Origin of the sequence: Micromonospora sp. NPDC049175 (assembly GCF_043197345.1) — a bacterium.
Classification (GTDB): domain Bacteria; phylum Actinomycetota; class Actinomycetes; order Mycobacteriales; family Micromonosporaceae; genus Micromonospora.
On the sequence record NZ_JBICSY010000002.1, the window covers coordinates 694065 to 749813 of the forward strand.

Below are 55749 nucleotides of genomic sequence, written 5' to 3' on the forward strand. Positions count from 1 at the left end.
GCGGCCGGCAGCAGGGCTGGGACCCGATGGGCGAGTTGCAGTCGCTGCGCGCCGAGCTGAGCCGACTCGTCGGTGGCCGGGCCAACGCGTCCGACGTCGAGCTGACCGAGACCGCCGACGGCTGGGAGGTCGTCGTCCGGCTGCCCGGGGTGGCGCCGGAGGAGGTGGCGGTCGAGCTGGACGACCTCGAGTTGTGTGTACGGGCCCGCTCCGAGGCGGAGGTCAACGCCGACCAGGGCATCTCGGGCGGCTTCGAGACCCGCGGCTTCGAATACCGCATCAACCTGCCGTCGCGCGCCGACCCGGACGCCATCGACGCGGTCATGGACCACGGCCTGCTCCGGGTCCGCCTGCCCCGGGCGACCCGACCCGCGCCGCGCACCATCACCGTCGGCCGCACCGGGCCGCGCTCCGGCGACCTGTCCACGGGTACGCCGATGCCGGCCGACCCCGCCGCGGACCGGGAGCTGCACCGCCCGGACACCGCCGGCGAGGTCGACCGGACGTAGCGGGCTGCGTGGTCACTCCGTCCCTGCTCGGCCCGACGGCCGGGCGCGTCGACGACGTGCGGCGCATCGCGGTGCTGCGCGCCAACGCCCTTGGCGACTTCATCTTCGCCCTGCCGGCGTTGGACGCGTTGCGTGCCGCGTACCCCGCGGCGGAGATCGTGCTGCTCGGAGCGCCGTGGCACGCGAAGCTCTGGCGCGACCGGCCCGGCCCGGTGGATCGGGTGCTCGTGGTGCCGCCCGCGCCCGGCATCCGTGCTCCCGAGCCGGGCGAGCCGGAGTCGTCGATCGACGACTTCCTGGCCGCCGCGACCGGGTGCGACCTGGCCGTGCAGATCCACGGCGGCGGCGCCAACTCCAACCCGCTGATCAGTCGCCTCGGCGCCCGGGTGACCGTCGGCCTGCGCGCCGACGACGCGCCGCCGCTGGACCGGTGGCTCCGCTACGTCTACTACCAGCACGAGGTCATCCGCTACCTGGAGGTGGTGGGGCTGGTGGGAGCGCCGGCGACCACCATCACGCCGACGCTCGCGGTGACCGACGCCGATCGGGCCGAGGCCGCCCAGGTGCTCGGCCCGGCGGACCGGCCCCGGGTGGCGCTGCACCCGGGCGCCACCGACAACCGCCGTCGCTGGCCCGCCGCGCACTTCGCCGAGGTGGCGCGTGCGCTGCACGAGGACGGCTACGAGGTGCTGGTCACCGGCACGCCCGCGGAGCGGGAGGTGGTGGACCGGGTCGTCGCCGCGGCTCAGGTGCCGGTGCGCCCACAGGTGGGCACGCTCAGCCTGGGTGGGCTGGTCGGCTGCTACGCCGACTGCGCGTTGGTGGTCTCCAACGACACCGGCCCGTTGCACGTGGCCGCCGCGGTGGGCGCGCCCACGGTGGGCATCTTCTGGGTCGGCAACCTGATCAACGGGGCCAGCCCGCTGCGCGGCCGGCACCGGCCGATCAGCTCGTGGACTGTGCACTGCCCGGTCTGCGGGGTGGACTGCACACCGGGCATCTACCCGCACCGGCCCGGCGACGGTGAGTGCCCGCACCGGGATTCCTTCGTCGCCGACGTTCCGGTGATCGAGGTGCTGGAAGCGGCCCGGGAGCTGCTCACTCCGTAGTCTCAGGCCGGCTGCGGGGTGTCCTCGTCGGCGAGGACGACCTCCCACGCCTCCACGTCCCGGTCGGTGACCGTGGTCGGGGACTCCAGGTGGTACGCGCCGCTGGGCAGGACGCCCGCACCGCCGTCGCGGGCCAGCACCGCGAGCTGCGCGGCCACGTCCTCACCCTGGTGCTTCTCCTGCACCCGACGCCAGAAGTCGAAGCCGCCGGCGTCGACGAGCTTGGCCCGGTCGTAGAGCACGCACCCGCCGATCCAGGACACCTTGTACGCCCGCCACGCACCCGGCGGCAACGCCAACTGCTCGGTGATGTGCAGCAGGTTGGCCGCCGAGTGGATGCGGGCGCGGTTCCACTCCGGGGTGTCGGGTCGGATCCGCTCCGGCGTCGGCGGTCCGGCCCACTCCTCGTAGTGCCCGTGCGAGTCCGGACGCCTGTCGTCGGCGTACGACAGCCCGTGCACACCGTTGCCGACGAAGCCGCAGCCCAGCTCGCCGATCGCCGTCACCAGCCGGTGCAGGGCCCCCGGTTCCAGCCAGACATCGTCGTCGAGGTTGAGGACGTACCGGGCGGTCGAGGCGGCGAGCAGGTACGCCCGGTGTTCGGCCAACCCCCGGCGGGGCAACCGGCGGGTCAGCAGCACCGGGTGACCCCGCTGGCGCAGCGCCCGGACCATTGTGGCCGCGGCGGGATGCGCGTACGCCGGATCCCCGTCGGACTGGTCGCTGACCACCACCCCGAAGCCGGGCACATCGTCCTGGGCGGCGAGACCGGCCAGGGTGACAGCCAGCTCGGCGGGCCGGTTCCGGGTCGGGATCAGCACGTCGACAAGCCGGTCGGTGCGGAACTCCGCCGGGGTGCCGAGGTCCAGGGGGCGGTTCACGACGCCTGGGTACGGGAGCTGAGCGACGGGTCGGGTTCCCGCTCTCCCGTGGTCGGCGACGGGTCGGGTTTCCGCTCACCCGTGGTCGGCGACGGGTCCTGGCTGTGTGACCGGATCCGCTCGATGATCGCCGAGGTGGACCGGTCCGGCACGTACCCCAGGGTGTGCACCTGGCCACCCAGCCGGCGCACCAGCGGCGCCTCCGGGACCAGCTCCGGCGGGTAGTCCCCGCCCTTGACGTAGATGTCCGGCCGGACCGCCTCGATCAGCGCGGCGGGTGAGTCCTCCTCGAACACCACCACATGATCCACACAGGCGAGCGCGGCGAGCAGGGCGCCCCGGTCCTCGACCGGGTTGACCGGCCGGTCCGGGCCCTTCAGCCGGCGTACGCTGCCGTCCGAATTGACCGCCACGATCAGCAGGTCACCCAACGCACGGGCCTGTTCCAGGTAGCGCACGTGCCCCCGGTGCAGCACGTCGAAGCAGCCGTTGGTGAAGACCACCGACCGTCCCGCCTCGCGGTACTCGGCGACGATCGCGTCCAACTCGTCGCTGCCGACGAGGGCGGGATGGTTCCTGGTCTCGATCGGCTGGCCGAGCGCGGTGAGCAGGTCCTCCCGCCGGCACACGCAGGTGCCGGTGTCGGAGACGGTGATGGTGGCCGCCAACTGGGCGAGCTGGGCGGCGGTGGGCAGCGGCGCGTCGGCGGCCAGGGCCAACGTCATCGCCGCCAGGTACGCGTCGCCGGCGCCCACGGCGTGGCTCGCCGGGACCGGTGTGCTGTGACTGCGCCGCGGCTCCCCGTCGGCGCCACCCACCACCGCCCCCTCGGTGTCCAGGGTCACCGCGACCACGTCCGCGCCCGTGTGCGCGCGCAGCTCCGCCAGGCGTGACTCCGCCAGGACGGCCCGGTCCACGCCCTCCCCGGCCCGCGTGTTCACGGTGACGCCGGTGCCGGTGACGCTGAGCCCGTCGCCGGTGAGGGCCACCCGGTCCTCACCCGGGGTGGGCTCACCGACAGGTCCCGGGCGGCCGGTGGTGCTCTCGGTGCCGTTGTCGGCGCCTACCCCGCCGGGGGCCGCGCCCACGGTCAGCTCGGACGGGCCGTCGGCCGGGTCACCGTGCGGGTGCTCCAGGTGCAGTTCGGTGCCGGCGGTCGGTCGGGTCGCGCCGGCGGCGCGGGCGAGCAGCCGGGTCGCCTCGGCGAAGCTGGGCGTGACCACTGTCGGCGCGAGGCCCCGCCAGTCGGCCAGGTCGTGGGCGTCCAAGGCGACAGTGGCGTACCGCTCGCGTTGCTCGACGAGCCACGCGCGGACCGGCGCGGGCAGCGCCCCCAGGCCGTAGTCGCAGACCACCAGGGTCGGCGCCTCCCCACCGGCGGCGGCGCGCAACTCCTCGGTGGCGCAGCTCAGCGCGGTGAGCAGCCGGGTCACGCCCTCCGGGTCGAGCGCGTCGTCCGGGTCGCCGGAATCCTCGCGGAGCAGGATCTGGTTGCCGGCCAGCATCCGCCGCTTCACCGGCGTGGGCCGTCCGGGCTGGTTGACAGTGCGGTCCCAGACGCCCGCGCGGTCCAGGCAGTCGTGCAACTCGTCGCCGGCCACGTCGGCGCCGACAGGTGCCACGAGCACCGCCCGACCGCCGAGGGCGGCGACGTTTACCGCGGTGTTCGCGGCCCCACCGGCGGCGGAGATCCGTCGGCGCAGGGTGAGGACCGGTGCGGGCGCCTCTCGACAGAGGCGGTCGGAGTCGGCGAACCGCCACTCGTCCAACATGGCGTCACCGACGATCAGGACCGGGCGTTCGAGCCAGCTCTCCACGACGGTGGCGAGCCGGCGCTGTTCCGCTGCTGCTCCTGCCATGCCTCCCCGGGTCCCCAGCGCCCTCCGGGACAAACCTGGCCGGCACCTGACCTGCGGCTACGTCCCCGCCGTGCCCTTAGCGCCCGGCTGGGCCGTTTCGGGCGTCCGGAGGCGGGAAGGGAATTGAGGTAACCCCGGAAAGGAGAGGTACCGAGATGGCAGCGCAACTACAGGGCAAGCGGATCGCCTTCCTGGCCGCCGACGGCGTCGAGGAGGTCGAGTACGTCCAGCCGCGCGAGGCGGTCGAGAACGCCGGCGCGACCGTCGAGCTGGTCTCGCTCAAGCCCGGGACCATCCAGTCCTTCAACCACCTCGACCAGTCGAAGACGTACGACGTGGATGTGACGGCCGACAAGGCGGACGCCGACGGCTACGACGCGCTCGTGCTCCCCGGAGGTGTCGCGAACCCGGACTTCCTGCGGAGCGACCCGGACGCGGTGCGGTTCGTGAAGGCGTTCTTCGACGCGGGCAAGCCGGTCGGGGTGATCTGTCACGGTCCGTGGACGCTGATCGAGGCGGACGTCGTGCGCGGCCGACGGATCACGTCGTGGCCCAGCCTGCGTACCGACCTGACGAACGCCGGCGCCACCTGGGTCGACGAGGAGTGCGTAACCGACGGCAACCTGACCAGCAGCCGCAAACCAGACGACCTCCCCGCCTTCTGCGCAGAAATCACCAAAACCTTCGCCCCCTAACCCCCGCCCCCACCCCCGCCCCCGCCCCCACCCCCGCCCCCTGCCCCCGCCCCCCTGCCCCCGTCCCCCACCCCGGAGACCCCCGTTGATCATGAGGTTATAGCCCTCCAGCTCGGCGTGTCGTGGCGATAACCTCATGATCAACGCCCACGGTCGGGCGGTGGGGGCGGGGGTGGGGTGGGGTTGGGCAGGGGGTTTTTTGGGGGTTGGGCGCATGTTCTTCGGTGTGCGGGATAGAAGGCCACATGACCACCGAAGCCTCCGCCGCGCCGGTGCTGAATCGTCAGCAGATCCGGCTGCTCATGTTCGGCCTGATGACCGGCATGCTGTTGGCCGCACTCGACCAGACGATCGTCGGTACGGCTCTGCCGACGATCGTCGGGGAGCTGGGCGGGATCAACCACTACTCGTGGGTGGTCACCGCGTACCTGCTCGCCTCGACGGCGTCGACGCCGCTGTACGGCAAGATGGCCGACCTGTACGGGCGCCGCCCGGTCTTCCTCTTCTCGATCGGCACGTTCCTGGTCGGGTCGCTGCTGGCCGGGCTGTCGCAGAACATGACCCAGTTGATCATCACCCGGGGCATCCAGGGTCTCGGCGCCGGTGGTCTGCTGACGCTCGCGTTCACCATCATCTCGGACGTGGTGTCGCCCCGGGAGCGCGGGCGTTACCAGGGCCTGTTCGGCGCGGTCTTCGGCATCTCGTCGGTGGCCGGACCGCTTGTCGGTGGTTACTTCGCGGAGACCGACTGGCGGTGGATCTTCTACATCAACGTGCCGCTGGCGATCCTGGCCATCGTGGTCTGCTACCACGTGATGCGGTTGATCCCGTTCGAACGCCGGGACCACTCGATCGACTGGCTCGGGGCCGGCCTGCTGGTCGCCGGGGTGAGTTCGCTGCTGCTCGCGCTGAGCTGGGGCGGCAACGAGTACGCCTGGGGATCGGGTGTGATCATCACGCTCTTCGTCGTCGGTGCGGTGCTGGGGGTGCTCTTCGTCCTCCAGGAGGCCCGGGTGGCCGAGCCGATCCTGCCGCTGCGGCTGTTCCGCAGCGCCACCTTCGCCCTGGCCAACTCGGCACTTCTCGTCATCGGTCTGGTGATGTTCGGTTCGATCATCTTCATCCCGCTGTACCTGCAGATCGTCAAGGGCGCCTCGCCGACCCGCAGCGGTCTGCTGATGCTGCCGATGATGGCCGGCATCATCATCACTTCGATCCTGACCGGTCGCGCGATGACCCGGATCGGCCGGTACAAGTGGTTCCCGGTGGCCGGCTCGGTGACCCTGCTGGTCGGCATGTTCCTGTTCACCCGGCTGGAGGTGAGCACCTCCCTGTGGGTGGCGTTCGGTTTCATGGTGGTGATCGGCATCGGTCTGGGTCTGTGCATGCAGTCGCTGATCCTGGCGGTGCAGAACGCGGTCTCCGTCCGCGACCTGGGCGCCGGCACGTCCTCGGCGACCTTCTTCCGGTCACTCGGTGGTTCGTTCGGGGTGGCGATCCTCGGCACGGTGCTCTCGTCCCGGCTGGCCAGCGGGCTCGGCGACCGGCTGCCCGGCGCGATCGCACAACTTCCGCCGCAGGAGCAGGCCGCGGTGGCGGCGAGTGGCGGCACCAACATCTCGATCAACGACCCGGCCACCATCCTGGCCCTGCCGGGGCCGGTCCGCGCGGCCATCCAGGGCGCCTTCGTCGACGCGTTGGACATGGTCTTCCTGACCGCCGGCCTGATCGCGATCGTGGCGGTGGTGGTCACCCTGACGCTGCCCAACACGCAGCTACGGGGTGCCGGCCCGCAGGGTGCCACCGGCGGCGCCGACCCGCTCGGCGGTGAGGCCCCGGCCCCGGGCGGCAAGCCGCTGACCCGCGAGTCCAAGGAGGAGGCCGCCGCCGACATGGAGGCCAAGTCCCAGACGATGATCTGAGCGTCTCGACACCGACCGCCCCGGACTGCTCCGGGGCGGTCGGCGTCAGCTGGCCACGAGGCGGAGCGGCTGCGGGTGTTGACTGTTGAGGCGATCGAGCGCGTCGGAGGTCGCCGCATCGGCGGGCAGGTACACGATCAGACGCTGGTCGTCGTCCGCCGGGAGATCGAGGGTCTCGTACGTGAGCCGGAGCAGACCCGCCTCAGGATGGGCCAGCCGGAAGATGCCGCTGGCCTTCGGCAGGCTGGGCACGGTGTCGACGCGCCGGGTGAAGGCGTCACCCGCCGTGATGGTCAGTTCGTCGGCCAGGGCGGCCATCGGCGGGTAGGCCCGGAACGGGCCTTGTTTGAGGGCGGCGACCTGCTCGTCGGCCAGGTGGTCCCAGTCGGGGTACGCGCGGCGAGCCCGGGCGTCGCCGAGGATGAACCGGGCGAGGTTGGCCGGCGTCGCGTCCAGCAGACCGATCGGACCGACCAGCCGCACGTACCCGGCGGTGTGGGCGAGGACGTCGCTGAGCTGGTTGAGCAGCACCGCCGGTGCGGGTTCGAGACGGTCGACCAGCGCCCGCACGGTCGGACGTACCTCGCCTCTCGGGGTGCTGCGGCCCCGGCAGTTGTAACTGGGATCGGCCGCCTTGGTGAGGTGGTGCAGGTGGGCGCGTTCGTGCCCGTTCATCCGGAGTGCGTTCGCGAGCGCGGCGAGCACCTGCGGGGACGGTCGACGGTCGCGGCCCTGTTCGAGTCTCGTGACGTACTCGACGCTCACGTCGGCGAGGGCCGCCACCTCGGATCGGCGTAGCCCCGGTGCGCGACGGCGCGGCCCAGCGGGAAGCCCCACCTCGGCCGGTTTCACCGCTTCCCGGTGGAGGCGCAGGAACAACCCAAGCTCGTTGTTGCTCACCATCCGAAGGTAACAATGCCGGCTGATCGGATGGTGTCCCTGCCACTACCAGCCTCGGTCCGGTCTCCCTGGGCTCCGGCCAACTGACGACCGTGAAGGGAGGCGCTCGACAGCTGTCGAGCGGGAGTTCCGGTCGGTTGGAGTTGGGTCATGAGTCGTACGGTTGCGGTAGTCGGCGGCGGGTACGGGGGTACGGCGGTCGCCAAGGCGCTGGAGTCGGTTGCCGATGTCGTCCTCATCGATCCTCGGGACGCGTTCGTCAACGTCGCCGGGGCGCTGCGGGCGCTGGTCCGGCCCGAGTGGGCAGGCAACATCTTCTTTCCCTTCGACACGGTGCTCACGCGGGGCACGGTGCTCCGGGATCGAGTGGTCTCGGTGGATTCCGGTGGTGTCACGCTGGCCTCGGGTCAGCGTGTCGCGGCGGATTATCTGGTGCTGGCCACCGGTTCCAGTTACGCCTACCCGGCCAGGCTCAACGCCGACTCCGTCGACGCGGCGCTCGACGACCTGCGTCAGACCCACAAGGAGTTGGCCAGCGCCGAACGGGTCCTGATCCTCGGCGCCGGGCCGGTCGGACTGGAACTGGCCGGTGAGATCAAGGACGTCTGGCCGGACAAACACGTCACCCTCGTCGATCCCGCCGAGCAACTGCTGCCCGGCTTCGAGCCTGAGCTGCGCGACGACCTGCACCGGCAGCTCGACGAGCTGGGCATCCAGGTGCGGCTGGGCACCAGCCTGGCCGCACCGTTGACGACCGACGCCAGTCGGGCCGCGACCGTCACGGCCACCACCACCGACGGCGACGAGATCACCGCCGACATCTGGTTCCGTGCCTTCGGTCTGCGGACCAACAGTGACTACCTCGGTGACGGGCGACTGACGACGCTCACCCCGCAGGGGCAGGTGGCTGTCACGGAAACCCTCAACGTGCGCGGGCCCGACGGCATCCTCGAACACGTCTACGCGATCGGCGACCTCACCGATGTCGCAGAGGACAAGATGGCCGCGTACGCGTTGCGGCACGCCGAGGTCGTGGCGCGGAACATCACCGCGCAGCTGAGTGGCGGGCAGCAGACGGCCACCTACCAACCGATGCCCCATCCCATGATCCTGATCCCGCTCGGGTCGCGACACGGTGTCGGCCAGATGCCCACGCCCGACGGCCCGGCCGTCGTCCCCGCCGCGACGGTCGCCGAGTACAAGGGCGTGGACCTGTTCACCGGGCGCTTCACCGAACAGTTCGGCCCCACCGCGGCCTGAAGTCATCGGCTGGTAGGAATGATCGACTCGGGGTCGGTGAAGTCGGGGTGTCCGCGCGCCGGGATGCCCCGACTCCCGGAGTGGATCAGGTCGATCCGGAGGGGCGAGAGGGTCAGGCGGGGCGGCGGTAGACGCCGTACCACCAGGTCGCGGCCAACTCCCGGGCGGCCGCCGCGTCGGTCTGGGGGTCGGCCGAGGTCGTGCTGACATGGTCGGCCAGGAAGCGGTCGCCGCCGACCACGATCAGCCGGCTGGCCGTCGTCACGTCCAGGTCGGCGGGGGTACGCCCGGCCTGCTGCTCGATCCGGAGCACGTCGACGGTGCGGGTGACGAACTGCTCCAGCCCCGCCGCCCAGTACTCCCGGACCGCCTCGTCGTACGCCGCGACCTCACTGATCGCCGCCAACACCGGGGCGTATGTCCGGTATATCCGGATCACGTCGGCGAAGATCTCGGTCAGCAGCGCGAGCGGATCTCCCGGTCCGCCGGGGTTCCACTCGCCGGTGCGGCCGAAGGAACTCTCCCGCATGGTGCCGGCGAGGCGCATGAGCAACTCGCTCTTGTCCCGGAAGTGGGTGTAGAAGGTCGACCTCGCCACCCCGGCCTCGGCGGCGATCCGCTGGACGCCGAGGTCGGTGAAGCGAACCCCCTGCTGGAGCAGCCGCTCGGTGGCCGTCAGCACCCGCGCCTCGACGGCGGCTCGTCCGTCGGGGTTGCTCGGGCGGCGGCGGGTGATCGAGGGCATAGCCGGATCCTAAGGCCTGGTTCATGACCGCCCTCATGAACCGGACCTTGGGTGGCCGGGGGCGGAGCGGCGACGTACGCTCGTTGCCGGACACACTGTCCGACACTATGACCAGGGAGTGCCCGACCTCGGCCTCCGAACCCCTCATCACGAGGAGCGACACGTGAAGTACCGACTGCTGGGCACCACCGGGGTGTACGTCTCGGAGATCTCGCTCGGCGCGATGACCTTCGGCGGCAGCGGGCACCCCCTCTGGGGCACCCTCGGTGGGCTGGCGCTGCCCGACGTGCAGCGGTTGGTGGACACCGCGCTGGACGCCGGGGTCAACTTCGTCGACACCGCCGACGGCTACAGCGACGGCGAGAGCGAGGAACTGCTCGGCAGGGCGCTCGGCAAGCGCCGTCGGGACGTGGTGCTGGCCACAAAGGTGCACTCTCGTACCGGCCCCGGGCCGAACGACGTCGGCACCTCCCGGCTGCACATCATGCAGAACCTGGAGGACAGCCTGCGCCGGCTCGGCACCGATCACATCGACCTGTACCAGATCCACAACTTCGACCAGGTCACGCCGATGGAGGAGATGCTGCGGGCGCTCGACGACGCGGTCCGGCAGGGCAAGGTCCGCTACATCGGCGCCGCCAACTTCGCCGCCTGGCAACTGTCCAAGGCGCTTGGCATCTCCGCCCGCGAGAAGCTGGCCGGCTTCGTCTCGGTGCAGGAGTACTACTCGCTGCTGGGTCGCGACGTCGAGCGCGACGTGGTGCCGATGGCGCTCGACGCGGGCATCGGGCTGACCGTGTGGAGCCCGCTCGCCGGTGGTTTCCTCTCCGGCAAGGTCGGCCGGGACGGCGCCGTCGCCGACAGTGGCGCCCGCAGCGCCCAGCCCGGCTACGCCAGCTTCACGCCGTTCGACCCCGACCTCGCCTTCGGCGTGGTCGACGTGCTCAAGGGCGTCGCCGCGCGGCACGAGGTCAGCCCGGCCCGGGTGGCGGTCGCCTGGCTGCTGTCCCGGCCGGCCGTGACGAGCGTGATCGTCGGGGCCCGCAAGCACGAGCAACTGGTGGACAACATCGCCGCCTCGGATCTCACGCTCACCGAGCAGGACCTCGCCGAACTGGACGAGGTCACGAAGCTTCCGGTCGCGTACCCGAACTGGATCCAGGAGGGTTTCTTCGCCGGACTTCGCCACCCGCAGTGAGGCAGGGCCCCCTGGGTCGGCCTACTTGAGGATGAGCCGGTTCGTCTGCTCGAAGACGTCCAGGTCGGCAAGGGTCTCGGTGACCGAGGTGGAGAGCGGGGCGGGGAACCGGTCGCGGGGGAAGAAGCCCGCGTCGGTGGTCTCGTCGGTGACCCGGGCGAGCTGCCCGTCCCACTCCTCCACCCGGAACGCCGTGGTGAAGACCTGGTACGTGTGCCCGTACATGTTCGTGCTCGTGCGGTCCGGGCCGGTGTAGAGGGCGAACGCGCAGACCCGCAGCGCCCGCAACCCGGTCTCCTCGCGGACCTCGCGGACCGCGCAGTCGGCGATCGACTCGCCCAACTCCATCGCCCCGGCCGGCATGGCCCACTGGCCGTTGTCCGAGCGTTGGATCAGCAGGATGCGTCCGGCGTTGTCGCTGACCACGGCGCGGGCGCCGACGAACATCAGCGTCCGATCCCCGGCGAGCGCGCGCAACTGCCCCACGTACGAGTCGGCCCAGGAAATGCTCACCTGCGACAACTTACGGGGGTTCCCAACGTGTGACCGCCGACACTAGCTTGTTACCCATGCGTAGCACGATGATGGACGCCCCTCTGCAGGTCTCCCGGATCCTCGATCACGGCGCAGGAGTCCACGGCTCTGCCGAGGTGGTCACCTGGACGGGCGCCGAGCCCCGCCGGATGACGTACGCCGAGGTGGGCCGCACCGCCGCCCGGCTGGCGCACGCGCTGCGCGACGAGTGCGGGGTGACCGGTGACGAGCGGGTCGCCACCTTCATGTGGAACAACAACGAGCACCTGGTCGCCTACTTCGCGGTGCCGAGCATGGGCGCGGTGCTGCACACCCTCAACATCCGGCTCTTTCCCGACCAGGTCACCTACATCGCCAACCACGCGCAGGACCGGGTGGTGCTCGTCGACAGCACGCTCATCCCGCTGCTGGCCCGGGTGATCGGTGAGCTGACCACGGTGCGGCACGTGGTGGTGGTCGGCGGCGGTGACCCGGCGCCGCTGGTGGCGGCGGCCGGCGACCGGATCACCGTGCACCACTGGGACGCGCTGCTCGCCGACCGGCCCGAGGTGTACGACTGGCCCGAGGTGGACGAGCGTGACGCCGCGGCGCTCTGCTACACCTCCGGCACCACCGGCAACCCGAAGGGCGTGGCCTACTCGCACCGGTCGATCTACCTGCACTCGTTGCAGGTCTGCATGCCGGAGGGCTTCGGTCTCGCGCCGACCGACCGGGAGCTGGCCATCGTGCCGATGTTCCACGCCATGTCGTGGGGTCTGCCGTACGCGGCCTTCCTCTCCGGCGCGTCGCTGATCATGCCGGACCGGTTCCTCCAGGCCGCGCCGATCGCCGAGATGGTCGCCGCCGAGCGGCCCACCCTGGCCGGCGCGGTCCCGACCATCTGGACGGATCTGCTGGCCTACCTGGACACCCACGACGTGGACACGTCCTCGCTCACCGAGGTGATCGTCGGCGGCTCGGCCTGCCCGCCGGCGCTGATGCACGCGTTCGACGAGCGGCACGGGATCGACGTCATCCACGCCTGGGGGATGACCGAGATGTCCCCGCTGGGGTCGGTCTCGCGTCCGCCCGCCGGCGCTACGGGCGAGCAGGCGTGGCGATACCGCTACACGCAGGGGCGGGTGCCGGCGGGTGTGCGGGCGCGGATCGTCGGCCCGTCCGGTGAGCCGCTGCCCGCCGACGACAAGGCCGTGGGCGAGCTGGAGGTCCGTGGGCCGTGGGTGACCGCCCGGTACGTCGGTGAGGACGCCCCGGACGAGGAGAAGTTCCGCGACGGCTGGCTGCGTACCGGCGACGTGGGCACCCTCTCGCCGGACGGCTTCATCACGCTCACCGACCGCGCCAAGGACGTGATCAAGTCCGGCGGTGAGTGGATTTCCTCGGTCGAGCTGGAGAACGCGCTGATGGGCCACCCGGCGGTGCTGGAGGCGTGCGTGGTGGGTGTGCCGGACGAGCGGTGGGACGAACGACCGTTGGCCACCGTGGTGGTCCGGGAGGGCGCCTCGATCACCGTCGAGGAGCTGCGGGACTTCCTGGCCGTCTCGGTGGCGCGCTGGCAGTTGCCGGAGCGCTGGGCGTTCATCGACTCGGTGCCGAAGACGAGCGTGGGCAAGTTCGACAAGAAGGTCGTCCGTTCGCGGTACGCCGAGGGCGAGCTGACTGTCCGGGAGCTGACAGCGCCGTAACGTTTCCCCCGGCACTGTCGCCGGGCGGGTGGAGTGCCACTCGACATTCCTCCGCAGGGGGCGGCCCCGGCGTTCGCACCGCGCCGGGGCCGCCCGTTCCACGCGGGGCGACCCGCAGAGTCATTGTTGCGAAACTTGTTCGCCTCTGTCCTGATGACAGGGAAATCAGGTGGTCAGCGACCCGATCAGGCGTCACTTGTCGTGATGAGCACCTTGCCCACCGTCGAGTCCTCCACCGCCTGGTGCGCCGCGGCCGTCTCGGCCAGCGAGTAGCGGTGCAGGGGCAGACCGGCATCGGCGCCGACCCGGAGACCGCCCTGGCTGGCGGCCGCCGCCACGTCCTTGACGCCCAGCGCCTTGGCCGCCTTCGGCTCGGTGTAGACGAGCACGAACTGCCAGCGCGCGTTCGGCGCCATCATCGCCCGGATCGGGATGGCCACCTCGTCGCCGCCGTCGTCGGCGTACATGCAGACCGCGCCGCCGTGCCGCAGCACCTGCGCGTCGATCGCGGCGTTGCGGGCCGGGGAGACCTCCACGATCGTGTGCACCCCGTCGGGAGCGATCTTGTGGACCTCCTCGACCACGTCCTGCTCCCGGTAGTTGATGACGAACGACGCGCCGGCCGCCGCCGCGAGCTGTGCCTTCTCGGCACTGCTCACCGTGGCGACCACCGTGGCGTCGGCCCAACGGGCGAGCTGGATCGCGGCGTTGCCGACCGCGCCCGCCCCGCCCTGCACCAGCACCGTGTGGTCGGCCAGCGCACCGGCGCGCAGCGTGTCCGGCATGAACTCCCCGGCGGTCAGGCAGCGGTGCGCGGTGAGGAACGGAATGCCCAGGGCGGCCCCCAGCTCGAACGGGGCGTCGCCGAGGCGCACCGCCTGCCGGACCGGCACCAGCGTGTATTCCGCTGCCGTGCCCCACGGCCGCTGCCAGGCGGCCTCCCAGATCCAGACGCGCTCACCGATCAGGTCAGGGTCGACCCCCTCACCGACCGCCTCCACCACTCCCGCGCCGTCCTGCCCGGGGATCTGCCAGCCCTTCGGCGCGAAGGAGCGCCGGGACTTCCAGTCGGTCGGGTTGACCCCCGACACCGCCATCCGGACCAGGACCTCGCCAGCCCCCGGCTCGGGCACCGGCCGATCGACCAGCTCCAGCACCGAAGGATCGCCGGTCCGCTCGTACACGATCGCTTTCATCTGTGGTCTCTACCCCTCTCGGTTGGCGTCAACCCAGGCTCTCCACCAGCTCCGGGGTCAGCTCCCCGATCGCACCGAGCGACACCACGGCGAGCCCGGCGGCGTCCGGGTCGAGGGGGTACGAACCGTGCGGTACGGCCACCACCCGCATCCCCGCCGCGGCGGCCGACCGCACCCCGTTCGACGAGTCCTCCACCGCCACGCAGCGGGCCGGGTCGACGCCGAGGCGCTCGGCGACGCGCAGGTAGACATCCGGTGCCGGCTTGCCCCGCTCGGTCTGCTCGGTGGACAGGGTCGCGCCGAACTCGTCGGTCAGTCCGGTGGCGGCCAGCGCCGCCTCGATCAGCCGGGTCGGCGACGAACTGGCCAACCCCAGCGGCCACCGTGCGGCCAGCCGGCGGACGACCTCATCGGCGCCGGCGATGAGCGGTACGTGGTCCCGGTAGCGTCGGGTCATCTCCTCGACCACCTCGACGGCGACCTGCTCGGCGGTGCGGCCGACACCCAGCTCGCCGCTGAGATAGTGGGCCCACTCGCCGGTGCTCATCCCCATCAGCCGCCGTTGCGTGTCCGGCTGCCACGTCCCGCCGTGCGTCGCCACGTACGCCCGGCGGACCTCCTCCCACACCGGCTCGGAATCCACGATCACGCCGTCCAGGTCGAAGACCACCGCATCTGCCACGGGCCCATCCTGCCCGATCGGCGGGTGCCCGGTCAGCCGGGCAGCGCGGGCAGGCCGAGCGGGCTGCTCTCGGGGAGCAGGGTGTGGCCGGACCGGGCGATCGGCTCCAACAGCTCCCGGAGCCGGTCCGTGTCCTGGTCGCCGAGCGCCTGCCACGGGTGCGCGGCGGCCCGGTCGGTGGCGTCCTCGATGGCCTGGAAATCGGCCCGGGACTGCTCGGTGGTCGTGCCGTCTTCGGTCAACCAGCCCCGCCGCGTCAGCCGCTCGCGGGCGGCGTGCCACTGCTCCTCGGACCAGCCCCGGCCCAGCAGGTACTGCGGCGGCGAACCGTCCCGCGCTACCCGCCAGGTGAGCGTCTCCACCGGGTCCAGCCCGGCGGCCACCAGCGCCGCCACGTGCCCGTCGCCCCGGTGCTCGCGCAGCGTCGTGGCGGCCTGCCAGAGCCGCGCCAGCGGGTATTCGCCGACCGGCAGCGCCGCGTTCGCCGCGCCGAGCACCCGGCCGGCGGTCTGCGCCGCCGAGGCGGCCCGTTCCAGCAGGTCGGCGGCCTCCGCCAGGTGCGACTCCGGCAGCTCGTAGGTCAGCTCGGCGAGCGCCTGCACGGCACCTGTCAGGCGGGCGCGCAGCGCCTCCGGCGGGGTGGCCAGCCGCCACACCGCCGGCAGCGCGCGGGCCACCATCGGCGGCGCGAAGGTGAAGAAGACGGCGATCACCGGGGCCGCCTCGGTGGCGCCCAGCGGCGCGGCCCGGCCGGCGAAGTAACCGCGCCAGTAACCGCGCAGCCCGACCGCCTCGTACGCGGCGCGGGCCCGGGGGTGCAGGTAGGTGACCGCGTGCACCGGCTCGAAGTAGGCCCACATCGACCGGGCGGTCCGCCCAGGCTCATCCAGCGCCGTCATCTGCACCTCCGCGTCGGAGTCCCGGATCTCACCCCGGACGGCGAACCGCCCGGGGTGACGCCGAACCTACTGCCGCTGGGTGACGGGCCGGAAGCCCCATGTGAACAACTCCATCGCAGCCCGGCGACAACCGGGACGATCAGGACGGGGTCACTGGGCGGCGAGCACGTCCACCACGAAGCGCAGCGGGCCCTCCGGCGCGCCCTTGGACGCGGCGTCCTTGCCGAACGCCAGGTCCGTGGGGATGTCGAGCTGCACCCGGCTGCCCACGGTCACGCCGACCAGGCCCTGGTCCCAGCCGGGGATGACCTGGCCGACGCCGATCGGGAAGCTGGCCGGCTGTCCGCCCTTCCAGGACGAGTCGAACTCCTTGCCGTCCTTGTAGAACACCCCCACGTAGTTGGTGGTGATGTTCTGGCCCTTCTTGACGGCCGGGCCGGTCCCCTTGATCAGCGGGATGACCGCGAGCTTCTTGAGCTCGCCAGTGCCCGGCTTCACCGCGGGCTTGGTCTTCAGCGCCGGATCGGCGTCCGCGGGAAGCTGCGGGGCGGGCGGCGCGGCGGGCTCGTCGGGGGCCGGGACGGTCGCGGACGGGGTCGCGTCGGCCTGGTTCTTGGGCTTGTCGTCGCCCCCGCCGCCGATCGTCACGAAGACGGCGATCAACCCTCCGGCCACGACGACGGCGGCGAGGCCGCTGATCACCGCGTTGCGCTTACGCTTCCGGTCGGCGGCCTTCTTCGCCGCCAACTGGGCGGCCAGCCGGCGCCCCGACTTGGTCGCCGGGCTCTGATCCTGGTCCGCCGGCCGGTTCTCCTGCGTCCGCTCGCTCACGTCGTCGACTCCCTGCTGCGAAGTGTGGCCGGCACCCGGTGCCGGGGGGAAAGCCGACGCACACGGTACCCGCACCACGGCCCACCGTGCCCGCCGCGGACGCCTCGGATCGCCCAGCGCGGCAGTTCCGGGATCTTCCCGGGCGGTTATCCCGGGACGACCATGAAGTCGGTCACGAACGAGGTGACCCGGCCGTCGGCGGTACGCCCGATCCAGGTGCCGTAGCAGCCGTCGCCCCAACCGGTGGCCACGGTGACGACGTTCGCGCCGCTGGCCTCGTCCAGGACGGCGGTGATCAGCCCGCGCACCGGCGACATGGGCAGCTCGGCGGGGACGAAGACCTCCTCGATCCGGTCCTCGTCCCACGCTTCCAGGGCGGCGAGCGCGGTCGGGTCGGCGAGGGTGCCGGCGCCGGCGTCCACCCCGTACCCGAAGTAGTCGTCCGCGCCGAGCGTGGCGACGTCCTGGTCGCCCGCGACGGCCGGCTCCCACCTGACGGTGGGCTCGGCGGAGACGACCAGCTCCAGCGCGGCCACCCGCCGGTCCACCTCGGCGTCCTCCCGGAGCACCACCGCCACCCAGGCGCGGGCGGGATAACGCCCCGGGGCCACGGTGACCGTGAACGGCTCGGCCTCCGGGCACACCAGCGGGTCACACCCCACCACCTGGCCGGTGGGAAGCACGACGTCGCCCACCGGGTGGACCTCGATCAGGTACGCGCCGTGCTGGTCGGTGAAGCGGGCGCCGGGCGTCAACAACCGGTCCAGGTCAGGGGTGTACGGCATGAGGGCTCCTCCGGTGGCCAGCGGCCGGCGGAGCGTACCCGGCCCGCCGGACACCGTCGTCGCTGCCGTACCGGTCAGGCGCTCTTGCGGGGTGCGCTCTTGCGGGCGGCCGTCTTCTTCGCCGGCTCCGCCTTCTTCGCGGGTGTCTTCTTGGCGGCGGTCTTCTTCGCCGGCTCGGCCGCCTTCTTCTCGGCCGTCTTCTTCGCCGTGGTCTTCTTCGCGGGGGCCTTGGCGGCCTTCTTCTCCGCCGCCTTCTGCGCCGACCGGGCCGACGAGATGGGCGTCGGCTCACCGCCACCGCCACGGGCGGGTTGCTCGCCGCGGGCCGCCTTGGCCCGCTCCACCGACGCCTTCAACGCGGCCATCAGGTCCACCGCCGCGGCCGGGGCCTCCTCGGCCTCCTCCGGCTGGACGACCTCCCGACCCTCCACCTTGGCGTCGATGACCTCCTGCAACGCGGCCCGGTAGTCGTCGGTGAAGACGTCCGGCTCGAACTCGCCGGTCATCGAGTCGATAAGCGAACTGGCCATCGCCAGCTCCGGCGGGCGCACCTTGAGGTCCTCGTCGAGGAAACCGAAATCCGGGGTACGGATCTCGTCCGGCCAGAGCATGGTGTTGAGCAGCAGCACTCCCTCGCGGACCCGCAGGGTGGCGAGCTGCTCCCGCTGGCGCAACGCCACCTTGACGATGGCCACCCGCTCCGAGTCGATGAGCGCGTCGCGCAGCAGCACGTACGGCTTGGTGGCCGTGCCCTCCGGCTCGAGGAAGTACGCCTTGTTGTAGAGGATCGGGTCGACCTGCTCGGCCGGCACGAACTCCAACACGTCGATCGCGCGCGAGCTGGTCAACGGCAGGTCGGCGAAGTCCTCGTCGGTGAGGATCACCATCTCGCCGCCGCCGATGTCGTAGCCCTTGGCGATGTCGTCGTAGGTGACCTCCTCGCCGCAGACCGAGCAGGTGCGCTTGTAGCGGATCCGGCCACCGTCCTCGCGGTGCACCTGGTGGAACCGGATGTCCTTCTCCTCGGTCGCGGAGTAGAGCTTCACCCCGATCGAGACGAGCCCGAACGACACGGCTCCCTTCCAGATGGCACGCATCCTGCGCTCCCTTCCCCGGTATCGACCATGCTCGCATCCCGAAGAACCGGACGCGAGGTGTTCGGCCTGCTACTACAGTCGGGTCGTGCCTGGCGCGCCGCTCAAGCCGATGCTCGCGATGACCGGGCCGCTCCCGGCGGGTGCCGGCTGGGCGTACGAGTTCAAGTGGGACGGGGTCCGCGCGCTCGCCGACATCTCCGGCGGCGACCAGCACCTGTACGCCCGCTCCGGCGTGGAGATCACCGCCGCGTACCCCGAGCTGGCCACCCTGCCCGAGCAGGTCGACGACGCCCTGCTCGACGGCGAGGTGGTGCTGCTCGGCGCGGGCGGACAACCGTCGTTCACCGCCTTGGCCGAGCGGATGCACGTGCGGGACCACAACAAGGCGGCCCGCCTGGCGGCGGTCATGCCGGTGACGTACATGATCTTCGACCTGCTGCGGCTGAACGGGGACGACCTGACCGGCTGGCCGTACGAGCGCCGCCGGGAGGCCCTGGACGCGCTCACCCTCGGCAGCACCCGGTGGGCGGTGCCGCCGGTCTTCGCCGACGGCCCGGCCACCTACGAGGCGGCCGGTGAGCACGGCCTGGAGGGCGTGATGGCCAAGCGGGTCGGTGCCGTCTACCGCCCGGGGGTGCGCTCGCCGGACTGGGTGAAGGTCAAGTTGGAGGTGACCGGCGACTTCGTCATCGGCGGTTGGCGGCCCGGCGCGCGCCGGATCGGCGGGCTGCTGGTCGGGGTGCCCGGCCCGGACGGCCGGTTGGTCTACCGGGGGCGGGTGGGCGGCGGGATCGGGGCGGCCATCGAACGGCAGCTCCTCGCCGAGCTGGAGCCGCTGCGCTCCGGCGTGTCACCGTTCGCGCCGGGTGTGCCGCGCGAGGATGCCCGGGGCGCCATCTGGGTAGAACCCCGGGTGGTGGTGGAGGTGAAGTACGGCCAGCGCACCCCGGACGGCCGACTGCGCTTCCCCCGGGTGCTGCGGTTGCGCCCGGACAAGCCGCCGGAGGAGGTCGAGGATGCCGGCTGAGCGGCTACGGGTGGACGTCGAGGGCCGCCCGCTGGAGCTTTCCAACCTGGACAAGGTGCTCTATCCGGCGGCCGGTTTCACGAAGGGTGAGGTGATCGACTACTACACCCGCATCTCGCCGGTGCTGCTGCCGCACCTGCGGGACCGGCCACTGACCCGGATCCGCTTTCCCAACGGGGTCGACGACAAGTCGTTCTTCGAGAAGAACACGCCGGCCGCGACCCCGGACTGGGTACGCGTGGAGAATCTGCCCGCCCCGGGGTCGACGAAGGGCCGGGAGACCATCGACTACGTGGTCGCCGACGACCTGCCCACCCTGGTCTGGCTGGCCAACCTGGCCGCGCTGGAGCTGCACACGCCGCAGTGGAAGGTCGGCGAGCACCCGGACATGATGGTCGTCGACCTGGACCCGGGGCCGCCGGCCGGGCTGGCCGAGTGTTGTCCGGTGGCGGTGCTGATGCGTGACCGGCTCGCCGCCGACGGCGTCGAGTCGTACCCGAAGACGTCCGGCAAGAAGGGCATGCAGCTCTGCTGCCCGATCGCGGGCACCCAGCCCGCCGACGACGTCTCGGCCTACGCCCGGCGGATCGCCCAGGAGTTGGAGCAGGCGCATCCGAAGCTGATCGTGTCGAAGATGGCGAAGAACCTGCGCCCAGGCAAGGTCTTCATCGACTGGAGTCAGAACAACGCCGCGAAGACCACTGTCGCCCCGTACTCCCTGCGGGCCCAGTCGGTGCCGTCGGTGTCGACGCCGCTGACCTGGGACGAGGTCGAGGCCGGCGCTCGCGGCCGGAAACCGGCCGTCCGCCAGTTCACCGCCGCCGAGGTGCTGACCCGGGTCGAGGAGTACGACGACCTGCTCGCCCCACTGCTCGACGGCGGCCCGGAACTGCCGGCCATCAGCCGGTCGAGCTAGCGCGGACCAAGGCCCCGGGAGGACGGGTTTGCACGGGTCGTGACAGTTGCTCTTGTCAGCTACCGTCCGAGCCGCAACTCCTAACAACACGGGGGAACCCTTGACGATGTCCTTCACTTCCCGCAGCCTGCTGGCCTGGACCGCGCCCGTGGCGCTGGCGCTGACCGCGCTCGCCCCGGCCCTGCCGGCCCAGGCGGCGGCGAAGCCCACGCCCACCGTCACCGCCGGTCAGGTCGACAAGGACCTCAACGGTGACGGCGTCGCCGACCTGGTCACTGTCGGCGGCCCGGGCACCCGCCTCGCCTCCGGCGTCTGGTCGGCGCTCGGCCTGAAGTCTCGCAAGACCGGCGTCGGCACCGGCAAGGTGCAGACTCCGGCCACAAACATCGGCCTACTCGGCAATGGTGTCACCGGAGACGAGTCCGGAGCGGACTTCGACGGCGCCCAGGTCATCACCGGTCGCTTCACCGGCTCGGAACGCCAGGACTTCCTCTATTACTACCCGACCGGCAACTCCGCCGGTGCCGCCGTCATCATCCGCGGTGCCGGAGACGGCACGATGCCCAGCCCCTACAACAACGGGTTCTCCGTCCCGTACGAGTTTCTGGCCGACGCCAACGGCAACAGCCCTCTGCAACTCGCGAACGCGTTCCAGGCTGACGGCGTCGACACCAGCATCCCGGATCTGTTCGGCATCGCCGGCGACGCCACAAACGGCTACCGGCTCGGCTACCACCCCAACTTCCACGCGGCGGGCCTCTACTTCGGTGTCACCGACCTGACCAACCCCACGCCGACCGGCGCGGCGGACTGGCAGAACTGGACGATCGCCAGCACCGAGACCGCGTCGGGGGTGGCTCTCTTCCTGCGTAACGCCGGCACCGGGCACCTGTACCTGTGGACCGGGGTCACCATGGTCGACAACGGTGACGGCACCGGCACGTTGACGCACACCCAGTACCGGGTGGCGACGAACTGGAACACCGGCGTCGCGATCAGCACGCTGCAGGCTGCCGACATCAACGCCGACGGCACCCCGGACCTGTGGACGGTGCTGCCGAACGGCACCTACCGGGCGTACCTGATCTCCGGCTTGTCCAGCACTGGCACCGCGACGGTCACCGCCACCCGCGCCCGGCGGCTTGCCTAACCTTCAGGGTTGCCCGCCACCTGGTTCTGCGACGGCAGTAGGCGAACCGAACGAAATTCGCCTACTGCCGTTGCCGGACTAGACCCGCCGCCACCGGTGGTAGCCGCGGACGACGACGAGCACCACGACGGGCAGCAGCCAGGTGTACTGCGCGGCGGCCGTACTGACGAACGCGATCGGGATCGAGATCGCGAAGGCGAACACAGGTACCGCGATGGCCCGCGCGGTCCCCATCGCCGTTCCCGGCGCGGCGTCCGGTCGGAGCAGTCCGGCGCGGTGCAACTGCCAGAGCAGCAGGAGCAGGCTGGCACCGACGGCAACGACCACAGTGGCGTACGCGACGACGCCTACCTGCTCGGCGCCCTCCTCGCGGTGCAGCCGGGTGGCGAGTGGCAGGACGACGATCGTGAACAGGAAGAGCAGGTTCAGCCAGGCGATCCACGGGCCCAGCCGGGCCACCCGCTGGAAGAGCCGGTGGTGCACCCACCAGAAGGCGCCGATCACCACGAAGCTGAGCAGGAACGACAGGTACTCCCCGGTGAGCAGCTCGCCGAGCGAACGCCAGCGGGCCGCGTCGCCGTCGCCCTCCGGCAGCGGCAGCTCGATCGCGAGCAACGTCATCGCGATCGCGATGACCGCGTCGGAGAAGAAGACCAGGCGTTCCAGACCTCGGTCCGCGCCCTCGGTCTCGCTCGTCGGGGCACTGTCGCGGGTCGCTGCCGTCACGGCGCTCAGTGTGCCACCCGGCTCGCCGGCCCGGCGAGGTCGGCGACGGACCGGGGCGGTCACCTCGACGCTCGAACCCTTCGATTGTGCACCCACGGCAGTTGTGCGTGATGCCCTCTGCGCGACCGAAGAAACTGTTCGGCTCTCGCGTCGGCGGGACGGCCGCGGGTCGACAACCTCGTGCTGGAAAAGAAGGCGGCCCGGCGTCCACGCCTGTGGACGCCGGGCCGAGGTGGTTCATCCGAGCGGTGCCGATCAGCGGTGTCCGAAGACCTTCCGGCTGGAGCCCAGCCGCAGGAGCACCGTCTCGCCGGTGGCGTCCTGCACCCCGTCGTTGTCGGTGATCGCGTACACCTCGCCGTTGCCGGCCACGGTCAGGCCCTCCAGCTTCTCCTGGGTCCAGCCGTTCGTGGCACGTAGCGCGGGCAGCACGTCGACGGCGAGCGTCTTCGGCAGCACGGTCAGCGGGCCGGTCGCCGCCGCGCCCGGCAACGGCACCGTGTAGATCCGCTTGACCGCGGCGGCCGGACCGTTCAGCTTGTCCCGCTCGATGACCGCGAGCCGGTCGCCGACCACTGTGATCTCGGAGAGGCCCATCCAGTCACCGGGCGTGCTGGTAGCACCCAACCGGTAGCCGTACCAGCTCCAGGTGCCCGCCGTGACGTCGTAGCGGCCCAGCCGGACGATCCCGGCCGGGTCGGTGCTCAGCTCCCGCTGCACGGCCACCCAGACGATTTCCCGGCCCTGCCGGTCGGTGGTCGCCGTGACGCCCTCCAGGCCCTGCTTGCCCAGGCCGGCGGCGACCTCGGCGGGCAGCGTGACGGTCTGCCGGGTCACCCCGGCGGCGTCGAGCCGGACCAGCTTGTTCTCCGCGCCCTTGGCGCCCTCGACGGCGAGCCAGAAGCCGCCCTGCGGACGGGCGACGATGCCCTCCGCGTCGTACCCGACAGGGGTGCCGGCCGTGTCCCGCACCGGTAGCGCGCCGGTGATCAGGGCCGGTGACCGCTTCGCGTCGATGGTGAGGATGCGGGTCTGGCTGTACGCCGCGTCGGTGACGCTGTAGAGCTGGTCCCGCTTGCCCGGCACCGCGCTCAGCGCGCCGAGCGCGCCCCAACCGATGGGGGTGCCGGTGCGGTCCGCGCCGGAGACGATGCTGGGGAACTCCGGGGTGCCCGTGCCGAGCTGGAAGAGCGACACCGAGGCGCGGACGTTGACCGAGGCGTCGTCCTCCTCGCTGGAGACGGCGAGCAGCCCACGCGACGGGATGGGCAGCAGACCTTCCGGCCCATTGGTGGTCGGCAGCACCTGCCGGAACACGGGCTTCGTGGGGTTGCCCAGGTCGTAGACGGCGACGAAGTTGCTGCGCTCCGAGCCGACGAACGCGTAGCGCACCCCGCCGTACTCGGCGACGGCCACGCCCTCCGGCTCGGTGCCCTTCTTGCCGGCCCGGTCCTCGTTGTGCAGCCCGTAGGTGACGGCGAGCCGCTCGAAGGTGTTGCCGGCGTCCCAGGCGACGCGTCCGGTGCGGCTGTCGAAGATCGACCAGCCACGGGTCCCGCCGTGCCAGTCACCCTCGTTGGCCGTGGCCAGGTAACGGTCGTCGACCCAGGCCACCGCGTCTGGCTCGCGGGGCACGTCGGTGATGCTGCCGGTCAGGTCGATGACACCGTCCTTCTTGGTGTCGATCCCGTTGATCGTTGCGGTGCCGGCGCTGAACACCGAGGTGAGCCGGCCGGTGGGCAGGTCGACGAGGGCAACGCCGTTGTTCTCCTGGAGCGTCACGGCCAACTGGTTGCGGTTGTTGATCGAGACGTACTCCGGTTCCGGGTCGGTCGGCGCGGCGAGACCGGCCTGGGCCAGGGCGGGCAGCGCGCTCCCGTCGGCGCGGGTCAGCGCGACCGGACGCAGCCGCCAACCGGTCGGGGACGTCCCGGTCAGGTCGACGATCTGCACGAAGCCGGCGGGGGCCTGGGGCAGGTCGCCCTCCGCGCCGCCGGGCGGGGTGGCCTCCTCGTCGCGCTCGTTCTCGATGGCGATCGCGGCGTACCGCTTGTCCTTGCTGATCGCGATCGAGTCGGGCTGGCCACCGAGGTCGAAGCTGGCGACCCGCTTGCGGCTGGCCAGCTCGATCACGTCGAGCCGACCCGATGGCGCGGTGTAGCTGCCGCTGGTGTTCACCACCACCAGCACGTACCGACCCACCACGGCGACCGAGGTGGGCTCGTCCTCGGCGTCGCCGAGCTGTGCCAGGGAGAGTGTGCCGAGGCCGCGCGGTCGGTCGGCACGGGAGATGTCCAGGAAGCCGATGCGCCGGGCCAGCGCGTCGGTGTGGATGAGGGTGCGGCCGTCCTCGCTGACCGCCGAGATCTCGGCGACCGTCGCGGTGGTCGGGTCCTCCCCGGTGGGACGGTTCTGGAACACCGGATACGTGGCGACCCGGTCGAAGGCGAGCGGCGGGTGGTGGTGGTGCCCGCCTGCCGACGCGGGGGTGGCCCCGGTCAGGCTGGCGGCGGCGACACCGGCTGCGGTGAGCGCGGTGAATGCTCTTCTGAGAGTCAAGGACTTCCTCCGTTAGGTCGTACCCGCACGGAGGCTGACAGTCGTGGGGGAGCGTCAGCTTGCGCCGACATGAACAGTCGGCGAAGCGCGTCGCAGCCGCCACCAGGCACCCACGACCAGGGTGACCGTGACGACGGTGACCGCGATGTCGCCGGCCAGGGCCGCCGCCGGGCTCGCCGGGGAGTACGGCGGCACCACGTACGCGAACGCGGCGGCCATGACCAGGCCCGCGCTGCCGGCGACAAGCACGTGCCGCTGCCCCCAACCGCCGCGCGTCGACAGGTTCGCGATGAGCCCTCCGGCGACGGCGGCGAGCGCGAGCGCGACGATCATCCCCGGCCAGCCGGGCGTCACGTCGGAGCCGAGGCGGACGAGGACGACGGGCAGGCCGACCCACAGCGGGTGCGGCGCCCGGCGGGTCCGGCGCGGGCGGGGGCGGCGCCAGCGCGGGAGCAGGGCCGTCGCGACGAGGGCAAGGACCAGCGACGTCGCGAAGGTCAGTTGGAGTGGGCTGGCCAGGAAGACCTTGTCCCCGCTGATGTTCGAGAAGATGAACAGGCTGCCGAGCAGGTAGACCAGACCGACGACGAGGAGACCGGTTCGGCCCAGCCAGGGCCGAAGGCGGCGGTCCGCCCCGAGGAACGACTCGATGAGGACGATCGGCGCGCAGATCGTCAGCACTATGTGGTTACCCACGTAGTCGAACGCCTGCCGGAGGCTGAAGTCGAGCCCCGGCACCAGCGTCGCCTCGGCGGCGGCCCGGGTGTCGGCGTACTGGGTGTCGTCCAGGAAGTCGGGGTTGAACAGCGACTGGTCGACAAGCCCAGCCTGGAGTACGCCGAACGCGGCGGCGAGCAGCACGATCGTCGGCCAGCCCGCGCCGAGGTGCCGGGCGGTCTCCCGGATCAGGATCGCCGCGCCGCCGTACATCGGACCCAGGAAGATCAGCACCGGGAGGAAGTCGTCGATGGCGAAGCCGCCCCACGAGCACTCCGCCGCCCACGGCGCGAGCAGCAGCAACGCGATCACGGGCAGGAGCCGCCGCCGCAGCGGCAACCGGTCGGTGGTGGCCGGGCGGTCGGTGGTGGCGGGGCGGTCAGTCCTGGTCGGGTGGTCAGCGCCGGCGGGGCGGTCAACGCCGGCCTGTCGGTCGGTGGTGGAAGGGCGGTGGGTGGCGGGGCCTTCGGCGGGGTCGGGTCCGGCGGGCACGGGCACTCCTCGGCGTTTCGGGGCTCACCTGCACCGTGCGCCCGCCAGTCGGCCACTCGATACGGCCATCGGGCGACGATCGGCGCGACCAAAGTCGTTGCGTAGGGTGGGGTCGACGTCGACCCGGGGAGCGTGGAGATGCAGCCAACCGTCACGGACGAGCTGGCGGCCCAGCCCGTCGATGCCGAGCAGCCCCTGCTCAGTTACCGCGACGAGGCGACCGGCGAGCGTGTCGACCTGACCGCACAGCAGGTCGGTTCCTGGGCGGCCCGCAGCGCGAGCCTGCTGCGGGACGGCTGCGGTCTCGGCCCCGGCAGCCGCGTAGCGGTGCTACTGCCGCCGCACTGGCGTACCGCCGCGGTGTTGTTGGGCGCGTGGGCCTCGGGCCTGGCGGTGTCGTTCCGACCGCGCGCCACCGCGGGCCTGGCGGTGCTCGAACCCGGCGGCGACCGGCCGTTCGACGCGGTCCTGGTGACTCCGGAGCGGCAGGACGACTGGCTGGAGGACGTGCCGGACGCGCCACACCGCTACCTCGTCGGCACCGGCCCGGGGCGGTTGGCCGACGTGCCGCTGGGTTGGTTGGACTGGTCCGCCGAGGTGCTTCGCCACGGCGAGGCAACGCCCGACCACACCGCGATCCGGCCGTCGGACCCGGCCACCGCGGACGGCACCACCTACGGGCAGTGGGGCGCGATCGCCAAGGAGTACGCGAAGATGCTGGACCTGCGCGCCGGTGACCGTCTGCTGGTCGACGCCGCCGAGCACGAGGAGCCGTTGAAGTGGCTTCTCGCGCCCCTCTCGGCCGGCGCGTCCGTGGTGATCAGCTCCAACCTCGACCCGACACGGCGGGACGCGATCGTCGCCGCGGAACGGGTGACCCGGGTCCTCTGAAGAGTTGGGGCGGTGGTACTGCGGGTAGTACCATGGCGGGGTGCCCTCGATAGCCAAGCTCGTTGAAGCGATGCGACAGCATCAGCAGAACATCGCCTACAACGATCTCTATCGGGTGTGCGAGCACCACTTCGGCAAGCCGCGGCAGGCGGGCAGCTCGCATGCCGTGTTCAGGATGCCGTGGGTCGGTGACCCACGCGTCAACATCCAGGACGACAAGGGCAAGGCCAAGGCGTATCAGGTCCGGCAGGTTCTCAAGGCGATCGACAAGAAGGAGGCGATGTGATGCAACCCGACGCCCGTCCCGAGATCACGCATTACACATACCGCGTCACCTGGTCTGTCGATGACCAGGAGTTCGTCGCCACTTGCGCCGAGTTTCCGTCGCTATCCTGGCTGGCCCCCGCACAGGTGGAGGCGCTGCAAGGCCTTCAGCGTCTCGTGCAGGAGGTGATCGCGGACATGGAGGAGCAGGGCGAGGCGGTGCCGCAGCCATTCGCGGAACGAAGCTATTCGGGCAAGTTCAACCTCCGTGTCGGGGAGAGTCTGCATCGCGAACTCGCCATCGAGGCTGCCGAGGATGGGATGAGCCTCAACCAGTACGTCCTACGGAAGCTGCGCGCGGCCTGAGCAGTCGGACAATGCGCATGCTTTGATCAACTCGGCTTTGGTGAAACCGGGGCATCAACCTGTCCGGGATGCCGCGACTTTCTGGAAGCCGAGTTGATCGGGATGCGTCACCCGTCCGGTGGAGGCCGTTCGTTCCGCCCGCTCTCACGTTTTTCCCGCTCCTACGCTTCGCCGAAGGCACGCACGGTCAGTGCGCCAGCCACTGTGCACGTTGGCGGAGGGGACATGGCGTCGAGGCGTACCCGGCGGGCTCTGGTTTCGGCGGTAGCCGCCGGCCTGTTCGCTCTCGGCGTGGTCGCGCCGGGTCCGGCGGCGGCGCCGCTGCCCCGCGCGGCCCAGGCCGACGGTCCCACCGCCCCCGACCCACGCGACCCGCGCCCACCGCTGCTTCCCGCCGACTTCCAGGGCACCGGCCGGTACATCGTGCGGGACCTCGGCATCGACGTGCCGTTCAGCTGGCAGGGCCGGGACGGCAACAGTCAGATGACCGCCGGCGGCCCGGAACACCCGATCTGGTTCACCAACCTGATCTACGAGAACACGCTCTACACGCTCACCTACAAGTGGCCGAACATCCCGCTCTTCCCGCCCCGCCCGTGCAGCAAGGTCCCGGGGTTCTTCAACCGGCAGATCTTCAACGACAAACTGAAGACCGCGCGGTACGTGGGACCGGAGGTCCTGCAAGGTGCCCAGGACCGGCACGTCGACCACTGGCGGGTCGGCGTCGTCGGTGGTTCCACAGTGCCAGGGGAGTTCTTCCGGTTTCCGCTCGCGCTCGGCGACATCTACGTCGACCAGCGGGACCCGACCCGGTGGTGGCAGGTGTTGCAGTTCGGCCTACAGAACCTCTTCGACCCGGAGTTGGACGAGTGGTTCACGATGGACACCTTCGACCACCACCCCGGCGAGGTCACCCTCCCCGACCGCTGCCCACCCCCCACGTCGTAACGCGCCCGCGTCGCCCGCGTCCGGCGGCGTCGCCCGCGTCCGGCGGCGGGTGCTCCCGCGCCTTGATCGACTCGGCTTCCGTGAAACCGCGGCATCAACATGCCCCGGTTGCCCCGACTTTCAGGAGGCCGAGTCGATCAAGGCCCGGCCCGGCCCGGTCTGGCCGGTGGCTACAGGGCGAACAGTAGGGCGGCGTCGAGGAGGACGACGACGGCGGTGGCGAAGTGGATGCCGAAGGCTACGGCCTTCGTTCCGCCGTTGCGGAGCACGATGACGGTGTCGCCCAGCGGGACGAGCGCGACGACCAGCATGAACCAGGCGACCGCGTCGGCGCTGGTGAAGGCGATCAGGGCGAGGCCGAGCAGCCCGTAGCTGAGATCGCGTACTCCCTTGACGGTGAGGTAGGCCCGATCTCCGTCCGGCCGGGCCGGTACGCCGTACCCGGCCGCCGACGCGGTGGGCACCAGCAGGAACCGCACACCGATGAAGACGACGAAGAGGTTGAGCACGACGGCGAGCCCGTAGGCGAGGGGGGTCAACATGGTCCGCTCCAATTGCTAGCGCTGCTAGATGTAAGAGCGACGCTAGCAGAGCATCGACAGGATCGCTAGCGGTGCTAGAGTCGCTGTCATGTCGACGCAGGCACGCCGGGAGCGGGAACGGGCGGAACGGGAACGGGCGATCGTCGCCGCGGCCCGGGACCTCGCCCTGACGGAGGGCTGGGACGCGGTCACCACCCGGCGGCTCGCCGCCGAGATCGAGTACAGCCAGCCCGTCCTCTACAGCCACTTCAAGGGCAAGGACGCCATCATGGCGGCGGTCGCCGTCGAGGGCTTCGCCGAGCTGGCGACCGCGCTCGCCTCCGCCCGCGCCTCGGCCGCCGATCCCCGGCAGGCGGTCGCCGACGTCGCGGCGGCGTACGTCGCGTTCGCCGAGCGGCGTCCCGCGCTCTACGACGCGATGTTCACCCTCGCCGTGGACCTGCCGTTCGCCAGTCAGAGCGTCCCGACCGACCTGGCCCGAGGCTTCGCCGAGCTGGCCGAGACGGTGCGCCCCGCCGCCAGGGACGACGACCTGGAGACGTTCACCGAGACGTTCTGGAGCGGTCTGCACGGTCTGGTCACGCTGATGCGCAGCGGCCGGCTCCGCCGTGCCGGCCACGAGCAGCGGCTGGCCGTGCTCGTGCGCGGCTTCTCCCGTTGAGCGTCACCGCCAGGATCGGTCGAGTCGGCACCGCTGGCCGCGCGCCGATGCCGCCGGCTGCGCGCCGCTGGCCGCCGGCTGCGTGTCAGCGCGGGCGTCGCGCACAGCGCGCGGTGTGGTCGGTGGGCAGCCCACACCGCCCGCCGCCGGGCAGCGGTCGGTCACAGAACACCCAATGATGTACGCCCTGCTGGTCCTCCGCCGAGACGGTCACCCCGCCCGGTTCGACACGCGCGGTGAGTCGGACCAACACCCGAACCGCGGTACGCGCGAAGATCCGCGCGCGCAGCAGGTCCGGCGCGGTGATCGGCAGGTGGATCACCCAGCGGTCGCTCATCGGAGGCGGCGGTTCGCCGACCGGGCCGTCCGCGCCGCCGTGCGCTCTCGCATCTGACGTTCTTCGTCGCGGGGGCCCGGCTGACGGATCAGGTTGCGCACGGTGACTGCCCTTCGTCGGATGGATCGACGTACGGGGGCGGCCTCCGCCGGTTGCGCTCGGCGGAGACCGCCCCGCCCCGCGGCCGCTCCGGAGGTGCGGCAGCAGGCCGCGCTGGGGGAGCGCGGCGGGTGAGGGTCCCGGTGGCGATGCGAGACCGGTACGAGAGGCGCCAACCGACCGCAGCAGCACCGCATCACCGAGAGCGACGCTATTGCCACTGAGTCACCTATGTCAAGCATGTCGCCGAGTCATCTACCCACTTATGTCATCCGTGCTACATGCGTTGCCTGTGTCGAAGTAGCTGATCAATACTGGGCGGGCCAACCGACTGCAAGGGGCTCCACGTGCCTATCCCGCCCACGATGGACGAGCTGCTCGACGATCTCCTGAAAAAGATCAAGGACGGTACCTACGCGCCCGGGTCGCAACTCCCGTCCGGGCGGGTGCTGGCAGATGAATACGACGTCTCCCAGTCCACGATCAGCCGGGCGGTGGCGAGGCTGCGTGGCGACGGTGTGCTGGTGGGTCGTCCAGGTCGCGGGGTCTTCGTCGCCGAATCCCGCCGGCGTTGATCAGCTTTACGGGCAGGACTCGCGGCGCGTGAGTTCGCGACGCGGGAGCTTCCGCCCGGCCGGTGTCTACGTGCCACCGCGTGCCGTGACCAGGGCATCGGCGAGCATCGTCCAGTCGGCTGGCTCGGCTGGGCATCGATCGACTCGGCTTTGGTGAAGTCGGGGCATCAACCTGCCCTGGACGCCCCGACTTCCTGCAAACCGAGTCGATCACGGCCGCCGGGAGCCGGCCGCGGGCCGCCGGGTGGCGGGTCAGTCGATGGACGGCAGCGACGGGCCGAGGACGTCGTCGGCGTCGACGATCGTGTACGCGTAGCCCTGCTCGGCGAGGAAGCGCTGCCGGTGCGCCGCGTACTCCGTGTCGATCGTGTCCCGGGACACCACCGTGTAGAAGTGCGCCTGCCGCCCGTCGGCCTTCGGCCGGAGCACCCGCCCCAACCGCTGCGCCTCCTCCTGCCGCGACCCGAACGTCCCCGACACCTGGATCGCCACCGCCGCCTCGGGCAGGTCGATGGAGAAGTTGCCCACCTTCGAGATCACCAGGGTGCGGATCTCGCCGGTGCGGAACGCGTCGAACAGCCGCTCCCGCTCCTTGTTCGTCGTCGAACCCTGGATGATCGGCGCGTCGAGGTATTCGCCGAGCTGGTGCAGTTGGTCGATGTACGCCCCGATCACCAGCACCTGGTCGTCCGGGTGCCGGTCCACGAGCGCCTTCACCACCGGCAGCTTCGTGCGGGCGGTCGCCGCCATCCGGTAGCGCTCCTCGGCCTCCGCCGTCGCGTACGACATCCGCTCCGCGTCGGTCAGGGTCACCCGGACCTCGGTGCACTCGGCCGGGGCGATCCAGCCCTGCGACTCGATGTCCTTCCACGGCGCGTCGTACCGCTTCGGGCCGATCAGGCTGAACACGTCACCCTCCCGGCCGTCCTCGCGTACCAACGTCGCCGTCAGGCCCAGCCGGCGGCGGGCCTGGAGGTCCGCGGTGAACCGGAAGATCGGCGCGGGCAGCAGGTGCACCTCGTCGTAGACGACCAGACCCCAGTCGCGGGCCCCGAACAGGTCCAGGTGGGTGAACGCGCCGCCGCGCCGCGAGGTGAGCACCTGGTACGTCGCGATGGTGACCGGGCGGATCTCCTTGCGCTCGCCCGAGTACTCCCCGATCTCCTCCTCGGTCAGCGACGTGCGGGCGATCAGCTCCCGCTTCCACTGCCGGCCGGCGACCGTGTTGGTGACCAGGATCAGCGTGGTCGCCTTCGCCTCGGCCATCGCCGCCGCGCCGACCAGGGTCTTGCCGGCGCCGCACGGCAGCACCACCACACCCGACCCGCCGGCCCAGAACGCCTCGACGGCCTCCCGCTGGTACGACCGCAGCGTCCACGGCTTGCGCCCGTCCTTGCCGGCCTCGGCCAGCTCGATCGGGTGCGCCTCACCGTCCACGTAGCCGGCCAGGTCCTCCGCCGGCCAGCCCAGCTTGAGCAGCGCCTGCTTGAGCCGGCCACGCTCGGACGGGTGCACCCGGATCGTGTCGTCGTCGATCTTGTCGCCGAGCATCCCGGCGAGCTTCTTGCTCTTGGCCACCTCGATCAGCACCAGCCGGTCCAGCGCGCGCAGCACCAGCCCGTACGCGGGATCGTTGGCGAGTTGGAGCCGCCCGTACCGGTCCATCGTGTCGGCCACGTCCACGAGCAGCGCGTGCGGCACCGGGTAGCGGGAGTACTTGAGCAGCGAGTCGACGACACCCTCCGCGTCGTGCCCCGCCGCCCGGGCGTTCCACAGGCCCAGCGGGGTCAGCCGGTAGGTGTGCACGTGCTCCGGTGAGCGCTCCAGCTCCGCGAACGGCGCGATCGCCATCCGGCAGGCCTGCGCGTCGGGGTGGTCGATCTCCAGCAGCAGCGTCTTGTCCGACTGCACGATCAGTGGTCCACCGCTCACGCCAGCGTCCTCTCCTCGGTTGGCCGTCCGGCTGGAACGGGTCGCATACCCGCCGCTGGCCGACCATCCAGTGTTGCACGATGTGGGATCTCCGAAGAAAGATGCTCACCGGCCGCAACCGTGACGGCACTCACGAACGTCTAGTAATGGGACGATGGTTGGGGAGGTTCGAGTGCGACGTGTCCGAATCACTTCCCGACTGGTCGCCCTGGTGGTGGTTGTGCTGGTCGGCGCCGGTGCGTGCGCGTTCGATCCGCAGTCCGGTGGGAGTGGTGGCGGGGGAGCCGCCCCAGCCGGTGCGGCGGAACAGGCAACGGGGGCGAGCGCCACGCCCGGCCCGGACCAGCGCGGCCGGCCGACACCGGCCGCACCCACCCCCACGCCGAAGGCGACCCGGCCCCCGGCGCCGAAACCCACCCGGAGCGCGACGCCGAAGCCGGCCATCACCACCGGTGCGCCGACGGTCGCCGGCTGCCCGCAGGGGCAGCACCAGCGTGAGGTGGAGACCCACCTGGCCCGACTGGGTGGGTTCGGGGCCGTGACCGTGGACGGGCGGCAGTCCGCCGCCGACTGCGTCGCGATCAAGAAGTTCCAGAAGAGGTACGGCATTCGCCCCGTCGAGGGTCGCGCCGGACCAACCACCCTCGACGTGGCCCAGCGCCTCGCCACCACCGACCCGGCCCGGTGCAGGGCCGGCACGGGCACCACGTTCTGCGTCGACCTGACCCGGCAGACCGTCTGGGCGGTCCGTGGCGGCAAGGTGATCATGCCGCCGACGGTGACCCGCACCGGCATGGCCGGCTACCGCACCCCGGCCGGCACGTTCACCGTCAACTTCCGCAACCCCAAAGAGTGGTCCGACCCGTACGAGGTGTGGCTGCCGTACTGGCAACACTTCACCCAGGGCATGGGCTTCCACGAAACCACCACCTACCTGCACGACACGTCGATCGGCTCACACGGCTGCGTCAACCTGCTGCACGCCGACGCGGTCCGGATGTGGGAGCTGGGCAGGGTCGGCACCCGGGTGGTGCTGATCGGCCGCCGCCCCGGCACCTGACCGACACCTGGCGAATCACCGGGTTAACCCCCTGTCCGACAGGTCCTTCGAGTGTCACGCTGGGAGGCCAGGGCCGGACCGGGCGGGGAGGCTGGGCATGACGGTCGACCGTGAGGTGATCCCGGAGCACGACCACCCACCACCCGACGAGGTGTCCCGCGCGACAGTGATCGCCTACGCCGTCGCCGCGACGCTCCTGGTCGGGTGGTTCCTCTTCGGCTGGCTGGTGCTGCGCCAGGGCTTCGTCGACTCGGTCGGGGAGTCCGCCGGCGCCGGCTTCGCGCTGCTGCTGATCATCTCGGTGGTCGGCACCTTCCGCCGCAGCCGCCGCTGACCGGCCAGCCACACGGCGTCGCCCGACTCAGTCCGCCAGCACCGCCGCGGTGATCCGGTGCAGCGCGAACGTGTGCAGCATCTCGGTCCGTTCGTCCTCGGCGCGTAGGTAGCCGGCACCGATCGAGACTGGTTTGACCAACCGGGACGCGGTCGCCCCGTGTGCGTCGACGTAACCGACCCAGACCAGCGCCTTGTCGCGGACCGCCTGTTGGAGCACCGCCAGGGCCTCGCTGTGGGTGTGCGCGGGCACCGGGCCGCCGCCCAGCCCCGCCGCCCCGCCTCGCACCACCGCCGGCGCCCGCCGGGCCGCCCGCGCCGCCGCGTCGCCCCGCCGGATGTGCTCCACCACCCCGAGCAGCCGGGGCATGGGCAGCTTCGGGGTGGCCAGCGGATCGAGTGTCCGGGTGGTCACCGACACCCGGGCCGGGGCCCGCCGGATCCGTGGGCGGGTCAGCACGGTGCCGCCGGTGCCGTCCTCCTGCACCGGGGCGAACCCGGCGTCGCGCAGCGCGCCCAGCAATCGACCGACCTGGTACGGCGTACACAGCACCGTCGGCGCGAGCCGGCGCAGAGCCAGCGACTCCAACCGACGGTCGGCCAGCACCTCACTGATCAGAGTCTCGTCGTCGCTGCGCAGGTACGCCCCGGCCAGCCCCACCCGCAGCCCGCCGTGCTTACGCGCCACGTCGTCCACCAGGTAGGTGAGCCCCTGCGGCACCGGGGTACGCGACCGTCGCCGGAACACGTCGTGCAGGTCGTCGGCCGTGTAGCCCGAATCCAGCGCACGCCGCACGCTCGCCGTGGTGACCCGGTGCACGCTGGCCCCGCCAGCCGATTCGAGTTCGGTCATCGCCTCCAACTCGGCGGCGAGCGCAGGCTCGGGTGGGCCGGGCACCACGACTGTCAGGTCGGCCTGCACCAGGAAGTGGTCGACCGGAGCGGGCAGCAGCGCATCCAGGGCTCGGGCGGCACTCGACGGGTCACCGCTCTCCACGTCGGCGTGCACGCCCAGCGGGTCGTCGCCGCCCCGCTCGTCGGCCGACGTCAGGTCACCCAGCAGCAGCCGCCCGTACGAGGTGAGCGCCCCCAGCCCGGTCACGCCGAGCTGCGCCGCCTCGGCCAGCACCTCCCGGTGGGCGGCGTCCCGGCCCCGGCTGCGCCGCGGCGCCCGCCAGTCCAACAGGTCCTGCACCTCTTCCGCGGTGGGCGCGGTCGCCGGTTCCAGGTCGGCGAGCACAGCGAGCACCGCCCGCCGGGTGGCCGGCGCGCTGGCCCGTTCCGCCTCGGCGGAGAGCGCGGTGATGGGCCGGTCCCGGTCGTCGCGGCGGCCGACAAGCCCCACCTGCCGGCTCATGGTCAGCCAGGCGCGGGCGAGCTGCTCCCACCGTTGGGCCAGCGAGGCGGCCCGCCACACCTCGTACCCTCCGGTCGGCAGCACCTGCTGGTCCGCCCCGTACCGGCTGGTGGTCGCGCCCGGCATCTCCAGCTCGCCCGCGAGCCCCGCCGCGTACGCCACCTCGAGCAGCAGCGCCGTCGTCGACTCGTCCAACCCGGCGGTACGCGCCAACCGACGCAGGTCCCGGACACCGATGCCGCCCGAGCGCAGCACCGGCGCGGGCTCCTCGGCGAGTTGCTCCAGCAGCCCCTCGGTGTGTCGGACCACCTCCATCGTCTGCCCGGCGCCGGCCGAGTCGACGGCCTTCGGCTCACGCGGCGCGGCGGCCACCGGCGGCGGGCTGGTGCGCAGCGGCCCGAGCGGTCCGCTGTCGCGGCGCAGCAGCAGCCCGACCTCACGGGGCAGCTCCACCGTGCCGCTGGCCGTCGACGAGCCGGTCGTCACGGGGACCAGGAGCCGGTTGTCGACGAGCCAGCGCACCGGGGAACCGGTCGGCGCGCCACCGTTCGTCGGGTCGGCGAGCACCGGGTCCTCCGCGCCGAGCGGCGGCGCCTGCAGAGCGCCCGGCGGCACGCTGCCGACCGGCGGGCCGACCGCCAGCCGGTCGAGGATCGCCCGGGCCGAGGGCGGGGCGGCGAGCAGCGTCCGTCGTAGTTTCGCCGGGTCCGCGCAGAGCGCGGCCGTGCGCGGGTCCAGCTCCGCCGCCGGCCGGCCGAGCCCGGCGGGGTACGGGGAGACCTCGTCGACGGCGGGCACCACGTGCAGCGCGTGCTCCGGGCCGTACAGCAGGAAGAGCGCGCGCAGCCGGCCCACGGCGGCTCGGACGGCCGTCGGAGCGGGTGGGTGCGGCCCGGCGGTCGCCAGGGCGAGGACGGCGTCGGTGGCCGTGGTGTCGTCGTCCGGGTTCCGGGTGAGGCGGGCGGCGTCGAGGATCTGTTGGGTGAACTGGTCCAGCCCGTCCAGCGCGCGGGCCACCGACACCCGGGACTGGGCCCGGATGGACAGGGCGGAGATGTCGGCCGGCACGGGCACGACGAGGTCGGGCCGCAGCTGGAGGAGCGCGGCCAGTGACTCGTCGGGCAGCGACCGTAGGTGGTCGGCGAGTGAGGTGGTCATCGTCTTTCCACGCTAGCCCGGCAGTGGGCTCTCGCGCCCCTCGGACGTCCGGCCGACCGGGGGTCGCCGGGTAGGTTTCTCGACATGCCCGCACTGACCGTCGGATTCGACCTCGACATGACACTGGTGGATTCCCGCCCCGGCATCGCCGCGGCCTACCGGGCGCTGACGGCGAGGACCGGCGTGCCGGTGGACGCCGAGTTGGCGGTGTCGCGACTCGGGCCGCCGCTGCGTACCGAGATCGCGCACTGGTTCCCGCCGGAGCAGATCGAGTCGGCCGTGCGGGTGTACCGCGAGCTGTACCCGGCGTACGCGATCACCCCGTCTGTCCTGTTGCCGGGCGCGCGGGAGGCCATCGACGCGATCCGGGCCCGGGGTGGCCGTGTGCTTGTCGTCACGTCGAAGATCGGCCGGTTGGCCCGACTGCACCTGGACCACCTCGGCCTCAGGGTGGACGAGTTGGCCGGTGACCTGTTCGCCGAGCAGAAGGCGACGGCCCTACGGGAGCACGACGCGACCCACTACGTCGGTGACCACGTGGCGGACATGGTCGCGGCGGCGACCGCCGGGGTGCCCGGCATCGGTGTCGCGACCGGCCCGTGCTCCCGCGATGAGCTGCGCGCGGCAGGGGCGGAGGCGGTGTTGGGTGATCTCACCGAATTCCCGGCGGCGCTCGACGGCATGATCCAGCTAGCCTTGGAGCAGTAGCGGCTCAAGTGAAGCAGGGGTTTTCAGGTGCCTACGGGTCGAGTGAAGTGGTACGACACGGCCAAGGGATATGGCTTCGTCACCAGTGACGAGGGCGGCGACGTGTTCCTGCCCAAGGGTGCGCTGCCGGCGGGTGTCACCGACCTCAAGGGGGGCCAGCGGGTCGACTTCAGCGTGGTGGACAGCCGCCGGGGCGCGCAGGCCATGGGAGTCAAGCTGTTGGACGCGCCGCCGTCGATGGCGGAGTTGCGTCGTCGGCCGGCCGAGGAGCTGCACGGCCTCGTCGAGGACATGATCAAGGTGCTGGAGGCGAAGGTCCAGCCGGACCTGCGCCGCGGTCGGTACCCGGACAAGAAGGCGGCGCAGAAGATCGCTCAGCTCGTCCACGCGGTCGCGCGCGAGCTGGAGGTCTGAGGCACCAGGCCGGCGGTGGCGGCTCGATCGAGCAGTGCCGCCACCGCGGCGAAACCGGCCTCGCCCAGGTCCGCCGTGAACTCGTTGACGTAGAGGCCGATGTGCCGGTCCACCACGTCGAGTTCCATCTCCTGGGCGTGCGCCAGCACGTACTCCCGGCTGGCCGCCGGGTCCGCCCAGGCCTGCCGGACCGACTCGCGGATCCAGCCGGCCGCGGCCTCCGGGTCCACCGCGCCGCGTCGGGCCAGGATCGCGCCGAGGGGGATGGGCAGCCCGGTGTCGGCCTCCCACCACTCGCCGAGGTCGACGAGGGCGGTCAGGCCGTGCCGGTGGTAGGTGAACCGGGCCTCGTGGATGACCAGCCCCGCGTCGTAGCGGCCGGCCGCGACGCCCGGCATGATCTCGTGGAACGGGACCACTTCGATCCGGGCCGGTGGCCGTCCGGCCGACCAGAGGCGGAACAGCAGGTAGGCGGTGGTCCGATCGCCCGGCACCGCCACCGTGGCACCGGTCAGGTCGGTGCGGTCCGGCCCGCCGTCGCGATCGCTGCGGGTGAGCACCAGCGGGCCGCAGCCGCGACCGAGCGCGCCGCCGCAGGGCAGCAGGTGGTAGTCGTCGAGCAGCCAGGGCAGCGCCGCGAAGCTCACCTTCACCAGGTCGAACGCGCCCCGCTCGGCCGCCGTGTTGGTGACGTCCACGTCGGCGTACGTCACCTCGACCGGCGGCGCGCCGGGCACCCGCCCGTGTACCAGAGCGTCGAAGACGAACGTGTCGTTGGGACAGGGCGAGATCGCCAGAGAGAGCGCCACGCCCCCACGTTAGCCCCGCCCCAGCGCGCCCGGTCGGCGCGGTCCGGTGCCTGTGACCTGTCGGGCACGCGCCGCCCTTCGCCCGCCAGCCAACGTCATCTGCCAGTCCAGGGTGCCAGCGCGTTGGGCTCGGGTGGTCACTCCAACTCCCTGTAGAGCTGCCCCACATGTGGGGCGGGGGTCCCGGGGCTGTGGTCGTGCGCTGTGGTTTTGGTGTCGTTTTGGGGCTCTGGTTCCGGCGCGCCGATGGTCGTGGGCCGTCGATCTTCGCGTTGCCCACGACTTCGTCAGCCCGCCCCACTCGTGGGGCAGTTCTACAGGCACTGACGAAGGGTCATACACAGCCGTGCTGACATTATCCACAGGGTTTTCCACAGATGGATAGGCGCCGTTGACGGCCCGAGGCCAGGGGAAAACCATGGACGGGTGGCTGCTGACAAGGGGGCGATCAACGTGGGGGCGATTCTGCGCGATCTGCGTCGGCGTGCCGATCTGAGCCAGCGCGAGCTCGCCGAGCGGGCCGGGATCCCGAAGAGCACGGTGGCTCGGATCGAGGCGGGGCATGGCGTCGGGCCGGCGTTCCGGACGGTGGAGCAGCTTGTCCGTGCCGTCGGTGGTGAACTCGCCATCGGGCTGCCGGGCGACGCGTCCCATCGGGCCGGCGGCGAGCCAGAGGATGAGCTACGGGACGAGGCCGGTCGTCGATATCCGGCGCACCTGGACGTCCGTCAGGTTCGGACCCTCAAGGATTGGCCGGGCGCCTGGTGGGTGCACTCGTACACCCTTCCGCAGCGGTTATGGCCGGTGCGTGTCCCGGACTTGACCTACGACCTGGACCGAGCGGGGCGAGACGAGCGACGGCGACGGGCCCAGACCCGCGCCCAGGTGCAATTTCGGCGGGCGTCCGAAGGGCTGCCAGCCACGGCCTGGCGATTCCTCGCCGAGGTGCCCGGGGCTGGTCCGGTGGGCGAGTTGAGGGCCCACGAACGAAGCGTAGACCTCCTCCTCGGCGAAGACTGGGGCGACCGGCGTGAGTTGGTGCTGGAAGGCGTTGTCGTTGTTCCCGGCCTGCGGACCCTGGGCATCGCGCGTCAGCTGATCGAGCTGCTGGCCGGCGAGATGGCAGTCGCTGACATCCGGACCGTCCACGCGATAGCCGACGGTGGCAACGTGCTCTTTCTGCTCGCCTGCGGATTCGAAGTACAGGCGGGTCGGCCGTCGGCGCTCACCCTCGAAGTCCGTCCTACGCGGCCGTAGTTGAGCGCAGCGCCGGGGCCGCCGCCGTGAGGGCGGTGAGGGCTTCGCGCAGCCGCCAGGCGTCACGATCACGGGGGCCGATCGGGTTGGAGATGGTCCGCAACTCGGCGAAGGGCACCCCGGCCTGCGCCGCGGCGACCGCCACGCCGTACCCCTCCATGGCCTCGGCTACTGCCTCCGGATGCCTGCGGCGCAGCTCTGCCGTGCTGGCGGCGGTGCCGGTGACCGTGCTGACCGTGAGCACCGGGCCGGCCGTGGCCGCCGGGAGGGCGGCCCGCAGTGCCGCCAGCAGGACCGGATCCGCTCGCACCACGCTGCCGGCACCGAGCAGCGCGAGTGGCATGCCCAGGTCGTCGACGGGGATGAACCCGTCCGGTGACTCGGCGCCCAGGTCGGCGGCGATGCTGGCGGTGCCGAGCACCGTGTCGCCGACCTCGGCCCGGCCGGTGAAGCCGCCGGCCACGCCGGCGCTGACCACCGCGCCGTACGGCCGTCCGGCGGCCTCGGCAAGCACCAGCAGGCGTGCGGTGGCGGCAGCGGCGACGGCGGGACCCACACCGACCGGGGCGACGGTCACGGTCGGGTCGGTCAGCCCGGAACGGACCGCGTCCGCTTCGGCTGGCACCGCCGTCACGACAAGCAGGCCGGTCACGAGAGCGAGCCGGGGGATTCGCGGCGGGTCTCCTCGTCGGCGCCGCCACCCGGGCCGCCGACAGCGGAGGACGGCCGGTAGATGTGGTAGCCCGGCGGGGTCGGGTCCGGAGCCTCGTACGGCGGGGAGCTGCTCTGCGCCGGTGCCGGCGAGGTGGGCGCGGAGGCCGCGGGTGCGTCCGTCGGCTCGTCCACGGCCAGTTCGTCCTCGGTCAGCTCGTCGTCGCCGAGCGGCCGGCCGGCAAGCCTCTCGCCGCGCAGCCGGGCCGCGACAAGCACACCTCGGACGGCGGCCAGGATGCCCACCCCGGCGGCCACCGCGATGCCCATCCGACCGTCGAACGGCACCAGCCCGAGCCCGCCGCCGGCGACGAAGGCGAGCATCAGCGCCGTCTCGGAGTGGGCGAAGGAACTCGCTCGCAGCCGTTCCGGGATGCGCTCCTGGATCGAGGCGTCCACGGCCAGCTTCGAAATTCCGCTGACCAGCGCCGCGACCAGGCAGAGCAGGGCGACCATCACCAGCGAGAACTGGATGACGGTGAGCACCCCCACGCCCGCCACGATGATCATGCTGCTGGACTGGATGGCTGTCGGTCGGTGGATGCGCAGCCGGGTGCCGACGGCGGTGGCCAGGAAGGTGCCGACCGCGAGCGCCCCGCCGACCAGCCCCAACGCCCACTCGGCGCCCAATTCCCGGCCGAACGCCACGGTGGTCAGGTCGCCCTTCTTGATCGCGAAGGCGAGGAAGAGCAGCAGGAAGCCGTACACCGCGCGTAGCGTCGCGGCGCCGATCAGGGTGGCGATCACCAGTCGGCCGGCGGGCCGCCCCCGACCCAGCGGCCGGTCGCCACGGCGTCGGCCCAGCGCGCGCAGCGGCCGGGGGACCCGCTCCGGTGGCTCCGAGTCGGCCTTCGGTGGCAATCGCAGCGAGATCACCATGCCGATCAGGAAGATCACCGACGCGACGCGCAGCGGCCACTGCGGGCCGAACCAGAACGCGGCCAACCCGATCGGCGCCACCAGCGCGCCCGCGACGGTGCCGTAGACGCTGGCGCGGGCACCCACCTGGGAGAGGCCGAGCCCCTCCGGCAACAGCCGGGGCACCGCCGCCGACCGGGCCACACCGTACGCCCGGGACAGGGCGAGCACCCCGAACGCGGCCGGATAGAGCCCGAAGCCGTGGATGTAGTCGGAGATCAACCAGGCCAGGAAGGCGCGGCCGAGCATCGTGGCCGCCAGGGCGTAGCGCCGGCCGTGCCGGAAATGGTCCAGCAGCGGGCCCACCACGGGGGCGAGCATGGCGAACGGCACCATCGTCACCAGCAGGTAGAGCGCGACCTTGCTGCGGGCCTCGCCCAGTGGGACGTTGAAGAAGATCGTCCCGGCCAGGCCGATGGCGATCAGCGTGTCACCGGCACAGGAGACCGCGTGCAGGTCGAACAGGCGAACCATGCCGACCTCGCCGCCCGCACCCCGGGCCCGGGCCCGACCGGCCCGCCGGGTCACCCAGCGGCCGCTGCCCACCGAACCCCGAAACAGCAGGCGAATGGCGCGAATGCCGGTGCCGACGGTGCGCCCGAGGACGGATCGCCCGGAGCGGGAGTACGACGGCATGTGCACCATCCTCGCCCATCCGATCCGGGTACGCCGCACCACCGCGGGGAAAGGTTCCCCGGGAGTCACTGTCACCCCTGCGGGGCGCATGGGGAACAATGGAGAGGTGACAAGGCCCGCCACCACCCGTGCCGCCCGTCTCGACCAGGTCTGTGCCGCCGCCGTCGAGGTGGCCCGCGCTGGCATCACCGAGGTGGACGCCGACGACGTCGGCGACCACCTGCAGGTCGTGGCCGAGGGCGAACGCCTGGTCACCCACTACTTCGAGTGCCTCCTCGCCGGCTATCGCGGCTGGCGGTGGGCGGTCACCGTCACCCGGGTGTCGCGCAGCAAGATGGTGACCATCTGCGAGACGGTGTTGCTGCCCGGCCCGGACGCGTTGCTCGCGCCCGGTTGGCTGCCCTGGCAGGAGCGGCTCAAGCCCGGCGATCTGGGCCCGGGTGATCTGCTGCCCACCGCGCCGGACGACGATCGACTGGTGCCCGGTTACCTGCTCTCCGACGACCCGGCGGTCGAGGAGACCGCGTGGGAGTTGGGCCTCGGGCGGGCACGCGTGCTCTCCCGGGAGGGTCGCATCGAGGCGGCGCAGCGCTGGTATGACGGCGACCACGGCCCCGCCGCGCCCATCTCCACCGCCGCCCCGGCCGCCGCCCGCTGCGGCACCTGCGGGTTCTACCTGCCGCTGGCTGGCGCGATGCGGCAGGCGTTCGGGGCCTGTGGCAACTTCTACGCGCCGGACGACGGCCGGGTGGTGAGTGCCGACCACGGTTGCGGCGCCCACTCCGAGACGCTCATCGAGGCGGCCGAGACCGCTGTCGAAGAGCTACCGACGGTGTACGACGACAGCGCGGTCGAGGCCATGTCGGTCAGTCGCGCACCGGGCTCGGTGGAGGCGGCCGAGCCGGCGGAGCCGTACGGGCACTCCTGACCGTGCGCGCCGGGGTGGTCCCGGCGCGGTGGCCAGGTCAGCGGCGGCGGCGGCGGCGGTTGGCGTCGTGCCGCAGCATCACGGCGAGGCCCGGGAAGCCCCACAGGAAACCGGCGAGGCAGGTCCAGAGCCAGTTCTGATGACCGTGGTCGGTCAGCCAGCCCCGGAAGAAGATCAGCAGGACCAGCCCGACCACCGCCCAGGCGACCAACCCGGCGAGAGCGAACGGCACCATCGGCGGGTCCAGTGGTGCCGGCCGCGGCGGCTGCTCGTTCGGCATTCGGCAAGCGTACGCGATCCACTTCCCCTGCCCGCCGGTGATCTGGGACGATGCGCGCGACAACCGGAAGATCACCTGCGAGGACCTGATGGCAGTAGCGCCGCCCGAGACCGGCACACCTCCCAACCCCGCTCACCCGCGTAACAGCTTCGACCGGTTCTTCGAGATTTCCGCCCGTGGCTCGACGGTGGGCCGTGAGGTACGCGGCGGCCTGGCGACCTTCTTCACGATGGCGTACATCGTGGTGCTCAACCCGCTGATTCTGGGCGGTGCCGTCGACGGTGACGGCAAGACCCTGCCGATTGCCGCACTGGCTGCCGGGACCGCGTTGGTCGCCGGCCTGATGACCATCCTGATGGGTGTGGTCGGCCGGTTCCCGCTGGCGCTCGCCGCCGGCCTGGGTGTGAACGCGCTCATCGCGTACGAGATCGCCCCCGAGATGACCTGGGCCGATGCGATGGGCCTGGTGGTGATCGAAGGTGTGATCATCGCGGTGTTGGTGCTGACCGGTCTGCGGACCGCGGTGTTCCGTTCGGTGCCGACGCAGATGAAGACCGCGATCGGGGTCGGTATCGGTCTGTTCCTGACCATCATCGGTCTGGTGGACGCCGGCTTCGTCCGGCGGCTTCCGGACGCCGCGAACACCACGGTCCCGGTCGGCCTGGGCATCGGCGGCAAGCTGCTGAGCTGGCCGCTGCTGGTCTTCGTGGTGGGTCTGCTGATCACCCTGGTGCTCGTGGTGCGCCGGGTGCGGGGCGCGATCCTGATCGGCATCCTCGCCTCCACCGTGCTGGCGGTGATCGTGGAGGCGATCGGCAACATCGGCCCGTCGTTCGTGGACGGGAAGCCCAACCCGAAGGGCTGGGCGCTGAACGTGCCGGAGTTGCCGAAGACGGTCGTCGACCTGCCGGACCTGTCGCTGCTCGGCAAGTTCAACGTGCTCGACTCGTGGGGGCGGGCCGGCTGGCTGGTCGTGCTGATGTTCGTCTTCACGCTGCTGATCACCGACTTCTTCGACACCATGGGCACGATGGTGGCGGTGGGCCAGGAGGGCGGCATGCTCGACGAGCAGGGCACCCCGCCGCGGGCCAAGGAGATCCTGCTCGTCGACTCGATCGCCGCGGCGGCCGGCGGTGCGGCCAGCACGTCCAGCAACACGTCGTACATCGAGAGTGCCGCAGGTGTCGCGGAGGGCGCGCGGACCGGCGTGGCCAACCTGGTCACCGGGACGCTCTTCCTGCTGGCGATGTTCGTCGCGCCGCTCGTGGTGGTCGTGCCGTTCGAGGCGGCCTCGACGGCCCTGGTGGTGGTCGGTTTCCTGATGATGACGGCGGTCCGGACGATCGATTGGTCGGACTACGAGATCGCCATCCCGGCGTTCCTCACGATCGTGCTGATGCCGTTCACCTACTCCATCTCCAACGGGATCGGTGCCGGCCTGATCACCTTCGTGGTGCTCAAACTGGCACGGGGTAAGGCCCGGGAGGTCCACCCGTTGCTGTACGGGGTGGCCGCGCTGTTCGTGCTGTACTTCCTGCGTGGGCCGATCGAGACGCTCGTGCTCTGACCCGCGTCCGGGCGGGGAGTCGAACAGGATTCCCCGCCCGGAACAGCACGAACCTCCTCGTGAGCCTGGTCATAACCGATGTCGTTAGCCATGCTCATTAGTTAAGCTAACTACTGTGACGGAGCGGACGGTGACGGCGAAACGCGTGCCACCGGCGCAACTGGCACCCCAGTTGCGTGATGCGATCACTCGACTCAACCGGCGGGTCCGCCAGGCCCGACCGGTCGGCGACCTCACGGTCACCCAGGTCTCCGCGCTCACCAGCCTGCGGCTGGCGGGTGCGATGACCCCTCGGGAACTGGCCGACGTCGAGCGGGTGCAGCCACCGACGATGACCAAGATCGTCGGAAAGTTGGAGGACCGCGGCCTCGTGCGGCGGACACCCCATCCGACCGACGGTCGGCAGGTCATCCTCGCGGCGACCGAGGGAGGGCACGCCGTGCTCGACCAGTTCGAGCGGGCCCGCGACGAGTGGCTGGCCCACCGGCTGGCCGCGCTCGACGAGGACGAACGGGAGACCCTGCAGAGGGCCGCCGAGATTCTCCAGCAGCTCGCTCGCGCCTGAGCCGCACACTGCCCCACCGGGCCGTGCCGTCACCTGTCGATGACGCGTACGTCCAAGGAGGCGCACCAAGAGTGCAGGCCAAGCTGAGCACGATGTTCCAGTCCCTACAGGTTCGCAACTACCGGCTCTTCGCATCCGGGCAGCTGATCAAGTTGATCGGCGTCTGGATGATGTTCATCGCCCAGGACTGGCTCGTCCTCGACCTCTCCAACAATTCGGCCACCGCGCTCGGCGTGGTCACCGCCTGCCAGTTCACCCCGGTGCTGCTGCTCACCCTGCTCTCCGGCCGGCTGGCCGACCGGTACGACAAGCGGGTGCTGCTCTTCGCCGCCAACGCGTTCTGGAGCCTGCTGGCGCTCGGCATGTCCCTGCTGGTCCTCACCGACCTGGTGCAGCTCTGGCACGTCTTCGCCTTCGCTGCGCTGCTCGGCACGGCCAACGCCGTGGAGACCCCGGTCCGCCAGGCCTTCGTCTCCGAACTCGTCGGCACACCCCTGCTGCCCAACGCGCTGTCGCTCAACGCCGCCGTGTTCAACTCGGCCCGGATCGTCGGCCCGGCCGTCGCCGGCCTGGCCATCGCCGCGTTCAACGTCGGCCCGGTCTTCCTCTTCACCGCCGTCAGCTCCATCGCCCCCCTGGTCAACGTCGTCCGGATGCGAACGGCCGACCTGCACCGCGACGCCCTGCTGCCGCGCGACGAGCGGGCGTCCGCACGGGTCATCGACGGACTGCGGTACGTGTGGCGTCGACCCGACCTGCTGTTGCCGATGGCGGTCATGTCGGTGATCGGCATGTCGCTCTTCAACTTCCAGCTCACCCTGGCCGCGCTGGCGAAGACGGTCTTCCACACCGGTGCCGCCTCCTTCGGCCTGTTCAGCACGGCGCTGGCCGTCGGCGCGCTCGGCGGCGCCCTCAGCGGCACCGGCCGACGCAGTCGTCCGTCCGTCTGGCTGGTGCTCGGCGCCGCGATCGCCTGTGCCAGCTTCGGCACCCTGGTCGGCCTCGCGTCGGTGTACTGGCTTGTCGTGGTGCTGCTGGTGCCGACCGGCTTCTTCATGGTCTTCTTCGCCCAGGCCGCCAACCAGCGGGTTCAACTGGGCGTGGACGCGGCCTTCCGGGGTCGGGTGATGTCCCTGTGGGTGCTTGTCTTCCTGGGCACCAATCCGGTCGGCGCGCCGCTCATCGGCTGGGTCGCGGAGCACTTCGGCGCCGGTGCCAGCATCTGGATGGGAGCGTTGATCTCACTGGCCGCCGCGCTGATCGCCCTCACCTGGCAGCTGCGCCGCTCCGGGGCCCGGCTGCGCTTCCGGGTGCTCCCGATGCCCCGCTTCTACGTGACCTCGGCCGACTGCTGAGGTTTACCGCCGCTCGGACCGCGTCTCGTTGAGCGGATCGTGCGGATGCGGCCAAATCGCTGGCGAGTCGGCACGACTGGGCTTAGCGTCGATGCGTGGGAGTCGGACGCGCGCTGATGCTGGCCTTGGCGTTCCTTGCCGTTGCCAGCCTGCCGGCGGCATTCGCCCTGCTCTTCTGCTATGACGAGATCCTCGACCGGGTCGTCTGCGGCTGGTCCGAGTGGCGGGAGCGCAGCCGGGAGAAGCGCACCATCGCCCGCCTGGACCGGGCCGTCGAGGCCGACGCGCTGACCCGGGACATCGACCTCAGCGATTTCGACAGGGTCGACCGTCGGCCCCTGGAACAGCTCGCCGCCGACCTGCGCCGCCTCGGCGGCCAGCGCCTCGGCGGCAGCGGTCGGTCGATGGTCTGGCACGGCGCGCTCCTGCAGGCGTACGACGACCGGCTCCGGTTGGCCTGCCGCGCCCTCGGCATCACCGAACACCTCGCCGAGTTGTCCGGCGTCGACCAGGAAATCGAGCGGGTCCGGGTGGAGGGTGTACTGCACGCGGCCGGGCTGGCCCTGCCCGCGGCCCGAGCCGGGCACTGGCAACGGCACCGCTGAGCGTCGGTTGCGGCTCTTCGTCGCGGTCCACCCGCCCTCCGAGTCGATCGACCACCTCGGCGCGCAGGTCGCGCGGCTACGCGTGTGCGCGGTGACTCCCGGGGCTCGCGCTACGACCGCCTCGCCGCCTCGCCGCCTCGCCGCCTCGCCGCTCTGGCCCGGCGTCGTCGTAGGAACGAGCCGCACGGGCACCTGCGCCCAAGGCCTGTTTCATAAGAACTGGCCGGCCTGCGGCGGGCCCGGACGACGACCGGCGGCGTTGCGGTTTCGCCCGGATACAACATCGGTATCCGAACGAAACCGCGCCTTGCCGGATCGCCGCCCGGACTCCGCCTCGGCTCGACCGCCCTTATGAAAAAGGCCTTAGTCCGAGATCGGTGCGGCAGCGGCGGTCTCGGGTCCACTGCGGAGGACTTCGCGGGCCTGTTCGGCGGCGCGGACGATGCTCTCGCTCATGAAGTCGAGGAAGCGGGCGATGTTCTCCAGGCGGGCGGCGGCCGGGGTGTGCGCACCGAGGAGGGCGACGCCCTGCCGCGCGGTGGCGACGAGCTGGTCGTTGGCTCGGGCGCTGGCGATCGTAGCCTGGTAGAACAGCTCGTTGTCGACGACGTAGCGGTCGCGGCGGCGTTCGTCGCGTTCGCGGCGGACCAGGCTCTGGCCCTCCAGGAAGCTGATCGCCTTGGAGATGGACGCCGGGCTGACCTGGAGGCGCTGGGCGAGCTCGGACGCGGTGAGGGCGCCCGCGTCGGTGGTGAACAGGCAGGTCAACACGCGGGCCCCCATCTTGTTCAGACCCGACGCCATGAGGACGGTGGTGAACGCCTCCTCGTAGTCGGCCACGGCCTCGGCGTCGCGCCCGTGCTGCGGGAGGACCGCTGCCGTCGGGCGGGAGGTAGCCGGCCTGCGCCGGTGGGCGCGGCGTTCGGTGGCGCGGTGCGCGAGGTCGGCGCGGTAGCCCATGGGGCCACCATTGCGCATCACCTCGCGGGTGATCGTCGAGGTGGGTCGGTCGAGACGTCGGGCGATCTCCGCGTAGGGGAGGCTGTCGACAAGCCCCAACGCGATCTGTTGGCGTTCCTGCTGGGTGAGTCGGCCTCCCGGCATCTCATCTCCCTGGTGATCCTTCGTAGCGGCCTCGTGGTCCTCTCACCATAGCGTTCACTTCTTACCCATTGCAACAGCCACGGGTCAGCCGTTGCGTTATCCGGCACGCTTGTTGCAATGAAACTGAGGCTTTGAACTGCTAAAACTCCTTCCGAACGCAACGAGTCTGTTGCCCGATGTTGGAAAGCAACGTAGCGTTTCTGATATCAGAAACAACGAACGAGCACCGGAGAGAATGATGAAGACGTTCGACACCCCCGCCCCGATCTCCGCCATCCTGAACATCCCTGCCGGGCGCATCCAGCTCATCGCCGCGGACCGCGTCGACACCACAGTCGAGATCCTGCCCACCGACCCGACCAAGAGCCGCGACGCCAGGGCCGCCGAACAGGCCACCGTCACGTACGCCGACGGCGTCCTGCGGATCACGGCCGCAACCCCCGGCAACCCGCTCGTCGGTCCCTCCGGATCCCTGCAGGTGACCGTTCGACTGCCCGCCGACTCCCGCATCGACGCCACGGCCGCCAGCGCCGAGCTGCGGGGTGTCGGGCGCCTCGGCGACGTCACCTTCGACGGCGCGTACCGCCAGATCAAGATCGACGAGGCGGCGAGCGTCCGCCTCACCGCGATCGACGGCGACGTCGAGGTCGGCCGGCTCACCGGCCCCGCCGAGATCAGCACCACCAGGGGCGACATCCGGATCGCCGAAGCCACGCACGGCACCGTCGTGCTGACGACTCAGTCCGGCGACATCTCGGTCGCTGCCGCCGCCGGCGTCTCAGCCGCGCTGGACGCCGGCACCGGCCACGGCCGGGTCAGCAACGCCCTCCGCAACGACGGCACCACCGCACTGGACATCCGCGCCACCACCTCCCACGGCGACATCGTCGCCCGCAGCCTCTGAACAGGACGGAACCCGATGACGAACAACAGCATGTCCTCGACCAGTTCGACGTGGACCGGCCTGGTGCCGGTCGACGACACGGCTCTGGCCGTCACCGACACCGGCGGTCCCGGTGTACCAGTGGTCTACCTCAACGGTCAGTTCGCCACCCAGGGGTACTGGCGTCGGGTCATCGCCGACCTGGGCACGGGTTGGCGGCACATCACCTACGACGAGCGGGCTCGCGGCAGGACGTCGAAGCGGTCGGCGGACTACTCCTTCGAGGCCGCCGTCCGGGACGTCGACGCCGTCCTCGCGGCCCGGGGTGTGGACCGCGCGCTGGTGGTGGGCTGGTCCTACGGGGCGGTCGTCGGGGCGCACTGGGCCAGCCGGAACCCAGGGCGCACCGTCGGCGCGGTCCTGGTGGACGGCGCGTTCCCGCACGACTGGCTCGACGAGGCCATGGAGCAGCGGATCCGGAAGATGTTCCGGCGGATGAACGTGTTCATGCCCCTACTGCGCCCCACCGGTCTGACCCCGCGAATGAATGCCGAGCAGATGGCGGACAGCAACATCGAGCTGGGCAGACTGTCCCGTGAGCGCGAGCTGGGCCCCTTGCTCGACAGCATCACCGTGCCGGTGCGATACGTCGTCGCCTCCGGCACGTCCCTCGGCAGTCGCGGTGACGAGCAGGAGAAGATCCGTGCCAGCCTCGACGCGGTGACCGCCCGCAACCCGCACATCCAGATCGCCGCGAAGGTCACCAGCAACCACGGTGCGATCCTCAAGAAGGATTTCCGGGCCGTCGCCGACGCCGTACGCGAGGTCGCCGGCATCGGCGCTGAAGACACTCGGTGAGGCCCGCGGGTTTCGCGTCGACGGGTGGCTGTGCACCACCCGTCGACGCGCAGGCTCAGGAAGACTCGCGCGCCGCCGGCCCGCTGCCGAAGAGCACGTCGTCCCAGCTCGGCAGGCGCTTGCGCGGCTTGCCGTTGGCATCCGTGGACTCACCACCGGCGGCTGCCGCCGCCGCGCCCGTGCGGCGAGGCCGCAGCACCGCCAGCGACGGCACGGCCGGCACCTCCTTGGGCGCATCCGAGTCGTCGTCGAAGGCCGACCCCTGGCCGCCGCCGAGCAGCGCGGCGGCACCCCCGCCGACCGGCCGCTGCCGAGGCGCGTCCGAACCGGCAAGAGCAGCCGGGGTACGCGGCTCGAGACCACGACCCGACGAGGCGCCGAGCGGGCGGTCCAGCGAGGCGAGCAGCGCGTCGCGACCGGCCCGGATCGGGTCCCGGCCCGGGCGCGGATGCTCGGACGCCGCCGGCAACCCGTGCCCACCACGGCTCGGCTCGCCGCGCGAGGGACCGGGCAGGCCGTGCCCGCCCCGCTCCGGCGCCGGCTCCTGGCCGAGGATCGGCGTGGGCCGCTCGGCACACAGGTATTGCGCCATGTCGTCGTGCGGGGCGACCGACTGCCGGGTCTTGTCGAGATCCCAGATGGCCTGCGCCGTGGCCTTGCCGGACGGCCAGGTGGCGATGATCCGCCAGGTGCCGTCGTCCCGCCGGTAGGCGTCCCAGGAGATCTTCTCGGTGTCGATGCCGTGCTGGCTCAACCGACCGTTTACCACCTCGGCCAACGGGGTGGGCTTCTCCGCGCCCTTGAGCCGGGTGCGGCGGGCGTGCTGAGCGAGCATCGCCCGCTCCTGGAGCACCGGGCCGGCATAGCGCAGCACCCGGTCGACGGGCACGCCGGCGATCCGGGCGACATCCTCGGCGGACTCACCGGAGCGGATGCGGGCCTGAATGTCCCGAGGGGACAGTGAGGGAATCGGGTCGGCGGCGGTCGGTGCCGCCGGCAGCGGCGGCGCGCCGGGCTCGGCGTGCAGCGCACCCGAGATCCGGTCGTCGATCGGCAGGGCGAGCAACCGCCCGACCTCGTCGGCGAGAACCAGGGCATGGCCGTCCTCGGAGAGGGCGACGAAGCGTACTGGGCGCATAGCGTTGCCTCCGTCCCGCTTCGCTGGCCGCACGCCACGAGTCGGCCACCCAGGCGTCTCGGACCACCGTACGCGCATCTGTCTCGGGGTGGGGGAAGCGACACCCCGCATGTCGCGACTGAGCTGCAGCGATGATCACGGTCGGTGTCCGTGGAGGCCCCAACGAACACCGACCGTGACGAACGTCAGAGTCGCTCGATGACGTAGTCGATGGACGCGGTCAACGCCTCGACATCCGTCGGCTCGACGGCCGGGAACAACGCCACCCGCAGCTGGTTGCGACCGAGCTTGCGGTACGGCTCGGTGTCCACGATGCCGTTGGCGCGCAGCACCTTCGCGATCGCGGTGGCGTCCACCCCGTCGGCGAAGTCGATCGTGGCGACCACGTTGGAGCGCAGCGCCGGGTCGCCGACGAACGGGCTGGCCACGGTGGACCGCTCCGCCCAGCCGTACACCGTGGCGGCGCTCTCGGCGGTGCGCTTGGCGGCCCAGGCCAGACCGCCCTGCGCGTTCATCCAGTCGGTCTGCTCGGCGGCCAGGAAGATGGTGGCCAGCGCCGGGGTGTTGTAGGTCTGCTCCAGCCGCGAGTTGTCGATCGCGGTGACCAGGTCGAGGAAGGCGGGGATGTAACGCCCGGACGCCTTGATCTCGGCGGCGCGGTCGAGCGCGGCCGGTGACATCAGGGCCAGCCAGAGCCCACCGTCGGAGCCGAAGCACTTCTGCGGAGCGAAGTAGTAGACGTCGGTCTCGCCGACGTTGACGTCGAGGCCACCCGCGCCGGAGGTCGCGTCGACGAGCAGCAGCGCGCCCTCGTCGGCGCCGGCCACCCGGCTGATCGGGACGGCCACGCCCGTGGACGTCTCGTTCTGCGGAGTCGCGTACGTGTCCACGCCGGACTCGGCGACCAGGCTCGGCGCGCTGCCGGCCTCGGCCTTGCGAACTGTCGGCTCACCGAGGAACGGCGCGTCCTTCACCGACTTGGCGAACTTGGCGCCGAACTCGCCGAAGCTGGCGAACTGGGCCCGGTCGCGAACCAGGCCGAAGGTGGCGACCTCCCAGAACGCGGTGGTGCCGCCGTTGCCGATCACGACCTCGTAACCCTCGGGCAGCGAGAAGAACTCGGCGATGCCGGAGCGCAGCCGGGCCACCTGGTCGCGGACCGTCTTCTGGCGGTGCGAGGTGCCCAGGTAGCTGGTGGCGACCTCGGCAAGTGCGGACACCGCCGCGGGGCGGACCTTGGACGGGCCGCAGCCGAAGCGTCCGTCGGCGGGCTTGAGGTCATCGGGAATCCGGATGGTCGGTGCGTCAGCCACGGTCTTGAAGATCCTTCCGCAAGGGCGAGGGCGGGCCCGGCGACACTGCCGGCCCTCATCCTCGCACCCGGACCCATCGGTGGAAGCCGTGCCCCCGGGGGCCGGGCTGAGTCCTTCGCCACACCTCGGCGGCGACCGCTCGGTTGACGTGCGGAAGGGCCCCTCCGCTACGCCGGACGTAGCGGAGGGGCCCTCCTGCGACAGGTCAGACGCCGTGCGGGATGGCGGCCCAGCCTTCGACGCCGGACGGCTTGCGCGACTCCGGGCCGACGTAGAGGGCGGACGGGCGGACCAGCCGCTGAAGGCGCTTCTGCTCCAGGATGTGCGCGCTCCAACCGCCCATCCGCGCGCAGGTGAACATCGAGGTGAACATGTGCGCAGGCACCTCGGCGAAGTCCAGCACGACGGCCGACCAGAACTCGACGTTCGTGGCCAGCACCCGGTCCGGGCGACGGGCCTGCAACTCGGCGAGCGCCGCCTTCTCCAACGCCTCGGCGATCTCGAAGCGCGGCGCGCCCAACTCCTTGGCGGTGCGCCGCAGCACCCGGGCGCGCGGGTCCTCGGCCCGGTAGACCCGGTGGCCGAAGCCCATCAGCCGCTCGCCGCGATCGAGCACGCCCTTGACGTAGCCCTCCGCGTCGCCGCTGCGCTCCACCGCCTCGAGCATGCTGAGCACCCGGGACGGCGCGCCGCCGTGCAGCGGGCCGGAGAGGGCGCCGATGCCCGACGAGATGCAGGCCGCCGCGTCCGCTCCGGTGGAGGCGACGATGCGGGCGGTGAAGGTGGAGGCGTTCAGACCGTGCTCGGCGGCCGAGATGAAGTACGCGTCGACGGCCTTGACGTGCCGCGGGTCGGGCTCGCCGCGCCACCGCTTCATGAACCGCTCGACGATCGTCTGCGCCTTGTCGATCTCCTTCTGCGGCACCGCCGGCAGGCCGAGGCCCCGAGCCGACTGGGCCACGAAGGAGAGCGCGGTCACCGACACCCGAGCCAGGTCCTCGCGAGCCTGCTCGTCGGAGATGTCCAGCAGTTGGCTGAGCCCCCAGTACGGGGCGAGCATGGCGACCGCCGACTGCACGTCGACCCGGATGTCCCCGGAGTGCACCGGCACCGGGAACGGCTCCGCCGGTGGCAGACCCGGCCCGAAGCGGCCGTCGACGAGCAGCGCCCACACGTTGCCGAACGAGACCTGACCGATCAGATCCTCGATGTCGACCCCGCGGTAGCGCAGCGCGCCACCCTCGCGGTCGGGTTCGGCGATCTCGGTCTCGAAGGCGACGACGCCCTCCAGCCCGGGTTTGAAATCGGCCATGTCGCTCTCCTGGATCTGGTCGGTGCGCCCGAGTCGGCTCATCCGGCCCGGTCGGCCGAGCGCCTCAGGCGACCCTCAGGGATGTGTTCGGAACATCTTGCCTGCTGAGTAACCGGATACGCGACCCACGGCGACTGTGCTGCACGCGACATCCCCGGACGCGCATTCTCCGCCGGACTCGGTGAGACTGGGCAGGGCGGGCTGGCCAGCGCGGGAGGGCGCGGGCGGACCTGCCGAGAAGGAGTGGGGACGTGACGGGCGACACACCCGCCCCGGCCGCGATGCGTAACGAGTACGCCGCGGACCGGGGCCTGACCGAAGCTGACCTGGCCGCCGACTGGCACACCCAGTTCGACAGCTGGTTCGCCGACGCGGTGGCCTTCGGGCTACCCGAGGTGAACGCGATGGTGGTGGGCACCGCGGACGCGGCCGGCCGGCCGAGCGGTCGGACGGTGCTACTCAAGGGGTACGACCCCGACGGCTTCGTCTTCTTCACCAACCACCTGTCCCGCAAGGGCGTCGAGGCGGCCGACAACCCGTACGCCAGCCTGGTCTTTCCGTGGTTTCCCATGCAGCGGCAGGTGGTGGTGGCCGGGCGGGTCGTGCCGGTCGACCGGGCGACGAGCGCGGCGTACTTCGCCAGCCGGCCGCGCGGCTCCCAACTGGGCGCCTGGGCCAGCCCGCAGTCGCAGGTGGTGACGGACCGGGCGACGCTTGAGGAGCGCTACCGCGAGGTGACCGAGCGGTTCGCCGGCGAGGCGGAGATCCCGATGCCGCCGCACTGGGGCGGGTTGCGGGTCCGACCCGAGTCGGTGGAGTTCTGGCAGGGCCGGGCCGGACGCCTGCACGACCGGCTCCGCTTCCGCCTCGACGAGGGTGACTGGATCGTCGAGCGGTTGGCGCCGTGACGGGTGTGCGGGAGGCCCGGGCGCGCGGAGCGCGCCGCTGGGCGATCGACGTACGTCCGCTGCGGGTGCCCGCCTACCGGCGGCTGTGGCTCGGCAACACCGTGGCGATGTTCGGGTTCCAGTTCACGGCCGTCGCGGTCCCGGTGGAGATGTACGCCCTGACCCGGGACTCGTTCTGGGTGGGCCTGCTGGGCGTGGCCGCCTTCGTACCGTTGCTGATCTTCGGGCTCTGGGGTGGCGCGGTCGCCGACGCCCACGACCGCCGCGCCGTGCTGCTCGGCGGGTCGGTCCTGCTCTGGGCGTCCACCCTCGGGCTGCTGGTCCAGGCCCTGCTGAACGTGGGCAGCCCGGTGCTGCTGCTGGCGTTGATGGCGGTGCAGTCGGTGGCGTTCGCGATCACCTCGCCGGCCCGCAGCGCCATGCTGCCCCGCCTGGTGCCCGACGACCTGGTGGCGTCCGCCACCACCCTGAACTACACGACCTTCACCGCCGCCTCGGTGGCCGGTCCGCTCGCCGCCGGCCTGATCCTCGCCGCCTCGCCGGACACCACCGTGGTCCTGCCCATCGCGTACGGGGTCGACGC

The 55749-nt window shown here is 71.6% G+C and carries 56 protein-coding genes and 1 pseudogene (2 of these 57 running past the window's edge); 31 read left to right on the plus strand and 26 right to left on the minus strand.

What is annotated here, in order from left to right:
• A protein-coding gene (locus ACGFH8_RS10155) for an Hsp20/alpha crystallin family protein (protein WP_393365756.1) crosses the window boundary here: on the plus strand, window positions 1-509 show its 3' portion. It extends 43 nt beyond the left edge of the window; 509 of the gene's 552 nt are visible here — the last part of the coding sequence; its start codon lies off the left edge, out of view; its stop codon occupies window positions 507-509.
• 8 nt (window positions 510-517) lie between these two features.
• Entirely contained in the window at window positions 518-1618 is a 1101-nt protein-coding gene (locus ACGFH8_RS10160; RefSeq protein ID WP_393365758.1) for a glycosyltransferase family 9 protein, read from the plus strand.
• A 2-nt stretch (window positions 1619-1620) separates the two neighbouring features.
• On the opposite strand, the gene ACGFH8_RS10165 is transcribed toward ACGFH8_RS10160, so the two are convergent.
• Together ACGFH8_RS10165 and rfaE2 are read right to left on the minus strand one after the other, a co-directional pair.
• A complete protein-coding gene (locus ACGFH8_RS10165; RefSeq protein WP_393365760.1) occupies window positions 1621-2499 on the minus strand; it encodes a glycosyltransferase family 2 protein in 879 nt (292 codons plus the stop codon).
• Window positions 2496-4358 carry a D-glycero-beta-D-manno-heptose 1-phosphate adenylyltransferase gene (gene rfaE2 / locus ACGFH8_RS10170; RefSeq protein WP_393365762.1) on the minus strand — a complete coding sequence of 621 codons (1863 nt, stop codon included), beginning with the start codon at window positions 4356-4358 and terminating at the stop codon, window positions 2496-2498. The genes ACGFH8_RS10165 and rfaE2 overlap by 4 nt, the downstream gene beginning before the upstream one ends.
• A gap of 155 nt (window positions 4359-4513) precedes the next feature.
• Here rfaE2 and ACGFH8_RS10175 point away from each other — a divergent pair, with 155 nt between their 5' ends.
• Together ACGFH8_RS10175 and ACGFH8_RS10180 are read left to right on the plus strand one after the other, a co-directional pair.
• A complete protein-coding gene (locus tag ACGFH8_RS10175) occupies window positions 4514-5053 on the plus strand; it encodes a type 1 glutamine amidotransferase domain-containing protein (protein WP_393365764.1) in 540 nt (179 codons plus the stop codon).
• Window positions 5054-5298: 245 nt separating this feature from the next.
• Window positions 5299-6975 (plus strand): MDR family MFS transporter, encoded by a 1677-nt coding sequence (locus tag ACGFH8_RS10180; protein ID WP_357251784.1) that lies wholly within the window; start codon window positions 5299-5301, stop codon window positions 6973-6975.
• 45 nt (window positions 6976-7020) lie between these two features.
• On the opposite strand, the gene ACGFH8_RS10185 is transcribed toward ACGFH8_RS10180, so the two are convergent.
• Complete coding sequence (locus ACGFH8_RS10185) at window positions 7021-7878, minus strand: helix-turn-helix transcriptional regulator (RefSeq protein WP_393365766.1); 858 nt, start codon at window positions 7876-7878, stop codon at window positions 7021-7023.
• A gap of 147 nt (window positions 7879-8025) precedes the next feature.
• Between ACGFH8_RS10185 and ACGFH8_RS10190 the strand changes: the two genes are divergently transcribed.
• Window positions 8026-9135 carry an NAD(P)/FAD-dependent oxidoreductase gene (locus ACGFH8_RS10190; RefSeq protein ID WP_393365768.1) on the plus strand — a complete coding sequence of 370 codons (1110 nt, stop codon included), beginning with the start codon at window positions 8026-8028 and terminating at the stop codon, window positions 9133-9135.
• 112 nt (window positions 9136-9247) lie between these two features.
• Here ACGFH8_RS10190 and ACGFH8_RS10195 read toward each other — a convergent pair whose 3' ends face one another.
• Window positions 9248-9880: a TetR/AcrR family transcriptional regulator gene (locus tag ACGFH8_RS10195; protein WP_393365770.1), complete on the minus strand. Its 633-nt coding sequence runs from the start codon at window positions 9878-9880 to the stop codon at window positions 9248-9250.
• 163 nt (window positions 9881-10043) lie between these two features.
• Between ACGFH8_RS10195 and ACGFH8_RS10200 the strand changes: the two genes are divergently transcribed.
• Window positions 10044-11078 (plus strand): aldo/keto reductase, encoded by a 1035-nt coding sequence (locus ACGFH8_RS10200; protein WP_393365771.1) that lies wholly within the window; start codon window positions 10044-10046, stop codon window positions 11076-11078.
• Between the two features lie 21 nt (window positions 11079-11099).
• Here ACGFH8_RS10200 and ACGFH8_RS10205 read toward each other — a convergent pair whose 3' ends face one another.
• The gene (locus ACGFH8_RS10205) at window positions 11100-11591 is read right to left on the minus strand and encodes an NUDIX domain-containing protein (RefSeq protein WP_357812105.1); all 492 of its coding nucleotides are present in this window, start codon (window positions 11589-11591) and stop codon (window positions 11100-11102) included.
• Between the two features lie 56 nt (window positions 11592-11647).
• Between ACGFH8_RS10205 and ACGFH8_RS10210 the strand changes: the two genes are divergently transcribed.
• Entirely contained in the window at window positions 11648-13297 is a 1650-nt protein-coding gene (locus tag ACGFH8_RS10210; protein WP_393365773.1) for a fatty acid--CoA ligase, read from the plus strand.
• A gap of 185 nt (window positions 13298-13482) precedes the next feature.
• Here ACGFH8_RS10210 and ACGFH8_RS10215 read toward each other — a convergent pair whose 3' ends face one another.
• From ACGFH8_RS10215 to ACGFH8_RS10240, 6 genes are all read right to left on the minus strand, one after another.
• Window positions 13483-14493: an NADPH:quinone reductase gene (locus ACGFH8_RS10215; RefSeq protein ID WP_393365775.1), complete on the minus strand. Its 1011-nt coding sequence runs from the start codon at window positions 14491-14493 to the stop codon at window positions 13483-13485.
• 28 nt (window positions 14494-14521) lie between these two features.
• Window positions 14522-15175 carry an HAD family hydrolase gene (locus ACGFH8_RS10220; RefSeq protein ID WP_393365776.1) on the minus strand — a complete coding sequence of 218 codons (654 nt, stop codon included), beginning with the start codon at window positions 15173-15175 and terminating at the stop codon, window positions 14522-14524.
• A 32-nt stretch (window positions 15176-15207) separates the two neighbouring features.
• Window positions 15208-16035, minus strand: a complete 828-nt coding sequence (locus tag ACGFH8_RS10225; RefSeq protein ID WP_393367058.1) for a hypothetical protein — start codon at window positions 16033-16035, stop codon at window positions 15208-15210.
• A gap of 189 nt (window positions 16036-16224) precedes the next feature.
• Window positions 16225-16905, minus strand: coding sequence for an FKBP-type peptidyl-prolyl cis-trans isomerase (locus ACGFH8_RS10230; protein ID WP_393365778.1), 681 nt, complete (start codon window positions 16903-16905; stop codon window positions 16225-16227).
• A 146-nt stretch (window positions 16906-17051) separates the two neighbouring features.
• Window positions 17052-17690 (minus strand): DUF4241 domain-containing protein, encoded by a 639-nt coding sequence (locus tag ACGFH8_RS10235; protein ID WP_393365779.1) that lies wholly within the window; start codon window positions 17688-17690, stop codon window positions 17052-17054.
• Window positions 17691-17764: 74 nt separating this feature from the next.
• A complete protein-coding gene (locus ACGFH8_RS10240) occupies window positions 17765-18787 on the minus strand; it encodes a Ku protein (RefSeq protein WP_393365781.1) in 1023 nt (340 codons plus the stop codon).
• Window positions 18788-18872: 85 nt separating this feature from the next.
• Between ACGFH8_RS10240 and ligD (ACGFH8_RS10245) the strand changes: the two genes are divergently transcribed.
• The 3 genes from ligD (ACGFH8_RS10245) (at window position 18873) to ACGFH8_RS10255 (ending at window position 21880) form a co-directional block, all read left to right on the plus strand.
• Window positions 18873-19814 (plus strand): non-homologous end-joining DNA ligase, encoded by a 942-nt coding sequence (ligD, locus tag ACGFH8_RS10245; protein ID WP_393365783.1) that lies wholly within the window; start codon window positions 18873-18875, stop codon window positions 19812-19814.
• Window positions 19804-20730 (plus strand): non-homologous end-joining DNA ligase, encoded by a 927-nt coding sequence (gene ligD, locus ACGFH8_RS10250; RefSeq protein ID WP_393365784.1) that lies wholly within the window; start codon window positions 19804-19806, stop codon window positions 20728-20730. The genes ligD (ACGFH8_RS10245) and ligD (ACGFH8_RS10250) overlap by 11 nt, the downstream gene beginning before the upstream one ends.
• A gap of 106 nt (window positions 20731-20836) precedes the next feature.
• Window positions 20837-21880: a hypothetical protein gene (locus tag ACGFH8_RS10255; RefSeq protein ID WP_393365786.1), complete on the plus strand. Its 1044-nt coding sequence runs from the start codon at window positions 20837-20839 to the stop codon at window positions 21878-21880.
• Window positions 21881-21958: 78 nt separating this feature from the next.
• Here ACGFH8_RS10255 and ACGFH8_RS10260 read toward each other — a convergent pair whose 3' ends face one another.
• The 3 genes from ACGFH8_RS10260 to ACGFH8_RS10270 all read right to left on the minus strand — a co-directional run bounded on the left by ACGFH8_RS10260 (window position 21959) and on the right by ACGFH8_RS10270 (window position 26374).
• The gene (locus tag ACGFH8_RS10260; protein ID WP_393365788.1) at window positions 21959-22606 is read right to left on the minus strand and encodes a TMEM175 family protein; all 648 of its coding nucleotides are present in this window, start codon (window positions 22604-22606) and stop codon (window positions 21959-21961) included.
• Window positions 22607-22861: 255 nt separating this feature from the next.
• Window positions 22862-25165: an esterase-like activity of phytase family protein gene (locus ACGFH8_RS10265; protein ID WP_393365790.1), complete on the minus strand. Its 2304-nt coding sequence runs from the start codon at window positions 25163-25165 to the stop codon at window positions 22862-22864.
• A 54-nt stretch (window positions 25166-25219) separates the two neighbouring features.
• Entirely contained in the window at window positions 25220-26374 is a 1155-nt protein-coding gene (locus tag ACGFH8_RS10270) for a hypothetical protein (RefSeq protein ID WP_393365792.1), read from the minus strand.
• A gap of 138 nt (window positions 26375-26512) precedes the next feature.
• Between ACGFH8_RS10270 and ACGFH8_RS10275 the strand changes: the two genes are divergently transcribed.
• The 4 genes from ACGFH8_RS10275 (at window position 26513) to ACGFH8_RS10290 (ending at window position 28843) form a co-directional block, all read left to right on the plus strand.
• Window positions 26513-27265, plus strand: a complete 753-nt coding sequence (locus ACGFH8_RS10275; protein ID WP_393365794.1) for a TIGR03089 family protein — start codon at window positions 26513-26515, stop codon at window positions 27263-27265.
• Window positions 27266-27305: 40 nt separating this feature from the next.
• Entirely contained in the window at window positions 27306-27551 is a 246-nt protein-coding gene (locus tag ACGFH8_RS10280; RefSeq protein ID WP_393365795.1) for a toxin HicA, read from the plus strand.
• Window positions 27551-27895, plus strand: coding sequence for a type II toxin-antitoxin system HicB family antitoxin (locus tag ACGFH8_RS10285; RefSeq protein WP_393367059.1), 345 nt, complete (start codon window positions 27551-27553; stop codon window positions 27893-27895). Before ACGFH8_RS10280 ends, ACGFH8_RS10285 begins: the two co-directional genes overlap by 1 nt.
• Window positions 27896-28120: 225 nt before the next feature.
• Complete coding sequence (locus tag ACGFH8_RS10290) at window positions 28121-28843, plus strand: hypothetical protein (protein ID WP_393365797.1); 723 nt, start codon at window positions 28121-28123, stop codon at window positions 28841-28843.
• A gap of 170 nt (window positions 28844-29013) precedes the next feature.
• Here ACGFH8_RS10290 and ACGFH8_RS10295 read toward each other — a convergent pair whose 3' ends face one another.
• On the minus strand, window positions 29014-29385 hold the full coding sequence (locus ACGFH8_RS10295) for a DUF4267 domain-containing protein (RefSeq protein ID WP_393365799.1): 372 nt from the start codon (window positions 29383-29385) through the stop codon (window positions 29014-29016).
• A gap of 88 nt (window positions 29386-29473) precedes the next feature.
• On the opposite strand from ACGFH8_RS10295, the gene ACGFH8_RS10300 reads away from it, so the two are divergent.
• The gene (locus tag ACGFH8_RS10300; RefSeq protein ID WP_393365801.1) at window positions 29474-30046 is read left to right on the plus strand and encodes a TetR/AcrR family transcriptional regulator; all 573 of its coding nucleotides are present in this window, start codon (window positions 29474-29476) and stop codon (window positions 30044-30046) included.
• Between the two features lie 85 nt (window positions 30047-30131).
• On the opposite strand, the gene ACGFH8_RS10305 is transcribed toward ACGFH8_RS10300, so the two are convergent.
• Window positions 30132-30383: a hypothetical protein gene (locus ACGFH8_RS10305; RefSeq protein ID WP_393365803.1), complete on the minus strand. Its 252-nt coding sequence runs from the start codon at window positions 30381-30383 to the stop codon at window positions 30132-30134.
• A 464-nt stretch (window positions 30384-30847) separates the two neighbouring features.
• Between ACGFH8_RS10305 and ACGFH8_RS10310 the strand changes: the two genes are divergently transcribed.
• Complete coding sequence (locus ACGFH8_RS10310) at window positions 30848-31057, plus strand: winged helix-turn-helix domain-containing protein (RefSeq protein ID WP_393365805.1); 210 nt, start codon at window positions 30848-30850, stop codon at window positions 31055-31057.
• A 252-nt stretch (window positions 31058-31309) separates the two neighbouring features.
• Here ACGFH8_RS10310 and ACGFH8_RS10315 read toward each other — a convergent pair whose 3' ends face one another.
• A complete protein-coding gene (locus ACGFH8_RS10315) occupies window positions 31310-32989 on the minus strand; it encodes a DNA repair helicase XPB (RefSeq protein ID WP_393365807.1) in 1680 nt (559 codons plus the stop codon).
• A gap of 172 nt (window positions 32990-33161) precedes the next feature.
• Between ACGFH8_RS10315 and ACGFH8_RS10320 the strand changes: the two genes are divergently transcribed.
• On the plus strand, window positions 33162-34049 hold the full coding sequence (locus ACGFH8_RS10320) for a L,D-transpeptidase family protein (protein WP_393365809.1): 888 nt from the start codon (window positions 33162-33164) through the stop codon (window positions 34047-34049).
• A 97-nt stretch (window positions 34050-34146) separates the two neighbouring features.
• Window positions 34147-34383 carry a hypothetical protein gene (locus ACGFH8_RS10325; protein ID WP_393365811.1) on the plus strand — a complete coding sequence of 79 codons (237 nt, stop codon included), beginning with the start codon at window positions 34147-34149 and terminating at the stop codon, window positions 34381-34383.
• A 27-nt stretch (window positions 34384-34410) separates the two neighbouring features.
• Here ACGFH8_RS10325 and ACGFH8_RS10330 read toward each other — a convergent pair whose 3' ends face one another.
• Window positions 34411-36897 (minus strand): helicase-associated domain-containing protein, encoded by a 2487-nt coding sequence (locus tag ACGFH8_RS10330; RefSeq protein ID WP_393365813.1) that lies wholly within the window; start codon window positions 36895-36897, stop codon window positions 34411-34413.
• Window positions 36898-36981: 84 nt separating this feature from the next.
• Between ACGFH8_RS10330 and ACGFH8_RS10335 the strand changes: the two genes are divergently transcribed.
• Both ACGFH8_RS10335 and ACGFH8_RS10340 read left to right on the plus strand, forming a co-directional pair.
• Window positions 36982-37605 (plus strand): HAD family hydrolase, encoded by a 624-nt coding sequence (locus ACGFH8_RS10335; RefSeq protein WP_393365815.1) that lies wholly within the window; start codon window positions 36982-36984, stop codon window positions 37603-37605.
• Window positions 37606-37632: 27 nt separating this feature from the next.
• A complete protein-coding gene (locus tag ACGFH8_RS10340) occupies window positions 37633-38019 on the plus strand; it encodes a cold-shock protein (RefSeq protein WP_074316242.1) in 387 nt (128 codons plus the stop codon).
• Here the strand turns inward: ACGFH8_RS10340 and ACGFH8_RS10345 are convergent.
• Window positions 37980-38828 (minus strand): 1,4-dihydroxy-6-naphthoate synthase, encoded by an 849-nt coding sequence (locus tag ACGFH8_RS10345; RefSeq protein ID WP_393365816.1) that lies wholly within the window; start codon window positions 38826-38828, stop codon window positions 37980-37982. The genes ACGFH8_RS10340 and ACGFH8_RS10345 overlap by 40 nt on opposite strands.
• Before the next feature lie 426 nt (window positions 38829-39254).
• Here ACGFH8_RS10345 and ACGFH8_RS10350 point away from each other — a divergent pair, with 426 nt between their 5' ends.
• Window positions 39255-40085: a helix-turn-helix domain-containing protein gene (locus tag ACGFH8_RS10350; RefSeq protein WP_393365818.1), complete on the plus strand. Its 831-nt coding sequence runs from the start codon at window positions 39255-39257 to the stop codon at window positions 40083-40085.
• On the opposite strand, the gene ACGFH8_RS10355 is transcribed toward ACGFH8_RS10350, so the two are convergent.
• Both ACGFH8_RS10355 and ACGFH8_RS10360 read right to left on the minus strand, forming a co-directional pair.
• On the minus strand, window positions 40072-40737 hold the full coding sequence (locus tag ACGFH8_RS10355; RefSeq protein WP_393365820.1) for a futalosine hydrolase: 666 nt from the start codon (window positions 40735-40737) through the stop codon (window positions 40072-40074). The two genes, ACGFH8_RS10350 and ACGFH8_RS10355, sit on opposite strands and share 14 nt — an antisense overlap.
• On the minus strand, window positions 40734-42350 hold the full coding sequence (locus tag ACGFH8_RS10360) for an MFS transporter (RefSeq protein ID WP_393365822.1): 1617 nt from the start codon (window positions 42348-42350) through the stop codon (window positions 40734-40736). Before ACGFH8_RS10360 ends, ACGFH8_RS10355 begins: the two co-directional genes overlap by 4 nt.
• On the opposite strand from ACGFH8_RS10360, the gene ACGFH8_RS10365 reads away from it, so the two are divergent.
• A complete protein-coding gene (locus ACGFH8_RS10365) occupies window positions 42349-43278 on the plus strand; it encodes a DUF3027 domain-containing protein (RefSeq protein ID WP_393365824.1) in 930 nt (309 codons plus the stop codon). The two genes, ACGFH8_RS10360 and ACGFH8_RS10365, sit on opposite strands and share 2 nt — an antisense overlap.
• A gap of 37 nt (window positions 43279-43315) precedes the next feature.
• On the opposite strand, the gene ACGFH8_RS10370 is transcribed toward ACGFH8_RS10365, so the two are convergent.
• Entirely contained in the window at window positions 43316-43558 is a 243-nt protein-coding gene (locus tag ACGFH8_RS10370; RefSeq protein WP_393365826.1) for a DUF2530 domain-containing protein, read from the minus strand.
• A gap of 88 nt (window positions 43559-43646) precedes the next feature.
• On the opposite strand from ACGFH8_RS10370, the gene ACGFH8_RS10375 reads away from it, so the two are divergent.
• The 5 genes and pseudogenes from ACGFH8_RS10375 to ACGFH8_RS10395 all read left to right on the plus strand — a co-directional run.
• Window positions 43647-45125 carry an NCS2 family permease gene (locus tag ACGFH8_RS10375; RefSeq protein ID WP_393367061.1) on the plus strand — a complete coding sequence of 493 codons (1479 nt, stop codon included), beginning with the start codon at window positions 43647-43649 and terminating at the stop codon, window positions 45123-45125.
• 115 nt (window positions 45126-45240) lie between these two features.
• On the plus strand, window positions 45241-45690 hold the full coding sequence (locus ACGFH8_RS10380) for a MarR family transcriptional regulator (RefSeq protein ID WP_357251878.1): 450 nt from the start codon (window positions 45241-45243) through the stop codon (window positions 45688-45690).
• Between the two features lie 71 nt (window positions 45691-45761).
• Window positions 45762-47045 carry an MFS transporter gene (locus ACGFH8_RS10385; RefSeq protein WP_393365827.1) on the plus strand — a complete coding sequence of 428 codons (1284 nt, stop codon included), beginning with the start codon at window positions 45762-45764 and terminating at the stop codon, window positions 47043-47045.
• Between the two features lie 95 nt (window positions 47046-47140).
• The gene (locus ACGFH8_RS10390) at window positions 47141-47650 is read left to right on the plus strand and encodes a hypothetical protein (protein WP_393365829.1); all 510 of its coding nucleotides are present in this window, start codon (window positions 47141-47143) and stop codon (window positions 47648-47650) included.
• 7 nt (window positions 47651-47657) lie between these two features.
• Window positions 47658-47735: pseudogene (locus ACGFH8_RS10395) on the plus strand (RNA 2',3'-cyclic phosphodiesterase); the annotation flags it as partial.
• A 278-nt stretch (window positions 47736-48013) separates the two neighbouring features.
• On the opposite strand, the gene ACGFH8_RS10400 reads toward ACGFH8_RS10395, so the two are convergent.
• The gene (locus ACGFH8_RS10400; RefSeq protein ID WP_393365831.1) at window positions 48014-48754 is read right to left on the minus strand and encodes a helix-turn-helix domain-containing protein; all 741 of its coding nucleotides are present in this window, start codon (window positions 48752-48754) and stop codon (window positions 48014-48016) included.
• Between the two features lie 238 nt (window positions 48755-48992).
• Between ACGFH8_RS10400 and ACGFH8_RS10405 the strand changes: the two genes are divergently transcribed.
• Window positions 48993-49658, plus strand: coding sequence for a DUF4097 family beta strand repeat-containing protein (locus tag ACGFH8_RS10405; protein ID WP_393365833.1), 666 nt, complete (start codon window positions 48993-48995; stop codon window positions 49656-49658).
• 15 nt (window positions 49659-49673) lie between these two features.
• Window positions 49674-50495 (plus strand): alpha/beta fold hydrolase, encoded by an 822-nt coding sequence (locus tag ACGFH8_RS10410; RefSeq protein ID WP_393365835.1) that lies wholly within the window; start codon window positions 49674-49676, stop codon window positions 50493-50495.
• A gap of 55 nt (window positions 50496-50550) precedes the next feature.
• On the opposite strand, the gene sepH is transcribed toward ACGFH8_RS10410, so the two are convergent.
• From sepH to ACGFH8_RS10425, 3 genes are all read right to left on the minus strand, one after another.
• Entirely contained in the window at window positions 50551-51633 is a 1083-nt protein-coding gene (gene sepH, locus ACGFH8_RS10415; protein ID WP_393365837.1) for a septation protein SepH, read from the minus strand.
• Window positions 51634-51818: 185 nt separating this feature from the next.
• Complete coding sequence (gene serC, locus ACGFH8_RS10420) at window positions 51819-52946, minus strand: phosphoserine transaminase (protein ID WP_393365839.1); 1128 nt, start codon at window positions 52944-52946, stop codon at window positions 51819-51821.
• 205 nt (window positions 52947-53151) lie between these two features.
• Window positions 53152-54258: a citrate synthase 2 gene (locus ACGFH8_RS10425; RefSeq protein WP_393365841.1), complete on the minus strand. Its 1107-nt coding sequence runs from the start codon at window positions 54256-54258 to the stop codon at window positions 53152-53154.
• A gap of 281 nt (window positions 54259-54539) precedes the next feature.
• Here ACGFH8_RS10425 and pdxH point away from each other — a divergent pair, with 281 nt between their 5' ends.
• Complete coding sequence (pdxH, locus tag ACGFH8_RS10430) at window positions 54540-55166, plus strand: pyridoxamine 5'-phosphate oxidase (protein WP_393367062.1); 627 nt, start codon at window positions 54540-54542, stop codon at window positions 55164-55166.
• Window positions 55163-55749 carry the start of an MFS transporter gene (locus tag ACGFH8_RS10435; RefSeq protein ID WP_393365843.1) on the plus strand. The gene runs 709 nt beyond the window's last position, so 587 of the gene's 1296 nt are visible here — the first part of the coding sequence; the start codon lies at window positions 55163-55165; its stop codon lies off the right edge, out of view. The genes pdxH and ACGFH8_RS10435 overlap by 4 nt, the downstream gene beginning before the upstream one ends.

Coding starts and splice junctions, on each gene's coding strand:
- ACGFH8_RS10210 (WP_393365773.1), top strand. CDS start 11,648: ATGCGTAGCACGATGATGGACGCCCCTCTGCAGGTCTCCCGGATCCTC.
- ACGFH8_RS10235 (WP_393365779.1), bottom strand. CDS start 17,690: ATGCCGTACACCCCTGACCTGGACCGGTTGTTGACGCCCGGCGCCCGC.
- ACGFH8_RS10295 (WP_393365799.1), bottom strand. CDS start 29,385: ATGTTGACCCCCCTCGCCTACGGGCTCGCCGTCGTGCTCAACCTCTTC.
- pdxH (WP_393367062.1), top strand. CDS start 54,540: ATGCGTAACGAGTACGCCGCGGACCGGGGCCTGACCGAAGCTGACCTG.
- rfaE2 (WP_393365762.1), bottom strand. CDS start 4,358: ATGGCAGGAGCAGCAGCGGAACAGCGCCGGCTCGCCACCGTCGTGGAG.
- ACGFH8_RS10425 (WP_393365841.1), bottom strand. CDS start 54,258: ATGGCCGATTTCAAACCCGGGCTGGAGGGCGTCGTCGCCTTCGAGACC.
- ACGFH8_RS10190 (WP_393365768.1), top strand. CDS start 8,026: ATGAGTCGTACGGTTGCGGTAGTCGGCGGCGGGTACGGGGGTACGGCG.
- ACGFH8_RS10195 (WP_393365770.1), bottom strand. CDS start 9,880: ATGCCCTCGATCACCCGCCGCCGCCCGAGCAACCCCGACGGACGAGCC.
- ACGFH8_RS10360 (WP_393365822.1), bottom strand. CDS start 42,350: ATGCCGTCGTACTCCCGCTCCGGGCGATCCGTCCTCGGGCGCACCGTC.
- ACGFH8_RS10405 (WP_393365833.1), top strand. CDS start 48,993: ATGAAGACGTTCGACACCCCCGCCCCGATCTCCGCCATCCTGAACATC.
- ACGFH8_RS10305 (WP_393365803.1), bottom strand. CDS start 30,383: ATGAGCGACCGCTGGGTGATCCACCTGCCGATCACCGCGCCGGACCTG.
- ACGFH8_RS10400 (WP_393365831.1), bottom strand. CDS start 48,754: ATGCCGGGAGGCCGACTCACCCAGCAGGAACGCCAACAGATCGCGTTG.
- ACGFH8_RS10285 (WP_393367059.1), top strand. CDS start 27,551: ATGCAACCCGACGCCCGTCCCGAGATCACGCATTACACATACCGCGTC.
- ACGFH8_RS10310 (WP_393365805.1), top strand. CDS start 30,848: ATGGACGAGCTGCTCGACGATCTCCTGAAAAAGATCAAGGACGGTACC.
- ligD (WP_393365784.1), top strand. CDS start 19,804: ATGCCGGCTGAGCGGCTACGGGTGGACGTCGAGGGCCGCCCGCTGGAG.
- ACGFH8_RS10300 (WP_393365801.1), top strand. CDS start 29,474: ATGTCGACGCAGGCACGCCGGGAGCGGGAACGGGCGGAACGGGAACGG.
- ACGFH8_RS10180 (WP_357251784.1), top strand. CDS start 5,299: ATGACCACCGAAGCCTCCGCCGCGCCGGTGCTGAATCGTCAGCAGATC.
- ACGFH8_RS10215 (WP_393365775.1), bottom strand. CDS start 14,493: ATGAAAGCGATCGTGTACGAGCGGACCGGCGATCCTTCGGTGCTGGAG.
- ACGFH8_RS10325 (WP_393365811.1), top strand. CDS start 34,147: ATGACGGTCGACCGTGAGGTGATCCCGGAGCACGACCACCCACCACCC.
- ACGFH8_RS10225 (WP_393367058.1), bottom strand. CDS start 16,035: ATGTGGGCCTACTTCGAGCCGGTGCACGCGGTCACCTACCTGCACCCC.
- ACGFH8_RS10185 (WP_393365766.1), bottom strand. CDS start 7,878: ATGGTGAGCAACAACGAGCTTGGGTTGTTCCTGCGCCTCCACCGGGAA.
- ACGFH8_RS10410 (WP_393365835.1), top strand. CDS start 49,674: ATGACGAACAACAGCATGTCCTCGACCAGTTCGACGTGGACCGGCCTG.
- ACGFH8_RS10375 (WP_393367061.1), top strand. CDS start 43,647: ATGGCAGTAGCGCCGCCCGAGACCGGCACACCTCCCAACCCCGCTCAC.
- ACGFH8_RS10290 (WP_393365797.1), top strand. CDS start 28,121: ATGGCGTCGAGGCGTACCCGGCGGGCTCTGGTTTCGGCGGTAGCCGCC.
- ACGFH8_RS10175 (WP_393365764.1), top strand. CDS start 4,514: ATGGCAGCGCAACTACAGGGCAAGCGGATCGCCTTCCTGGCCGCCGAC.
- ACGFH8_RS10255 (WP_393365786.1), top strand. CDS start 20,837: ATGTCCTTCACTTCCCGCAGCCTGCTGGCCTGGACCGCGCCCGTGGCG.
- sepH (WP_393365837.1), bottom strand. CDS start 51,633: ATGCGCCCAGTACGCTTCGTCGCCCTCTCCGAGGACGGCCATGCCCTG.
- ACGFH8_RS10365 (WP_393365824.1), top strand. CDS start 42,349: ATGTGCACCATCCTCGCCCATCCGATCCGGGTACGCCGCACCACCGCG.
- ACGFH8_RS10275 (WP_393365794.1), top strand. CDS start 26,513: ATGCAGCCAACCGTCACGGACGAGCTGGCGGCCCAGCCCGTCGATGCC.
- ACGFH8_RS10370 (WP_393365826.1), bottom strand. CDS start 43,558: ATGCCGAACGAGCAGCCGCCGCGGCCGGCACCACTGGACCCGCCGATG.
- ACGFH8_RS10335 (WP_393365815.1), top strand. CDS start 36,982: ATGCCCGCACTGACCGTCGGATTCGACCTCGACATGACACTGGTGGAT.
- ACGFH8_RS10240 (WP_393365781.1), bottom strand. CDS start 18,787: ATGCGTGCCATCTGGAAGGGAGCCGTGTCGTTCGGGCTCGTCTCGATC.
- ACGFH8_RS10330 (WP_393365813.1), bottom strand. CDS start 36,897: ATGACCACCTCACTCGCCGACCACCTACGGTCGCTGCCCGACGAGTCA.